The organism is Intestinimonas butyriciproducens (assembly GCF_004154955.1).
In the GTDB taxonomy this organism is placed as follows: domain Bacteria; phylum Bacillota; class Clostridia; order Oscillospirales; family Oscillospiraceae; genus Intestinimonas; species Intestinimonas butyriciproducens.
The window spans coordinates 3,069,378-3,125,522 of sequence record NZ_CP011524.1 but is presented as its reverse complement, the minus strand read 5'-3'; the positions used below and the strand labels follow the sequence as shown (position 1 = coordinate 3,125,522).

Below are 56,145 nucleotides of genomic sequence, written 5' to 3'. Positions count from 1 at the left end.
CCAGGTACTGCTTGACCACATCTTGGAGCGTATCAAGCGGCTTGAGCGCAGTTATCAACTGTTCCGGAGAAAGGTGGAAGAGATCCCGGTCACGCCATTGGGATGATACTCCTGCACATGGGGCGGGGATAATAGATCTGACTCCCATCGTAGTGCTGCATGAAAGCGTACAGGATATTGGGGAAAGGCTCAGTGTGGCAGGGGAAGAGGGTAGAAGCGCACAGCACGGAGCCGCCGATAGAACTGCAGTAGGTGTCGCCGCAGGCGGGCTTGTTCATGAAAATCTTTAGGTTCTGGTCCACAGGCCAGATAGCAAGGGGCAATAGATCCTGCGTACCACCTCAAAGTCCCGAGTGTTCAGGACTACATTCCGCATCATAAATGCCGGGCTGGCCCTTAGGCCCGAAGGGAACGCTTTCATAAAACTCTTCGATGCGCTTCTTGGGGTAGGCGCAGTCGCCTTGAGGGGTCAAGGCAGCTATCTCAAGATACGCGCTTCCAAAGCTCATGTAGTAGTGGCAGGAGTAATACCGGTCTGGAACGTAGGGCTTGTCCAGATGGGTCTTGTAAAAATTACCCATGCAAAAGCCCAGTTTGTCAAAGAAATCTTTGGAAGAGATGCCAATATGGTCAATGTAAAATTTTGTTTTTCTGCGCATTGATATGTTTCCTCGGAAATTCTGGAAGTACGGCGAAAGGATTTGGCAGAACAATTGCGTGCTTAGCACCATATCACGGGACAATTATACCGGGTGGCGCTGAATTGCGTCAAAAAAAGAACGAGGAATGTCAGAAACGGCACTGTTGAACTGGAAAGAGCGCAAAAAAATCACGACGCGCATTTGATTTAAAATGCACATCGTGATACGTTATCCGGTTGAAGTTGAAGCAAAGCTTTTGCAGATTTGACTGGACCTCAGAAAAATCGACATTCTTTCTGCTCAGAGACATACCGTTGTCGATGTGGGCGTAGGACACAACGCCGGTGGTATGATCGGCCGCACGCTTTGCACGTTCTCGCTTGCGCGCTCTCCTTTGATCTCTCTTCCCTTCAGCGGGCACCGCTTCCTCCACGGTCTCTCCCCCCATAGGCAGCAAAGCTGGGACACGGTGCGCCGAAAAAAGCAGACAGCGGGGACCACCACCGGATGTGATCCCCACAGTGCCGTCATTTAGAACATCTTGTACTCGTTCAGAGACAAAGCCACATAGCTGATCATGGTATTGATATCAAACACGGGGATACCCAGCTCGTCACGAATACGGGCGGAATAGGGAGGCAGGTCGGTACACTCCAGCACCACAGCGCCGATGTCGGGGTTCTCCTCCAGACCCTTGCGCACAACGCTAACCACCTCGTCGGTGACGGCCTCCAGATTGAACTCCTCGTTGGGGTGGGTGTAGATGCGGCCCCACTCAGGCTGATCGTGCAGGCTCAGGATCACCAGGTGATCGCGGTCCACGATCTTGGCGCGCTGCAGATGCTCCTCGCGCAGGTGGTACTTGTTGGCGGTCAGCACGGCCACCTTGCGGTTGGGGCCCACCATGGTCTGGATGAAGGGGACCTGTAGCAGGGCGCTGGTGAACACCAGCTCGGGCACGGCGGCGGCCAGGCCCTCCTGATAGTATGCGGTGAAGCCACAGCTGGTGGTGATGGCCTTCACGCCCTGAGCCGCCAGCTCCTTGCACACGACGATAAACTTATCCAGCATCTCCTGGCAGGGGTTCTCTTCGATGGTATCCATATTGGCGCCCTTGACGCGCAGCATCATCACCTCGAAGGGATAGGAAGCGGGGTTGGTGCTGTTGCCGGGCAGAGACTCCAGCTGCAGCTGGGCGGGCAGGACCTGGCCCTCCTCCCAGCGCAGAATACAAATCTTGGGCTTTTTTTCCATGAAGACATCTCCTTTTCATTTTCCGCACAGGTCACTGCCGGGCAGACACCTGTACCTGTATATACAAAGCTCTATAACTATAATTTATACACAAATCCCGGGAATTGACAAGCATGATTTTCCCGGCCCGCCGCTTTTCTATGATTTCGCCAATCCTCCCTTCTCTATTACAATATAATTTGGTTGGAATCCTCGGCAGCCAGCCGAGGGTTTTGTCCGTCTTGTGCCAAAGCTACAATAAGAGGAGCAACTGGCTGTCCGCTCCTTTCCTGGGCTATGAAGTCTGTGACGGAGATTGTCAGCCATCCTCTTATTGCAGCGTTCAGGTTAAACAGGTTAAGCCTTGAGTTCGCGTCCCCCAATAGATTGAATCGACAGCGAGAAAAAGATGGGTCCCGGTTGCAAATTTTGTATTGGGGGAACGAACGTGAACTGTCTGGCGCGTTCGTTTTTTCTGTCATGCTTCCAGCAGTTTGATAATGGTCTGCTGCATTTACATTGGTGTGTAGGACTTGGGAAAATACTTTCTGATGATGGTTATGCGGTCAAGTTCGCGTTTCTTTTCCTCAGACATGACGGAAACATAGCGTCCTGCGTGCATTTGCCCTAGCGGCCGAGCTTTTTGAGCCGCTGTACCTGTGACAATGATGGCGTGTTCTGCGAATAGTCCATCGCTTCAAGGAACCGCCGTTTCTCATCATGGGTGGGATACGAAAGCTCCGCAGCAGGGGCAAGGGAGATCGTTCCTTCATTCACCAAGCCGAGTGGCACCATTGAGACGTTCAAGGAAGGCCAGACCATTACGTTGCAGGATAACGTGACCCTCTACAGCTCGCTGGACATTCAGAAGGCCGTCACCATCGACAAGGACTCCAAGATCACCGCCACATCTGCCAGCACCTCTAACATCCACCCCGCCAGTATGATCATCGGACAGGGCTCCGATAACAAGACCTATGAGCCGAAGCTGGATATCTATGGCACGGTAAGCGCCGTCAATATGCCCGCCGTTCAGGGAAACGAGGCCAGCAAGACCAACCTGGTGGCTCTCGATGTGACCGGCAGCGAGGTAAAGAAAAACGCACAGCGGACTCGGTGGAGTCTCTGTGCGTTTAATGATAATGGATAGCTCTGCGCTATTTTTCGAAAAATTACTTGAATCCGGCTGAGAAATCATGTAAAATAACTAGGCCTTGTTTGAAAAATAAAAGTTGCACAATAAACCAAGCTATGCGAAGCTAATAGCATGAAACGATATGAACTAACAAAAGAACAATGGGGACGAATCAAGCTGCTGCTGCCACCGGAAGAAACGGGGAAGCGGGGCCGCCCCCGGAAGGATAACCGGACCATGCTAAACGGGATGCTCTGGATCGTCCGGAGCGGTGCGCAGTGGCGTGAGCTGCCGGAGACCTATGGCCCTTGGCAGTCTATATACGCCCGATTCGCCAAATGGCGGGATGACGGCACTCTGGAAGCGGTATTCCACACACTGTCTGCGGACGCGGATATGGAGAACCTGAGCATGGACTCCACTTGCGTAAAGGTGCATGAAAGCGCAAATGGCGGGGAAAAAAACGGCGGATAAGGCGGTTGGCCGTACCAAAGGCGGGTGGAACACAAAACTCCACGCTGTCGTAGACGGTCTGGGAAACCCGGTGGAGTTCCTGCTCTCCGCTGGAAATGACCACGATTCGGTTCACGCTGTTGAACTGCTGAAAAAGGTCAGAATCGGCGGGAGTGCTGTACTGGCAGATCGGGCTTATGGCGCTCGGGCAATTCGGGAATACATCTCAGAGCACGGGGCCAGCTATGTGATCCCGCCGCAGAGCAACATTTCCGATCCCCGGCCGGTTGACTGGCATCTGTATAAGGAGCGCCATCTGGTGGAGTGTTTTTTCCAGAAAATCAAGTGGTTTCGCAGAATCGCCACCAGATATGACAAGTCGGATGCTTCCTTTCTCGCCTTCGTTTATCTTGTCTCCATCGCTATTTTGTTGCTTTGGCACATTCTCTATCTTTTTTCAAACAAGGCCTAAATAAAATCTTTTGAAAAAAGCCCGTTGCACTTTTCGCAGAAAATCGTTTTATTGGATGAGAGCATAAATAGGGCGCTTCAAGTTCTGTCCCAGCTTGGGACACAAATACGCCAATGGCCCGCCGACGGGCGGTGAGGATCGGAGGGGAGTCCAATGGGGTAGAAATTTGACGGTCCGCGGCTTTCCCTATAGACTAAAAAGCGGTGAGGCCGTCAGAAGATTCAGCAAATCAAACTCCGTAGCACAAGTATCCCAGTACCGTTCATCCATGAGGATTCATTTCCCAAACGAGAATAAGGAGATATCATAATGAAAAAGTTCAAAAAGCTCCTGAGTGTCCTGTGCGCCGTCTGCATGATGCTTTCTCTGGCCGTTTCCGCTAGTGCCGCATCTCTTGAGGATGACCCCTATTATTTTGGTATTGATTGGAGCCAGGTCGATACGTCTATGTGTATTCCTGGAACCGAGTATCATCGGTATCCTCAGAGTCCTATCTCTATGCTGGCAACCGCTGACAGAAATGTTTTTAGCGGATGGGTGAGGGGTGTCCCTGCTAATCCTTATCCGGGTACAAGCAATACCACCTTGGTTACTGGACTGACATTTGAAAGTGATGAAACTGGTGTAGTCACAGTTACTTTCACCGATTCACAGGACCCGAGCAAATCGGATGTGAACGTTTCGATTTATGACAAAGATGAGCAGTTGATTTCCGATTATTTCTCGCTGGCCTATAACAGCACTGCTCCTGTCTCAAAGTCTTTTAACGTTGACCCTACCCATGAATACAATCTATTCATAAGCCACCAAGGCTCCGGTCTGCAAAACGTACGACTTACGGTGGATGTAGGCTAAGAAACACCACAGACGTATACTTCTAAGAAGCTTCATAGCAGTTTTCCGTGGCAAGATTTTTCTTGCCACGGAAAACTGCTTGTCAGGAGGGGTTAGGCCTTGTTTGAAAAATAAAAGTTGCACAAGAAACCAAGTTATGCGAAGCTACGAGCATGAAACGATATGAATTAACAAAAGAACAATGGGAACGGATCAAGCCGCTGCTGCCACCGGAAGAAACGGGAAAGCGGGGTCGTCCCCGGAAGGATAACCGGATCATGCTCAACGGAATGCTCTGGATCGTCCGGAGCGGTGCGCAGTGGCGTGAGCTGCCGGAGACCTATGGCCCTTGGCAGTCTATATACGCCCGATTCGCCAAATGGCGGGATGACGGCACTCTGGAAGCGGTATTCCACACACTGTCTGCGGACGCGGATATGGAGAACCTGAGCATGGACTCCACTTGCGTAAAGGTGCATGAAAGCGCAAATGGCGGGGAAAAAAACGGCGGATAAGGCGGTTGGCCGTACCAAAGGCGGGTGGAACACAAAACTCCACGCTGTCGTAGACGGTCTGGGAAACCCGGTGGAGTTCCTGCTCTCCGCTGGAAATGACCACGATTCGGTTCACGCTGTTGAACTGCTGAAAAAGGTCAGAATCGGCGGGAGTGCCGTGCTGGCAGACCGGGCCTATGGTGCCCGGACGATTCGGGAATATATCTCAGCGCACGGGGCCAGCTATGTGATCCCGCCGCAAAGCAACGTTTCCGATCCCTGGCCGGTTGACTGGCATCTGTATAAAGAACGCCATCTGGTGGAGTGTTTTTTCCAGAAAATCAAGTGGTTTCGCAGAATCGCCACCCGATATGACAAGTCGGATGCTTCCTTCCTGGCCTTTGTGTATCTTGCCTCCATCGCTATTTTGTTGCTTTAGCACAATCTCCGCCTTTTTTCAAACAAGCCCTAATATAATGTAGAATTATACACATGACTGTTCTGTCCATTGCCGTATAGTTGGTTGTTTTATGCCTTTTGCGGTATCGTGCAAGGTGAACGCTGATTTTTCTTTCGGAGGTCACAAACTTATGGAATGTGGTACACTGTTCGCTCTTGACAAGACCAATGCCAAGCCCCTACATATCCAGATTGAGGAGTCGATCCTCCAGAAACTGGAGTCCAAGGAGTGGGCGCCCGGCAAACTGATCCCCTCGGAAAACGAGCTGAGCCATATCTATGGAGTAAGCCGCACCACGGTGCGCAATGTCATCACCAAGCTGGTGCAGGAGGGGCTTTTGTTCCGTATCCCCGGCAAGGGCACCTATGTGGCCGAACCGAAGATCGTGGCACACTCCCTGTCCTATGCCGGCATCCGCGAACAGCTGGAGCAGATGGGCTATGAGGTCACCACCCAGCTGATCTCCCTCGACCTGGAAACCGCGGATCAGAAGATACTCCAGTACTTTCCCGGCTTGGATGCCCCCTATTTCTATGTGGTCCGCCGCCTGCGTATTCTGAAGGGGGAACCGCTGAGCATCCACATCTCCTACCTGCCCCAGTCCTACTGCCCCGGTATTGACCGGTATGACCTGAGCAGTGAGCAACTGTGCACTGTGCTGAGTCAGGCATATGGCTTGAACCGTGCCAAGGCGGTGGAAACTCTGGAGTCCGTGGCAGCCAAGCCAGCCGAGGCATCCCTGCTGAACATTTTTCCCGGCCAGCCGCTGCTGCTGTTGCAGGATCAGATTCTGGACGCCGACGGACGCACCTTCGAATACAGCAAGGTGATCTTCCGCGGAGAGAAGATCAAGATCACCATGGAGATCTGAGCGTTGCCCGACATCAGGATTGGGCCAGCGGCGCATCGTCGCAGATATACCCGCCTTTGACAGACGACAAAATTCAACAAGCAACAAAAAGAAGACACCCATCGGGTGTCCTCTTTTCATATGTTTTGGCTTTTGCCGATTTAGCGCTTCACGCGGGCGGAGGCGCCGGTCATCACGTCACAGACCTCTTACGTGATGACCAGGTTCCAGTCATTGCGGATGGTATGGCACATGGCGGAATGAGCAGCAGCGAAGTCGATGCACTCCAGCTCGGGCTTGCCCTCCATCAGGCACCAGATCAGACCGGAGGCGAAGGAATAGATCTCGAGGTTCATGTGCTTGCGGGAGACAAAGCAACCGTTGCGGGTCATCATGACACACTGCCAGTTGTTCAGGCAAGCGGAAGTGACCTCACGCAGGGAGTTACCCGCGACCTGGACATTGGGATACTTCTCCATGACCTTCTCGTCCGCCTTCTTGTAGCACATGGGATCGATCTTGGAATAGTTCTCGTCGGTGTTGTCGGCCTTGATGCCCGGCATGGTCTCGAAGTCCTCTTGGCATGGGTCGAGGTGGCCTCGGTATCCGGGGGCTTGATGATGGTGAAGTTCAGAACGGACAAGGAGATGCCCTGCTCCTTCAGGATCCGGCACGGCAGGCCTTCATGGCCTCCACCGCAATATGGGTGGAACCCAGGGGGGATAGGCCGGGCTGCCGCCGGAGCTGACGATCACGACCTTGTTGTTCATATAGCCCAGATCATCGCGCACCTGCTCATAGGTATGCATGCTCAGGAAAGGGTTGATGAAGACCGGCACGGGCAGCAGACCCCTGGCGTGCCATGGCGGCACACAGGCTCACCGCGTTCTATTTGCGGATACCCACCTCGATTTCTGCCACGCCGGGATAACAGCTGACAGGCTACATATCGAAGGAGCCCACATCCACATACTCGCTCTCGGGGAACGTCTTCATGATCATCTGCTTGTAGGCCAGACCATGCTGACCGTTACCAATCGCAATTTTCGTTGGTTTTCCTCTTCTTAGCATTTTTGTGACATTTCCTTATGTATACAAGTTGGCTCGTTGGGTGTGAACAGTCAAGCCGCATTTTAAATCATCCTGTCGCGGCAAATTGTGCAGTCTTGCCAAAAAATATTCCAAATTTTTGGCCTGCGATTGCCCGTCAAATGTCCCTTACCCTCAAAAAATGTCTTGACTTTTAGATAAATGCATCTATGATAGACTTACAAGGCAACCTGTATATACCAGCATACGTAGGTTGCACACAATCGTACATAAAATCACAAACCAACTACGAGAGGAGATTGCACGATATGATTCGGTTGACTCCCTACGAGCAGCGCATGCTCGACGGCGAGTTCGGCGCTGCCAAGCAGGTTGCTCTGCAGAAGATTATCGACTATGCACAAATCTTGGGCGCCGAGGAGCTGGTGCCCATCACCAAGGCTCATCTGTGCTGCGGCTCCACCTGCGAGCCGGCTGACTTCCCCGATGGCAATCTGGATCGGCCTGACATCCTAGCCATGGGCTATCACGACTGGCAGACCAAGCTAAAATGCCCAGGTTTGGACCCAGCCACCTTCAACAGCTTCAACGAAAGCACTTACGTCATGGATGACGTGCACTGCTGCGACACGTTCCAGTGGCAGTGGACTCAGCAGACCAAGGAGTTCTATGAGAACAACCGCCAGATCCTCTCTGACGCGGCTGACCGCGGCGTGATGATCGGCTCCACCTGCGCCCCCTATCTGGCCGGATGGCTGCCTGTGATGGGCGAGTATTTCGTCACCACCGAGTCCAGCAACGTGCTCTACAGCAACTCCATCCTGGGCGCCCGCGGCTACGGCGGCGGCGGCAACACCACTTTCTGCGCCGCAATCTGCGGTCGAGCTCCCAAGTGGGGCCTGCACCTGCCCGAGAATCGCCACGGCACTCACGTGTTCCACGTGGCCTGTGATACCAAGGACAAGACCGACTGGGATCTGTTGGGCGCTGCTGTGGGCCGTCGCTTGGCCCCCAATGCCGTCCCCGTCATCTGCGGCGATTTCGAGCGGCCTGACCTGATCAAGCTGAAGACGTTCTTCACCGCTCTGGCCGTGACCAGCGGCTGTGAGCTGTGCCTGATCGTGGGTGTATCCCCCGAGGCGCAGACCTATGAGATGGCTATGGGTGGCCACGAGCCTGTGGCGGAGTTTACCATCACCAACGAGATCCTGCAGACTTATTGGGATGAGGTCTGCCACAAGGAATCCGGCCCGGCCGACTATCTGCAGATCGGCTGCCCCAACTGCTCCGCCGAGGAGCTGATCAATATCTGGCGTTACATGAACGGCAGAAAGGTGAAGAAAGGCGTCCGCTTCTGCGTGTTCACCAACATTGCCCAGTACGCTATGGCCGAGCAGGCCCACATCATCCAGGACCTGAAGGACTGGGGCGTGGAGATCCTGACCAGCGGCTGCATCCTCCGCACGATCAACGTGGCAAAGGGGGCCAAGTCCCTCGGCCTGTCCTCCTTCAAGCTGTGCAACGGCAGCAAGGATGAGCGGGACTGCCCAATCTACTACGGTTCTGATGAGCAGGTCATTGACGCTGCCATCAGCGGTTATTGGGAGGTTAAGAGGAGATATGAGTAAGAATAAGATTATCCGGGGCCGTCCTGCCTGGGGCCCTGTGGTAGAAGGTTATGCTTTCGTCTGCCCCGACAGCATCGTCGGTTGGAATGGCGCTGATGTGAAGACCGGCGTGGTGACCGAAAAGGATAACGTCCACTATGGCGACAGCTTTGCCGGCAAAATCATTGTGCTGCCCTGCAGCCGCGGCTCTCTGGGCTGGTCCGATATGTTCCGCAACAGCGAGTACAACGGCGTCGGCCCCAGCGGCTACGTCTTCACCACGATGGACTCCAAGTGCGGCACTGCCATCTTCAACACCAGACGTCCCTGTGTCGCCGATTTCCCTGCCGACTGCGATCCCTGTGTGGAAATCCATGACGGCGATTACATCAGACTCGACGGCATCAACGGTACTGTGGAGATCCTGGTACCGGCCGAAGATAAATAATTCAACTGAAAGGAAGTACCACTATGGAATTCAAGAAGGAAAAGGTTTATACTCCCCTGGCTGCCACTCCCACCCACAACGTCTCCCAGGCCATCAAGTATGGCAACCTGGTGTTCGTCTCGGGTATGGTCGGTGAGGACGAGAACGAAGTCCTGAAGGAGGGTCTGGAAGCTCAGTGCGAGCAGGCTTTTATCAACATGAAGAACGTTCTGGAAGCTGCCGGCTCCAGTCTGGAGAAGGTTCTGTTCTGCCAGATCTTCATCGCCAAGCGTGAGGACCGCGCCATCGCCAACGAGGTGTGGGATCGCTTCTTCCTGAACATGGATGTGGGCCCCGCCCGCTACACCGTCGTGGCTCCCACCGTTGCCGAGCCCTACCTGTTCGAGATCACCTGTGTCGCCGGTGTGTAAGCCGCTGGCCTGATCCATATTTTTAAGTGAAGTCCTGCTTTGGCACAGACCAATAGCGACGTTTTCATGTAGGATACGGTATAGTTCATGGTTGTAAGGGCTGCACCGTGTTTTGCTTTACGCAGAAAGTTTGTACTTTTGCGGGTTTTGCCGTATCTCTGTCATGACCGTCTGCAGCTCTTTTTGGGGGTAGTTATTTCAATCCGCAATATGGTGAGCAAGGTGGCAAGCGGCCACGAGACTGTTCCGAAATATCCGGTGGCTACGGATAGGGTGAAGACAGGTTCAGACGATAATGAGACTTCCAAATAAAGAAATTTTATCCGAGCCTTTGGCCGATACGTCCATATTTTTGTTGGTAACTTTGTCGAAACAGACAATTTTTGAAAACAGTGGCTTGTTCCACTTGACAATGCTGTATATACAAGTATATAATTCGCTTGTGACCAACCAGCATGTACTGTGGTACATATATGGACGGGATTCAAATTTAAGGAGGAGGAAAAATGAAAAGGTTTATCTCTCTACTCATGTCCGCTCTGATGCTGGTCGCTGTTCTGGCTGGCTGCGGCGGCAGCGGCAGCGGCGGCGGCGGTGAACAGGGAAGCGATGCGAGCGAGAACATTGTTACGCTTCGCAACACCGGCTTCTTGACCACCAGTGACCCCAACCAAACCACCAACACCCACGAGTACACCGTTTTCGAAAACATTTATGAGGGCCTGTATGATTTAAATGAGGCCGAGGGTGGCTACGATCTGCGTCTGGCTGAGAAGATCGAGGCCAACGACGATGCCACCGAGTACATTGTTACCCTGAGAAAGGACGTCAAGTTCCACAATGGCGAGTCCATGACCGCTGATGACGTTGTCTTCAGCTATGACCTAGCTCAGGCCAGCCCCAAGCAGGCCTCTTACGTCCGTCCTCTGGACCACGTCGAGAAGGTCGATGAGCACACCGTTAAGATCGTTATGAATCAGTCCTTCTCCCCCATCGGCCACATGCTTCACAAGGTGAAGATCCTGTCTCAGAAGGAAGTTACCGAGCAGGGCGACAACTTTGGTAAGGTCGCCAATAAGGCTGGTACTGGCCCCTACATGTGGGATGAAGACAACTACAATCCCAAGACCTCTTGGAGTGCCGTTGCTTTCGAGGATTACTACCGCGGCAGGGCCAAGATCGATAAGATCGTCTGGAACGTGATCGAGGATGATACCTCCGCTATCACCGCTCTGCAGAATGGCGAAGTCGATTACATGGTCGTCCCCATCTCCTACTGGGAGGACATCAAGTCTACCGACAAGTTCACCTGTGTTGAGAAGGAGTCTAACGAAGTCATGACCTTCTGCATCAACATCGAGTCCCCGACCGCTGGCACGATTCTGCAGAATGACTTGGTCCGTGAGGCCATCATGTACGCCATTGACCGTGACGGCGTCAACAAGCTGGTCTGCGATGGCTACGGCACTCCCACCTATATGTACATCAACCCCAACTATGCTGCCGCGGCTCCCGCTGCTGACTCCCTGAAGAACCCCATCCCCTTCGATCTGGAGAAGGCGAAGCAGCTCTTGGCGGATGCCGGTTATCCCGATGGAATTCAGCTCGGTGACTTTATCGCCGCTGCCGGCCGTAACGAGAGCTATGCCATTGCGATCCACGCTCAGCTGGAGGCTGCTGGCATCCACTCCACGCTGGTCGTTCAGGACTACTCCGTGGCCGGTGACCGTCTGGTCGCGCAGGAGTACGACTTGGCTATGGCGTATGACTGCGGTAACTACGATTTCAACAACTTCGAGCAGCAGAGCTCTTCCAGCGCTGTGGGCATCAAAAACTGCGTCTACGATGGTCCTTCCGGCAAGTTTAACGACCTGTCCGAGAAGTTCGATGAGTGGCTGGAGGAAGGTGCCTCCACCGCTGACGAGGAGAAGCGTATCGAGATCTACACTGAACTGTATAACGCTTACTATGATACCCATACTCTGACGCCCGTCATCACCATTCCTTTCTGCGCTGCTTACAACAAGGATCTGAATGCTATCGCGGTCCCAACCAGTTATCGTGTCTATGACTGGAGCTGGAAGGCGTAATCGGCGCATCTGATTCGCTTCAACTAAGGACGTTATTTAGTGACGAGTCGTGTGCAGGTGGCTGAAGAAAGTCGCCTGCACACAACTTCTATTCTGAATATCCGCAGGGATGTTGCGCACCTTTATTCACACACGTTTTTACTGAAGATCTTCCGTTAGAAAGGAAGGAAAGCATGCATCGATATATTATCAAGCGGTTATTGTTCCTGATCCCCACCGTGCTTGGTGTTACCCTGATCATCTTCATTGTTATGAGTATTACGCCCGGTAACCCCGGTCGTATGATCCTGGGACCCAACGCTAATGCGGCGGAGGTCGAGGCAATGAACGAAGAGCTGGGCTATAATGATCCGGTTGTTGTCCGTTGGTTTAATTACTTGAAAGATATCGTCACCAAGGGCAGCTTTGGTCAGTCCTACTCTACCAAGTTGGACGTTTTTGATGAACTTTGGCCCCGGTTTTTGGTCACTTTGCGTCTTGCCATTTTAGTTCTTATACTATCGATAAGCATAGGCGTCCCGTTGGGTATTTTGTCAGCAGTGAAACAGAATTCGCTGATGGACACCATCCCCACGATGATCGCCTTTTTCCTGGCTGCCGTGCCTAGCTTTGTTGTCGGTATCCTACTTATGTACATCTTCGCTTTGAAGCTGAACTGGTTCCCATCCTTCGGCCTGAAATCAGCGAAGCACTATGTACTGCCGGTTATTGCAGCCACGATCTGTGAGCTGTCTGCCTATCTGCGTTTCACCAAGTCCTCCATGCTGGAGGCCATTCGTCAGGACTATGTCCGCACCGCCCGCGCCAAGGGCGTTGCCGAGCGCACGGTTATCTGGAAGCACGCTCTAAAGAACGCGCTGCTGCCCGTGGTCACCTCCATCGGTATGCGTTTCGGCTGCCTGCTGGCCGGCATGGTCACCACTGAGCAGCTGTTTTCCATCCCGGGCGTCGGATCTCTGATCGTTGAGTCCATCAGCACGAAGGATGAGCCCATGATCATTGGTTGCGCCGTTATGGTGTCCATCTGCTTCACGCTGCTGATGATCGGCGTAGACGTGATCTATGCGTTCATTGACCCGCGTATCCGGGCCAAGTACAGTAAGGGAGGGTGATCTCGATGGCTAAAACTTATACTTGTCCTGCCAGCAATATGCTCGATGGCGAGGATATCAACTTCAAGCGTCCCAGTCAGGCCAAAGAGATCCTTCGCCGACTGAAAAAGAATAGGGGCGCAATGATCGGTCTGTTTCTGCTGATCTGCATTATTCTGGTCGTCATTTTTGCGGACGTTATCGCCAGTTATGAGGCTGGTGTTGTCCAGATCGCCGACAACAAGCTGGCCCCCATGTCCTCTGAGCATCCTCTGGGCTGCGACAGCTATGGCCGTGACGTTCTGTCCCGTCTGGTGCATGGCGCCCGTAACTCGCTGTTGGTGGCAGTTGCGTCTTCCATCAGCTCCTGCCTGTTCGGCTGCACGCTGGGCGCTATCGCCGGCTACTTCGGCGGCAAGGTCGATATGTTGATCATGCGTGCTCTGGACATCTTCATGTCTATCCCCGATCTGCTGTTCACCATGGTGGTCGTGGCCGCCCTGGGCTCCAGCATCCCCGTGCTGATCATCGCAATGACCCTGGCATACTTCACAAACTATGTCCGTCTGGTTCGTTCCGGCGTTCTGAATTTGGTCGACCAGGAGTATGTTGAGGCTGCCCGCGCCGGCGGATCCAGTTCTGCCCGTATCATCATCAGCCATATCATCCCCAACACGCTGGGCATCATCCTGGTCAACGTGACCCTGAATGTCTCCAGCCTGGTCATCTATCAGTCCACCCTAAGCTTCATTGGACTGTCCCTGCCTGCCCCCGCACCTGAGTGGGGCTCCATGCTGTCCAGTGCCCGTGTTGATATGCTGCGTGCTCCTTTGCTGGTGCTGTTCCCCGCACTGGCCATCGTTCTGACTGCTTTCTCCGTGAACCTGTTGGGTGATGGCCTGCGCGACGCTATGGACCCACGTCTGAAGAGTTGATGCCGGCAGAAAGGAATTATCATCATGAGTAACACAGAAAAGATGTTAGACATTAAGGATCTGAGCGTCATCTACAAAACCGACTTGGAGACTGTGTACGCCGTCAACGACGTCACTCTCTCTCTGGAAAAGGGGGCCACGCTGGGTCTGGTGGGCGAGACCGGCGCTGGTAAAACCACGCTGGCACTGACGCTCATGCGCCTTCTGCCCGAGCGTACCGGCAAAATCACTTCCGGCTCCATCACCTTCGAGGGCGAGAGCATCGTAGATCTGCCGGAGGCACATATGCGCAAGATCCGCGGTGATAAGATCGCCATGATCTTCCAGGATCCCATGACCTCCCTGAACCCGGTGCTGACCGTGGGCGAGCAGATCGCCGAGGCGCTGCAAGTCCACAACGAGGCGGGCCGCTCCAAGGAGGAGATCGAGGCACGCGTCGATGAAACCCTGACCCTGGTGGGTATTCCCCCTGCCAGAAAGTCCGAGTATCCCCATCAGTTCTCCGGCGGCATGCGTCAGCGTGTCGTGATTGCTATTGCGCTGTCCTGCGAGCCCGATCTGCTGATCGCAGACGAGCCCACCACCGCCCTGGATGTTACCATTCAGGCACAGGTGCTGATGATGATCCGCGATTTGCGTGACCGTCTGGGCACCTCCATGATTATGATCACCCATGACCTGGGTATCGTGGCGCAGACCTGCGATAATGTGGCTGTTATGTACGCCGGTGAGATCATCGAGCTCGGCACCGCTGAGGATATCTTTACCCACGCCAAGCACCACCCCTACACAGACGGTCTGTTTGCCTCTCTGCCCAATCTCAAGTCGAAAACGACCCGTCTGCAGCCCATCGCTGGGTTGATGCCGGATCCCACCAATCTGCCTAAGGGCTGCAAATTTGCACCGCGCTGCGGCAAGTGCATGGAGATCTGCAAGGAGGTACCTCCGGAGGTCTATACCGATGGCACGCACTCCATCCGTTGCCATCTCTTTCACCAGGAAAAGGAGGACTAAGCTATGGCAGAAGAGAGAATCCCTCTGATTGAGACCGTAGACCTGAAAAAGTATTTTAAGGTAGGCGACAAATCCTTCCTGCACGCAGTCGACGGTATCAACATGAAAGTATACGCCGGCGAGACCATCGGCGTGGTCGGCGAGTCTGGCTGCGGAAAGAGCACGCTGGGTCGCACCATTCTGCGCCTGATTGAGCCCACTTCCGGACAGATCCTGTATAATGGCGATGATATTACCAAGTACAATACCAGGCAGATGAAGAAAATGCGTCAGGAACTGCAGATTATCTTCCAGGACCCGTACGCAAGTCTTGATCCCCGCAAGTCCGTCATTGAGATCATTGCCGAGTACATGATCATCAACAAGACGCTGCCCAAGAAGCGCGAAATCTTTAACCGCGCTGCACATCTGATGGACGTGGTCGGTCTGGCCCGGCGCTATGCTACAGCATATCCCCACGAGCTGGACGGCGGTCGCCGTCAGCGTATCGGCATTGCCCGTGCGCTGTCCGTCAACCCCAAGTTCATCGTCTGCGACGAGCCTGTTTCCGCTCTGGATGTCTCGATTCAGGCACAGATCCTCAACCTGCTGATGGACCTGCAGGATGACATGGGCCTGACCTATATGTTCGTGACCCATGACCTGAGCGTTGTCAAGCACATCTCTGATAACATCATGGTTATGTACCTTGGCCAGTGCCTGGAGCTCACCAGTTCCGACGAGCTGTTCGCAAAGCCTGTGCATCCCTACACCCAAGCTTTGCTGTCCGCCATTCCGGAGCCGGATATCTCCATGCGCAACAAGGAGATTAAGGTCATCAAGGGCGAGGTGGTCAGCCCCGTGGATCCCAAGCCCGGCTGCCGCTTTGCCGCCCGCTGCGAGCATTGCCAGGAGCGGTGCCACCAGGAGGCTCCCGTTTTGAAAGAAGTTTCCCCCGGCCACTTCGTTGCCTGCCACCTCTGCGGCGATTGATTCCGCAAAGGTGTGCTTCGCGCCGATAAGCTTATCAATGCCAACAACTGAAGGACAAATAACGCATTACACAAAAAAGTGGAAATACTTTGGTAAAATGGCGCATTGAAAAATGAAAAAGGCATTCAAAATTGCAAAGGAAGCAATTGCGATAAGGGGATGCCGAGATGAAACGGGAGAAAAAATGTGATCTAATCAAGAAAACAGCAGAGGCAGACGACAACAAACGGGAATCCAGGACAAAACCGGGCTATTTTACCCGGACAAGAACCATGAGTTTTTCGGAATAGGTGTATTACATACTTCATCTCGGTAAAGAGATTGCGTACCTGGGCCTGAAACGCTTTTTATCAATGGATGGAGAGGGCACAGGCAATGGGGCACATCCAGCGCCTAAAAGAGAATTGAAGATTGTCCCGCAAAGCCTGATTCTGTTCGACCAGGGCTATCCGGACGCAAAATTCCTCGCTTTCCTCCAGGGCAATGGGAGCCGCTTCCCGATGCGCTGCAAAATGAAGTGGAACTATGTGATAGATGAAACACAAAGCGACGATTTCATGTTGGACTTAAACCAGGACGTTTCCTTGCGTGTCATCCGGGTTTGGCTGCCCTCCGGCGAGACGGAAACTCTCATGATAAACCTGCTTGACCTGCGCTATGAGCAGTTTATGCCCTTGTACTTCCGCCGCTGACCGGTGGAAACCAAATACGACATTTTGAGAAACAAACTGGAACTGTGCAATTTTAAGGGCTGCTCCCCCAACGCAATCCTTCAGGACTTCTAGGCAAGTATCCACCTGGCCAATATTGCCGCCGTGCCATCTAAGATGTCGTTGATGAGATTGCGGGTGCTTGTTTCTCCCATTCGCCCTAATCGTTCTTTCTGCCGCGGCCCCGGGCCTAGAAAGGCCAAATTCTGCTTTAACCGCAAATCCAATATCCGACCTTAAGTTGTTGATATTGATAAGCTTATATCTACATTAAAAAAGCAGCACGGCTACGCCGTGAGGCAGAAGAATGTTTAAATTGCGTAAGGGCTTTTCTCGCAGAGCAATATCAAGACTCATGTCTGACCCACACGGGGAAATGACCGGATGGATAGGGTGGACAGGAAAGCACTCAAGACCTCATCTTTCCGGGGCAAAAGGGCCGGAAAGTCTTCTGTAGCAGCGCATGGATAGCTCCCAAGCTGTTCGTAAGGATGAAGTCCCCAGTTCGAATTTGGGTAGCAGCTCCAGACGGAACCCGTTATCCTGCAAGGGATGACGGGTTTTTGCTTTTGTTGGAAGAGAATAGCGGAACAAAAATGGAGCACACGACCTTTACAAACAGCATGGGCAGTCAGGGACTGTACAACCATCTAAAAAGGAAGCCGAGCGTTGCGCTGGTATTTGCGGGAAAAACTCGCTGTAGAAGGCAGCGAGCCCAAAGTTGAGCCCCGTAGAGGAGGAATCAGCGAACTAAGAAAACTACGATTCAGGTGGCGATCCTGTTTCGAGCTGACCGTCCTCAGGAGGAAAACACGGGTGGCTCATGCCTGAGTCCAGTGGAAGTAGAAAACTAATAAAACCTGACATTACATTGTTATGCGCATAAGAGTGCGGCGCAAACAAAAAGGCGGGAGTCCCCTGGCTATTGCGGCTGGGCGGCTCCCGTTCGCTTTTTCCCTTATGGGTTCCCTTGCGCGATTGCTGGGGCTTTCTAGGTATTTCCGGTCCATTCTTCTTCAGACCGGGAGTTACACAGCGGTCGGGCGCATCCAGCGCCTGCCCGTCGCCGCTTCGGCGAAAAAGAAGTCCCGGGAGACAAAACTCTGTCCAGGCCAAAGGCCTGAAAGCCGGCTATTCGTACACAGGCACCCCTGCGGCGACCAGCTTGCTGAGGGCTGCTTTGTCGCCCACCAGTACCATGTCGTTGTGGAGCTGAAGAATAGAAGCGGGGCAGAAAGGGGTGATGGGACCGCAGAAGGCATTGTACACCGCGTCGGCTTTGTCGGCGCCGCTGGCGATCAGCAGCACCCGGCGGGCGGCCATAATGCAGCCTATGCCCATGGTGAGCGCCTGGCGGGGCACATCGTCGGCAGAGGAGAAGAAACGGGCGTTGGCGGCGATGGTACTTTCGGCCAGGTCTATCACGTGGGTCGCCTTCACAAAGTTGTCGCAGGGCTCATTGAAACCGATGTGACCGTTATGACCCAGGCCCAGCAGCTGCAGGTCCGCGTAGCCCAGGGAGCGGATTAGCTCGTCATACCGGGCACACTCGGCACCGGGGTCGGCGGCCAGACCGTCGGGTATATGGGTCTTGGCCGCGTCGATATCGATGTGGTCGAAGAAGTTGGCCTGCATGAAGTAGCGGTAGCTTTGGTCATGGGTGGGTGCCAGGCCCTTGTATTCGTCCAGGTTCACAGTGGTAACTTCCTTGAAGCTGAAGTCGCCCTTCTGGCTCCAGACGGCCAACTGCTTGTAGGTCCCCACGGGGGTGGAGCCGGTGGCCAGACCCAGCACACAGGCGGGATTACGGATGACCTCTGCGGAAATGAGGTTGGCGGCGCGACGGCTCATGGCCTCGTAGTCCGACTCCTGATAGATTCGCATGGCTTTGTATCTCCTTTATTCGTTCCAAACGGCCCAGCACTATTTTGCAATGGCGGCGTCGATCATGGCGGAAGCCTCGTCCACCACAGTCAAATCACTGTCGATAAGAGCGGGCAAGGGCTTGCGGACAGAACCGATATCGCAGCCGTGCTTCTTCAGGATGGCCTTCACCACAGCGTACAGATTGCCATGGGCGGAACACATTTTGTAGATGATGCGGCAGATGTCATTCTGGACGGCGGCTGCCTCTGCCACCTTTCCGGCGTAGAACAGGCCCCATACCTTCAGGAACAGCTCCGGCATGACGGCGAAGGTGCCGCCGATCCCTCCGGTGGCGCCCATGGCCAGACCGGAGACAAACTGTTCGTCGGGGCCGTTCATCACCACGAAGTCTGGGCCGCCCTGGTCCTTCCACATCTGGATATCTTGGGTGGGCATGGAGGAGTTCTTCACGCCGATGACTCTGGGGTTCTTCTGCATCTCGGCCAGCAGTGCCGGGGTGAGGGCCACCCCCGCCAGCTGGGGGATGTTGTAGATGATGAAGTCGGTGTTGGGGGCGGCGGCGGAGATATCGTTCCAGTATTCCGCAATGCCATAAGGGGGCAGATGGAAGTAGATGGGCGGGATAGCCGCGATGGCGTCCACCTTCAAGCTCTCAGCGTGGCGGGCCAACTCCTGGGAATCAAGAGTGTTGTTGCAGGCCACATGGGCGATGACGGTGAGCTTGCCCCCCACCTCGGCCATCACATTCTCCAAGATGACCTTCCGCTCTTGGACGGACTGGTAGATGCACTCGCCGGAGGAGCCGCCTACATAGAGGCCCTTGACCCCCTTGCCCAGCAGGTACCGGGCAAGGGCGCGGGTGCGTTCGGGGGAAATATTGCCTGCATCATCATAGCATGCGTAGAACGCAGGGATGACACCCAGATATTTTTTGAGCTCCATGTCATTTCCTCTTTTCTTTTTAAAAGGCGATTTTCAGGACCAGCTTGTCAACGTCCTCCGGGGCCTTGGGCGCAAGCTTCGGCAGGTGACCTTCACCGGGGTAGACAAGAAGGAACCGTCCCGGCTCCAGGGTGAACGTGTACTCTGGCGCTCCACGGTACATAATGGAATCCTCATCAGCACGGATCTCCACCTCCGTCAGCGTCTCTATCGGGGCCACCATTACCTGTTCAAGCCCAGACAGAACGATGTGGATATCCAGGTAACGCTCATGGGCTTCCATGAGGGATGACTGGGAGATGGGGACAGTGGTGTAGTTAAAGCGATTGCAGTACACGTCGCTGCCCAAGATTTCAGTCCGCCCCATGGGCAGGGAAAAAAGGTCGGTAGACTGGAGAAAGCGGATCCCCATATCCAGATTTTCCGACAGCCCACGATAACGGGCTATCTCAGAGAGCTTATCATAAATCATAGCAGCCTTCTCCTAACCCGGTCTGAAGCACTTGATATGCCGCGCCATACAGACCGGCCATATTTCCAAGCTTGGCGCCTACCACTTGGACGCCGTGGAATCCGGGGATCAGAAGCGCCTTCGTCCGGGCCTGGACGCCTTGGATGGCGTAGGGCTGCTCCATGACCCCGCCGCCTAGAACCACACGGGGGACATTGTACACATGGATCAGACTGACGATTCCGGCCGCCGCCTGGTCGAGCCAGGCGTCAACGACAGCCCGGACAGAGGGGTCCTTCATGCGTTGGAAGACGGCCCGTCCACTCGTCAAAGAGGGGTCCAAACGGCTGGCGGCCAAACAGAGGGCCGTCGCAGAGGCATACCGCTCATAAGTACCGGCGAAAGGGTCCCGGGGGTCCATATCCTCGGGGTGCAGGATCAGGCCGCCCAGCATTCCCCCGGCAGAGGGGCCGGACCCGTAGTAGAGACGGCCATCCAGAACCACGCCGCCGCCGATTCCGGTGCCGTAGGTGATACAGAGATAGTCCCGTACACCTTGGGCGGCGCCATAGGCCCCCTCTCCGAGCGCCGCCGCGCAGACATCGTTGAGGATGACGGCGGGGACATGGAACCGCGCCTCAAAGAATCCCTTTACATCCATGCCGGTATAGCCAGGCAGGTTTTCATTGGCGTATCGGATGACCCCGGTACCTGGGTCCACTTGTCCGGCCGTGCTGACGCCGATGAAGTCAAAGGGCAGCAATGGGCGCAGCAGAGCTGCAGCACGTTCCAGGACAGCGGGGGCACCGCCCTTGCGGGCTAAGGTATCCCCTTCGACCGTCTGAGTGGGGACCTCCCCCTCAAAAAGGCAGGCCTTGATTTTTGTGCCGCCAATGTCTAACGCGGCAATTCGATATCTGCCACTCATTTCAGTACGGCCACAAAACGCTTTGTGATCTCCAGAGGGCGGGTGATAGCACTGCCCACTACTGCCGTCAGGACACCCAGATCCATGGCATGGCGCAGATGTTCGGGCGTAATGATATTGCCCTCGGCCACCACGGGCTTTCCACAATTTTTGACCAGATATTCGATCATATCAAAGGGAGGCAGCGGGCAGCCCCTGGTGTAAGGGGTATAGCTGGCCATGGTGGTGCCAATGAGGTCGAAGCCCAGCGCGGCGGCCTCCATACCCTCCTCCACGTTGGAGCAATCCGCCATAAAGAGCTGATCCGGGAACTTGGCCCTGACTTTGGGAAAGAAGGTCTCGATGGTCTCACCGCCTGGTCTGCCCCTGCGTGTGGCGTCTGTGGCGATGATCTCCACGCCGCAGGCCGTCAGGGCATCCACCTCCGCTATAGTGGGGGTGATATAGACATCCGGACAGTCGTCATAGACTTTTTTTATAATTCCGATGATGGGAAGGTCCACCATGTTGCGAATTTCCTTAATATCCGCAACGGTATTAGCCCGGATTCCCACGGCTCCTGCCTGAGAAGCCGCCAGTGCCATACGCCCCATGATAAATGAGCTGTGGAGCGGCTCCTCCGGCAGCGCCTGGCAGGAAACGATAAGCCCGCCCTTGATCCTCTGAAGCGTCTCTTCATTGCCGAGTTTCATATTGCCCTCCCTTCTGGTAGGAAACCTTATGCGTATAACCGCAGCCAAGCGGAAAAGAGGTACATGCTGGACCGGGAATGGGTGTGTTCCTGGTGCTCGAGATAGGTATACTGCCTCGTGCCAGAAAGGCTTTGGAACAGCCGTTCAACGGTGCGGGGCGGACAGGTCGCATCCTCACCGCCGGCGGAGAGCAGTACCGGCATCGTCAGCCGATGGGCATGGCTCACGGTATCCACATACCCCAGCCTCCTCCAAAAGTCAGCCGCCGGGACAGCCTCATAAATTGGCTGAAGCAGGGAATAGGCGTCGCCCTCCAAGCCGGAACCCGGAAAGTCGGTTAGAAACGGGAGATCCGCACAGACGCAGCGCACCCTTTCAGGCCCTAGGATAGACGCCAGGAGCAGTGAGCCCCCGCCCCCCTGACTGGTGCCGAACAGAGACAGGCGCCGTGGCAGAACCTCCGGCCGGGCCTGGGCCCAGCGGATGGCCAGCAAGCAGTCGGAAAGCCAGTCCCCGTAGCCGCCCGGTATCCCGGCGGCAGTGTTGGGCAAGACCGGCCAGTTTCCGTCCGGGAGCGCCAGCTCATCTCTTGTCTTTTCTGGGGTCACATACCCGAGTGGCGAGACGTGCAGGATGTGATAGCCTAAGTCGGCTATCTGGGGGTGCATGGTAATGGAACCGCCGTACCCCGGCAGGTTGATGAGAAGTGGAGCTGGTGTGTTCAGCGCCGGCTGCCAATAGCCATAAAAAGGCCTCCGCCCGTCGCTGGCAGTAAATTTCACATAGCGGTTCACCAAAGTATTCGGGCTGTTGCCAAAGGGGACGCGGATAGGCATATCATCCAGCACCGCCCCCTCCACCGCTACCTTTTCGCTTCCTATGAGAAGTCCTTCCGCCCAGGCGTCCACCTCGCCGGGTGACGGGTAGGCGGATTCCGCCTCCCGGCGCATCCTCGACAATTTATCCATGGTATATCCCCTCGCACAACTGTCATTGTATATATTATATCGAAAGTACGCTTGCTTTTCTATGTGCTATATGCCTATAATTAGGATGATTCGAGCAATTTTTGCGTCAATCATACATTTGTTAAGGAGGCCTCGCCATGCATATACCACCGTCGTTATATTCCGCCATGCGCTTTAACTTTTTGTATGTCGACCGATACGTGTTCCACAAGGGATGGGTTTACCCTGAGACCTACGTTCCCTACTGCATGCTGCGCTACATTCTGAAAGGGAGTGCCGTGTTTACCATCAACGGAGTGGAATACCAGGTCCACGAAAACCAGGTGGCGTATATTCCGGATAGCTGTATGCTGGAGTGCCATGCACTGGGGGATGATTTTGAGTTCATCAGCATTCGCTTTACCGTTACCGTGCGCCTTAACGACAACGATTTCCTGGCGGAGTTTTTCCATATCCCGCCGGTCACCGAAAACGCCGAGCAAGCGGTCCTTTCCTATTTTCAGGAGGTCCACTGCAACGCAACCAGCAGAAACTCCAGCCGTCTGTTCCGCATCAGGGGGAACTTGGAGCTTATCCTGGCCTGGCTGGTAGAGCAGACCCCGGAGGCCGTGTTGGAGGAGAGCGAAGGTCATGAAGCCGACTTTTCTATTGAAAGTATCCGGCATCGGGAGGCACGGTCCTCTGCCATCAAACAGGACCCGCGCATCCAAGTGGTGGTGGACTACTTTATCGCCCATCCCACGGAGCCCTTTGATACCAAATTTCTGAGCGACATGGCCCAGATGAGCCCCAGTTCCCTCCGGCGCCATTTCAAAGAGCACACGGGCAAATCGCCGGGTGATTTTGTCAAAGAACTGCGGATGGTGACGGCGGCCCGCCGCCTGCTGGTGACGAATGACCGGGTCTCCACCATTGCATACGAGCTGGGCTTTGACGACCAGAACTATTTTGCCCGCATGTTCAAATCGGTGTTCGGTGTCTCACCCAACCAATACAGAAAGGCATCCCGGGAGTAACCCTGATGTTAAAACAACAGTTTTTTGATTGTTTTATGCTAATTTTAAGCTAGCTATGGTCTATGAAACTTGGAAGCTCTTTCCTATAATAAACTTGTAAGACGGTTTGCACAAACAATGCGCGAGATAGAAGGAGGAAATTATGAAAAAGGCTATGTCTCTGTTTCTGGCCGTCCTGATGGCGGCGACACTGCTCACGGGGTGCGGCCCGTCCGGTTCAACTCCCTCTTCCCAGACCCCTGACACTCAGGCACCCTCCGCCAGCCAGTCTGCCCAAACCGACGAGCTTGAGGGCGAGATCACGTTCTGGCATTCTTTTACCCAGGGTCCCCGGCTGGAGACCATTCAGGCTGCGGCGGATCAGTTCATGACAGATCATCCCAAGGTAAAAATCAATATCGAGACCTTTTCCTGGGCCGACTTCTATACCAAGTGGACCACGGGTCTGGCCTCCGGCAACGTCCCCGATATGTCCACCGCCCAGGCGGGCCAAGTGGTGGAGATGATCAACGCCGATGCCATCATACCCCTGGACGATCTGATCGACGATATCGGCCGGGACCGCTTCTATGAGTCTCCCCTTCAGGAGATGACCTACTCCGACGGCAACTGCTACGCCGTGCCCATCTACTCCCACGCTTTCGTCATGTGGTACCGCAAAGATCTGCTGGAGAAGTACAATCTGGAGGTCCCCACCACCTGGGACGAGTTTAACACCGCGGCCACCGCGATCACCAAGGGCGAGAACGGCGCCGTATATGGCTGTTCCGTGCCTATGGGCACCAACGACCTCTACGCCACCTGTTTCCTGGATGTCTATGTAGGCAGCCACGGCGAGTCGCTGCTGACGCCCGAGCACAAAGCCAATCTGACCAGCGATACCGCCATACAGGGGATCAAGTTCTGGACCGATATGTACAAGAACAATTCCCCTGCCGATTCCATCAATTATAATACTCTGGATCAGGCGACATTGTACTACCAGGGCAAGAATGCGTTCGACTTTAACTCCGGTTTCCATATTGGCGGCGTGGAGTCCAACACCCCCGAGCTGATGGACTATATCGACTGCGCCCCTGTACCCACCATCAACAAGGGAGACCAGCCCGACTACATCGTCAACAACATGCCCCTGGTGGTATGGAAGAACTCCAAGCATCCGGAGATTTGCAAGGCGTTCATTGAGTATTTCTACCAGCCCGACGTGTACATCCCCTTCCTGCACTCCGTCCCCGTAGGTATGCTGCCCGCACTGAAAGAGATCACCGATGATCCCGCTTTCCTAGCCGATCCCACCATTCAGAAGTACCAGCACGCGATGGAGGTCATCAGCGATGCCCTGAGTCACGGCACTTATGTCGGCATGGAATACGGCCCCTGTGTGGAGGCCGGTATCCTGGCCAATCAGCGGGTGGTGGAGAACATGTTCCAGGACATTGTACTCAACGGCACGCCGGTGGAACAGGCGGCCAAGGCGGCCAATGACCAGCTCAACGACCTGTTTGCAACTGCAACCGGCTAAAGGACGCCCGGAAAAGGAAACAAGGAACCCAGGATACGGCGGGGGCGAATATTTGTCCCCGCCGTGGTTCTGAAAGGGGTTGGCAATATGCGAAGCCGTAAACGAATGATAGCAAAAGTTACCGGCTTTTGCTTCATACTCCCTGCAATGCTGGTGGTGCTGCTTCTGCTGCTCTATCCGGTGATGTCCAGCATCTTCTACAGCTTTACCAACAAGAATCTTATCAAACCGGCCTATTCTTTTGTCGGGTTTGAAAATTATGCAAAAATCCTCACAGATCCGGTCTTCTGGGCGGCGTTTTGGACCAATATCAAGTGGACGGCGGCATCCTTGCTGGGGCAGCTTCTGGTCGGATTTACCGGTGCCTTGGCACTCAACCGCATCCGCCATGCGGCAGGGGTCTACCGCACATGCCTCATTATACCCTGGGCTTTTCCCTCCATCGTTTTAGCCTTTTCCTGGAAATGGATTTTAAACGGTGTCTCCGGCTTCCTGCCGAATTTTTTGGTCCAGGTTGGCCTTTGTGCCACGCCGCCGCAGTTTTTAAGCAGCGCTGGGCTTGTCTTCCCAACTTTGGTTTTTGTAAACATCTGGTTTGGCGCGCCACTGATTATGGTCAACATCCTCTCTGCCCTCCAAACAGTACCCAAGGACCAATATGAGGCGGCGCAGCTGGATGGAGCCTCAGCCTGGCAGTCTTTTATCCATATCACGGTTCCACATATCCGTATGGTGGTCGGGCTCCTGGTGGTGCTGCGCACCATCTGGGTCTTCAACAGCTTTGATATCATCTACCTCATCACTGGCGGCGGCCCTGCCAACCTGACGCAGACCGTGCCCATTTACGCCTACAACCTTGGCTGGGGGCTGAAGCAACTGGGCCGTTCCTCCGCGGTGACGGTACTGCTGCTACTCTTCCTGCTGGTGGTGTGCGCCCTGTACTTCCGCCTGCTGAATAAATGGGAAAAGGAGGGTGAATGATGCGCAAAAAAAGGCGGCTTCGCCGTGGCTGGCTAGGTGATGTCATCAGTTATGCTTATCTGACCATCCTGGCCGCCATTGCCGCGTTTCCACTGTTGTGGATTCTCCTCTCCTCTGTCAAGAGCAAGGGTGAGCTCACGGGCAACCCTACCGCCATCCTGCCTAAGGAAATCACCTTTGATTTTTTCAAGACCGTGCTGGGACAACTCCATTTTAACGTCAATATCGTCAACAGCATCATCGTGGCCGGTTGTACGACGCTGATCGCTATTACCATTTCCGCTCTGGGGGCTTACGGCGTGGTCCGTTTCTTTCCCAAGTTTGGCAAGGTTTTGACCCGGGTGCTTATCACCACCTATATGTTCCCACCCATTCTGCTGGCGGTGCCCTATTCCATCATCATGGGCAAGGCGGGGATGATGAACAACCGCGTGGGCCTCATCATTGTGTATCTGTCTTTCGCGGTGCCCTACGCCGTATGGCTGCTGGTGGGCTTTTTCCAGACTGTACCCCTGGAAATCGAAGAGGCGGCCCGGGTGGATGGCGCCAACAAGTTGCAAGTATTCGGTAAAGTGGTCCTGCCCATCGTAGCCCCCGGCGTGGTGGCCGTAGCCATCTACACCTTTATCAACGCCTGGAACGAGTTCCTTTACTCCCTGATTTTAATGAACAGCAGCGACAAAATGACTGTGGCTGTGGCGCTGAAATCTTTGGGAGGGCAGGAAGTCATGGATTGGGGCGTCATGATGGCCGCCTCCGCCTTGGTAGTAGTGCCCTCCGTGGTCTTCTTCATGCTGATCCAGAAGAAAATAGCTGGTGGGTTGGCACAAGGTTCCATTAAATAATATTTTCTACATCAAAGGGGAAATCACTATGAAAACCATTGGCTACGCAATCGTCGGGACCGGGTATTTTGGCGCTGAACTGGGCCGTATCCTAAATGAGCAGGAAGGGGCCAGGGTGGTGGCGGTGCTGGACCCGGACAATGCTCCGGCCATTGCCCAAGAGCTTCACTGCGACCTGGAGACTGATTTGGAGGGTTTGTGTGCCAGGCCGGATGTAGATGCTGTGATTGTGGCTACGCCCAATTACCTCCATAAGGAGCCGGTTCTCTGTGCTGCCCGGCACAAAAAAAACATTTTCTGCGAAAAGCCCATCGCCCTGAGTTATGCCGACTGTGACGAGATGGTACGCGCCGCGGAGGAGAATGGCGTGGTTTTCATGGCGGGGCACGTGATGAACTTCTTCCGCGCCGTTCGCCGGACCAAGCAGTTCATTGCCGAAGGCAAGATCGGAAAGGTCCTCTACTGTCATTCCGCCCGGAACGGCTGGGAGGAGGAGCAGCCCTCGGTTAGTTGGAAAAAGATCAGGGCCAAGTCCGGCGGCCACCTCTATCATCATATCCACGAGCTGGACTGTATCCAATTCCTCATGGGTCCCGCCACCGAGGTTACGATGGTAGGCGGCAATGTGGCCCATCAGGGGGAACACTTCGGGGACGAGGATGATATGCTTTTCCTTCAGTTGGAGTTTGGCAACAATACCTACGCCGTGGTGGAATACGGCTCCGCTTTCCACTGGCCGGAGCACTATCTGCTGGTCCAGGGCACTGAGGGAGCCATCCGTATCGATATGTTCAACGTGGGTATGACGGTAAAGACCGCCGACGGGGAGGAGCATTACCTGGTTCACGAGTCCAAAGAGGAAGATGACGAGCGCACCCGGATCTACCACAGCACGGAGATGGACGGGGCCATTCAGTATGGCCACCCCGGCAAGAAGCCGCCGCTGTGGCTCCACGGCATTATGAAAAATGAGATGAGGTTCTTCAACAGCGTCATGCACGGTGAGCCAGTCCCCGACGAGTTCAAGCCGCTCTTGAACGGCAGGGCCGCCCGGGCGGCCATCGCCACTGCAGACGCCGCCACACGCTCACTTCGGGAGAATCGGAAGGTGAAAGTAGAGGAGATCATCGGCTAAAACTGTGTTTGTATTTAGAAAGTAAGAAGCCTAAGATGTGTTTTGAAAGGAAGGCATTCTATGAAGCAGAAGCATTTACTTCGAACGTTTTCTGCCTTGGCTCTTGCGATGTGTATCTCTTTTTCCATTGCAGTACCGACTGGCGCGGCCTCCGCTGGGACAGCCCAGGGGAACACACTTGCGGAAGTGCTGGACCGCGCTGCAGCCAACGGCTTCTGTTACCGCTATGATGGCGACGATCAGGTTTTCGACGGCAGCCGTATCGTCAATGGTACAGCACAGGACATCTCCCGTCTAAAAGCAAGCGTCCAGGGTACGCTGCTGATTCGTTATCAGAGCGCGGCTGCTGCGAACCAGGTCCTCTTTGTCGCAGGAAAAGATACCGCTGTGGGGCACTATGGCGCGGTATTGGCAAATAAAGTGCCGGCGGTAAACCTTCAACGGATCGATTTCCCTGACGGTATGGTGGCAAATCTCTCTGGAACGGCAGTCGGTCAGGACTGGCACACCTTTGTTTACAGCGTTGATGCTTCCGACCCGGAGGTAAAGACAGCCAAGACCGTGACCAGCTTCGATGGAAGTGCTACTACGCAATTTCCCAACTATGCTTCCTGGTTCAACCAAAACGCTGATGTCAACGACATTCAGTTCTTGAACATCGGCGGTACCTCCGGTGCACTGGCAAACTCCAATAATAACGCGAATTTCGTGGGCAGGATTGCTTTCGTGGCTTTCCTCCCAGAGGTGTTCACGCAGGCTGAGGCGGCCGCACTCAGCAGCGAAACCTGGCCGCCCTCCGCAGTGCCTGTCTATTCAGCTCAAAATATCACGATCAACAGCGCCGCAGATGCAGTAGAGCTTAGCTCCGCACTGGTAGATACGCTGAAAGGCCTCCACAATGCCAGCATAATTGTAAAATACCAGAATACCAATACAGGAGTGGGCTCTTTTTTCAGCATCAGCGACCCCACCAAGGTAAACGCCCATTTCCATGTCTATGAGAGCGGAAATACCTTTGGCTTCGAGTTGCGCAACAGTGATAACCCGAAGTATTCTGGTACATGCAGGGTGTACGGTGGAGAACGCAATACCGTTGCTTTTAAGGCGGAGGCCGGCGTGGGATACAAGCTGTTTGCAAACGGCGCATTGGGCAGTACTGTTTCCAAGACCGGAACGGACTACCTCTTCCTGGACGGCATGAGCGGATTGACTACAGCTTTCGTGGGCAAGCTGAAGCGATCCAACGACCAGAACAGCTACCCCTTCACCGGCACCATTGAATCCATTGAAATCTACGCTACAGCTCTGACAGATGAGGAACTGATTGACCGCACGAAGGACACAGCCCGGGAATCCAACGCGATCTTCTTCAACGGAGATGCTACCGGCTCCACGTTCTTCCGTATTCCTTTCCTGCTTGCCGCCTCCGATGGAACCTTGATTGCGGGTACAGACGCCAACTTCGGCAGTACCGGCGACAGCGCGGAAAATATCGACGCGGCGATTCGTATTAAACCGAATGCCGCCGCCCATGACATCATGGAAGGATGGCTGGACGCCTCCGTGCCTGACGTGCTCCACATGAGGGACTACGCTGATGAGTACGGATATAAACAGAAGTCCGCCTCTTTCATCGACGGCGTGATTGTTGAGGATACAGTCCACACAGACCGCGTTCTGCTCCTCATTGACGCCTTTGCCTGGAATGGCGGCGGATTCCAATGGCTCAATGTAGATCAGTATGGTCAAGCCCATGGCGGCACTGCCAGAAGCGTTGCCCTTGGCGACGGCTTCTGCACCATTGGCGGCCAGAAGTATCTGCTCCTCTCCGACCAGAATATCAAGTCCGGCAATATCAATATGAATGTGGATCGCAGCAAGTTTAACTATGCAGCCGACATATATGGGGCCAAAAATGCGGACGGGCGCTATAATGTCTACCACCTTACCGGCACGCCGTTGCCCTACACTTCCAGCGGTACACCGGTGGATGACAGCGGGCTCTCCCTGGGTGCGCTTTCTGAGTATAGCCTGGGGGAAAATTACGAACTCTATAAGGATGGGACGGCTCTGACCGTTACGCAAAAATCCTCTGACGCCGCGGCTCCATCCGTCTCTGTTCCAATGAAAATTTTCTACGAGGACTCGGAGCTCCAAGTCTACAACACCAACTACATCATGCAACTTTATTCGACGGACAGCGGTCGGACTTGGCACACGGACAAGCTTATCACGGGTATGGTCAAGAGAGAAGAATCCCACTACTACCTCACTGGGCCGGGCCACGGTATCCAACTCCAGCACGGTGAGCATGCGGGCCGGCTGGTCGTGCCCATTTACTTCCAGGGTGAAGGCGGTGGCGGGCTCACCGGATCTGCTCACACGGAAGTCATTTACAGTGACGACGGCGGCGTGACCTGGGCACATGGGGAACCGCTGCCGAATACACTGGGGCACGAATCGGTCATTGTAGAGCTCCCCAACGGCAACCTGCAAATTTTTATGCGCAATACCGCATCTTCGGGCGGTAAGTGTAAGACGGCTACCAGCCTGGACGGGGGCCTCACTTGGGTTGAGGTCCACTCCACCTTCGGCGATAACAGCGCCGGGACCAACAGCCAGCTTTCCGCCATCGCATACAGCCAAGACGTGGTGTCCGCAAAGGACGGCCAATCTTATCCGGCAGTCCTTCTGTCCATGGCTTACAACAGGAGCAGGACCGATGGACGCATCTATGTAGGGCTGCTTAAGGAAAACGGTACTTATGATAACGGGAGCACCAAGTATGAAATTGATTGGGAGTACAAGTATCAGGTCACGGCAGCCGATGAGCTTTTTGCATACAGTAGCATGGTAGAACTCTCTAATGGCAAAGTCGGCATGATCTATGAGGCATCCCCAACCAATTCTTGGGCGGATGGACTACAGTATATGTACTATGGCGAATACGACATCGATAGCTTAACAAGCCAGCCTCTGCAGTAATCTTTTTTTGAAAGTGCCGGGGCGCGTACCGCCAGTCGCTTCGGATGATAAAAAGCGTGCCGAAAAACGCAGAGACCGGGCCCCTCTAATGGGGCCTGATCTCTGCGTTTGCTTTTGGCGCTACCAAAGACACATCCCTTGGCTATGCCGGGGATAAAAATAGCTTATAGCACGGGGAAAAGGCAAAAAAGTGCCGGGCAGGAAACGATAAGTTTCCTGCCCGGTTTTTCTGGAGCGGAGAGCCGGGGCCTCTACCGGCGGAGGTGCTTAGAAAAAGAGCTCAGGCTCCCGGCGCTTTGCGCACATGGCTTCAAACCCCTTGGCGGCCACTTCGAAAACGGGACCTCTATAGCCTCTGGCCTGCGTGGGGCACAGATAGATACAGGCGCCGCAGGAGATGCAGGTGTCAGTACGGGTGAGCCAAGGCGTCTCCAGAGGGATAGAATGGGTGGGACAATTTTTGGCGCAGGCATAGCATTTCATGCAGTTCTGGTTGCATTCAGGCTGAAAAGGAACGCCCTTGGCCTTTTTGTAGGGCCGGTTTCCCTTTATATGGATCGGGGTGTGCGCGTCCGGGGCGAATCCGGAGAGCTTTTCCCGGCACATGGCGCCAAACTCCGCCATGCGCCGCCTGTCGTCCTCATCGGGCCGACCGGCGGCGACCTTGGTGAAGATGGAATGCTGCGCCACGAAAGCCGCTCCTGCAATTACGCAGAACCCGTTTTCCTCCAGCAGGTCCTGCAGCTCCACCAGAGCGTCGTCATAGTCGCGATTCCCATATACAGCCACAGCGATGGCGGGATTTTCATGCCCTTTCAGATGAGCCAGCAGCATTTCCCGGCAAATACCCGGAATACGCCCGGCATACACCGGCATGGAGACAAGAACTGGCTCTCCGGCGGGAAGCGTCCACTCCTCCGTCAAGGGACGGCCAAGCAGATCCCGCTCCAGCACCTTTTCCTGGTGGCCTAAGATGGCCCGTGCAGTCTTTTTGGTAGTTCCCCGGGGACTAAAAAAAATGGAAGTCATGGATCTACATCCTTTCTGTCGGTTGTGCGTGAGGACAGGGCTATTATAGCATACATTTCACGCTTTGGGGCAAAAAGTGAAAAGACGACAAGCCGCGCAGGAGGGACAGAAAACGTGGCCAAGTGAAAGCAGTAAAAGTTGTTACATTTTTTATTAAACATATATGAAATGGTTAAAATCTGTGATAAAATAAGCGGCAGGGGCCGGGAAGCTCCGAGGGGGTGGGTGCATAATGGTCAAGTGGTCCCTAGCGGCGGAACTTCTGGCCGCGATGATGATCGTGGTTTTGATGGCCTATTACCGGGAAAAGAAATTGGCTGTGACGCGAAAGGGCAAAGTCTACCGGAGCTGTCTGGGATTGTCTCTCGCCACGGTCCTTCTCAATGCGGTCTGTGTATATACCATTGAGCATACGGAGCAAGTCCCCCGGGCGGTCAATCTAATTTTGAACAGCGCATATTTTTTGGTCGCTGTGCTCACCTGTTCCGTCATAGTCCTCTATCTCTGCTATCTCATTTTAGAGCATGTCTATGACAAGCGACACCTGAGGCGGGCATTGCTGTGTATATCCGGGGGGACCCTGGGATATTTACTGCTGATTCTGTGGAATTTGAGCAGCGGTGTCCTGTTTTCCTTTGACCCGGGCGGAAACTACCGCCGCGGACCGCTGAACCGCATCGGCTATGCCCTTATGGCGGCGGAACTGCTCCTGCTGGCAGTCTGCTATGTGCAGAACCGCGCCAGTGTGAACCGCCCCATGGTGAAACTGATGCACACGCTTCCGCCTCTTGCCATTTTCCTTGCGGCGTTTCAGCTCGCTTATCCCCAAGTCCTACTCAACGGCATGATGATGGCCATGGCGGACCTGATTCTTTTTATCAGCTTCCAAAGCAGCCGGATCGAGACGGATGGCCTCACGGGCATTGGGAACCGGAACAGCTTTTTTGCCGAGCTCTCCCTGCGGGTAGCGGGCCGCCAGCAATTTCAGATCGTGCTCCTTTCGCTGCAGCAGTTCGTCACCATCAACCAGCGGTTTGGACATCAGCGGGGGGACGCTTTTCTCTACGAGGTCGCCCGATATCTGGATGGCCTGTGTCGGCAGGCCCGTGCCTTTCGGTTCGGGAATGTGGAGTTTGCAGTCGTTTTCCCCTGGAGGGGAGAAACGGAGGCCACGGACAACTTGCAGAAGCTGCGGGAGCGGTTTCAGCGGAATTGGAGGTTGGGAGAGGTGGAGACCCGGCTCACCGCCCGCTTTGCAGAGCTGATTTGCACCGGCCAGAGTTGGAGTCCGACCCAGATCATCGAGGGCTTGGAATATGGTCTCCGGCTGGCCAAGGCAGGGCCGGAAGATACCGTCCGATTCAACGAGCGGACCGCCGCCCTGCTGGAAAAAGAAAGGATGCTGGTCAATATCATGCGCCGCTCGGTTTTGGAGCAGAGGTTCCAGGTCTGGTACCAGCCGATCTACGACTGCCGGAGCGGCGCCTTCACCTCTGCGGAGGCGCTGCTCCGGCTCCAGGACTACGAAGGGAATATGATCTCGCCGGCGGAGTTTATTCCGCTGGCCGAGGAGACGGGGCTCATTGGAGAGCTGAGCTGGATCGTGTTGGAGGGAACCTGTCGCCTGTTAGGGAGTGGGCGGGTGCCTGACCTGAGGTCGGTTTCGATCAATCTCTCCATGCAGCAGTTTGCGGAGCAAGAGCTGATTTCCCGCATTGTGGACAGCCTGGACCGGAACGGCGTGTCCCATGACCGGCTCAAGGTGGAGATCACGGAACGGGTGCTGCTCCAGGATATGGACCGGATGCGGACCGCTATGGCCGAGATGGCGTCCAGGGATATCCATTTTTACTTGGATGACTTCGGGACGGGATACTCCAATCTCTCCTGTGTGCTGGACCTGCCGTTTGAATGCGTCAAGCTGGACCAGAGCCTGGTGGCGGAATTTCCGGATGACCAGCGGGCTGATCTGCTGGTCCGCACGCTGGTGTGCCTTTTCCACAACATGGGCTTGCAGGTGATGGCGGAGGGGGTCGAGGCGGTGCCACAGGCGGAGACTCTGGCGCGTTACGGAGCGGACTGGATCCAGGGCTACTATTATGCAAGGCCCATGCCGGAGTCCGAACTGATCCCCTTTCTCAAGGAAAAGAACCACGCGCCGCAGGGCGGCGCAAAAGAAGTTTTGGTGTGAGGTGAGGGTATGGACAGCCTGTCCATGACGGTGGTGGCCAGAATTCGAAGCGATTTCCCCACAAAATTCGGCATTCCCCGCCAGAGCGGCCTGGTGGAGGCCCTCAAGGCCTCCGTCATCTTCGAGCCGGAGTATCGGAACCCGGATGCCCTGCGGGGGCTGGAGGGATTCTCCCACCTCTGGCTCATCTGGCAGTTTTCCGCGGCGGTGCGGGATGGCTGGTCTCCCACCGTGCGCCCGCCCCGCCTGGGCGGAAACACGCGGATGGGCGTATTCGCCACCCGTTCCCCCTTCCGGCCCAATCCCATCGGCCTGTCCTGCGTCAGGTTGGAGCGGGTGGAGCAGCACCCCGCCCTGGGACCGGTGCTGCTGGTGTCGGGGGCGGACCTGATGGACGGAACCCCCATTTTGGACATCAAGCCGTATCTCCCCTATGCGGACTGCCGCCCGGAGGCGTCCTGCGGCTTTGCCGGTCCGGACGGAGGGGAGCTGCTGGAGGTGGAATTGCCGGAGCGCCTGCGGGCGCTGGTACCGGAGGAGAAGCGAGATGCATTGCTGGGCATACTGGCCCGTGATCCGCGCCCCTCCTATCAGCAGGACCCCGGACGGGTCTACGGCATGGATTTCGCCGGGCTCAACATCCGATTTTCTGTGGAGGGGCAGGTGCTCCGCGTCTGCGGGGTCCGGCCCATCCCATAACTACAGCGCAAGAACGCGCCGCGGGGAATTCCCCCGCGGCGCGTCCCTACAACAGATTATTTTACCAGTTGGCGGCCGATGATATCCCGCTGGATCTGGTTGGTGCCCTCAAAGATCTGGAAAATCTTTGCGTCACGCATGAGCTTTTCCACCGGATACTCCTTGGAGTAGCCGTTGCCGCCGAAGATCTGAACGGCGTCGGTGGTCACCTTCATGGCGGCGTCACTGCAAAAGCACTTGGCGACGGCGGTGAGTTTTTTGTCAAAGATGCCGGCGTTGGCCGCATGGCAGACCGCCCAGACCATCTGACGGGCGGACTGGACCTGCATCTCCATGTCGGCCAGCATGGCGGCGATCACGCCCTTCTTGCAGATGGGCTGGCCGCCGACCACACGCTGCTTGGAGTAGGCCACGGCCTCGTCCAGCGCGGCCTGCGCCAAGCCCACGCAGTTGGCGGAATTGGCGGGGCGGGAGACGTTGAGGATGCGCATGGCGATGCTGAAACCCTCACCCTCCTCGCCCAGACGGTATTTGTCGGGCAGGCGCATATCGTCGAAGAAGAGGGAGCAGGTGTGCACGTTGCGGAATCCCATCTTGTCCTCGTGGTGGCCGGCGTCAAAGCCGGGGGTGCCCTTCGGGATCATGAAGGCGGTAATGCCCTTGGAGCCCTTGGACTTGTCGGTTACGGCAAAGGTCACGACGATATCGGCACAGTCCCCGTTGGTGATGAAGGTCTTGCCGCCGTTGATGATGTATCCGTCGCCGTCCTTACGGGCGGTGGTGGACATGTCCACCGCATTGGAACCGGCGCCGCTCTCCGTGAGGGCGAAGGCAATGACGCCGCCGGCAGTCATGGCTTCCGCGGCCATATGGCGCTGCTCTTCCGTGCCGGCCAGGCGGAAGGGGGTGAAGCCGAATCCCGTCACCCGGGAGGCAAAGCCTACGTCGCCGCGTGCCAGCTCTTCCCGAATGATGGCGCAGGTCAGATAGTCCAGCCCCAGGCCGCCGTACTCTTCCGGCAGGGTCATCATGGGAACGCCCATATCGATGGCCTTTTTGACCAGATATTCCGGACACTCGCCCAGTTTTTCCGACTCGCGGCAGGGCTCCTTGACTTCCTTCTGTGCAAAATCGCGGAACAGGTTCCGCAGCTCGATCTGCTCTTCTGTCAGCATGAAATCGAAATCTGTCATTGCCATATGCTCTGTCTCCCCCTTATAAATACTAGAATTTTCAACCGGCGTTTTCCCGATATATACATGATTTATTATACGATTTGCCCAATTTTTTGTATAGTATCAAATGAGTTAAGCGCTGTTCGACCTGATACAAACAGTCGTCCCCCGGCGGACGGTCCATAAAAAACAAAGGGCGCGCCGCGGAAGTTCCTCCTCCACGGCGCGCCCTTTGCGGTCCTGCGGCAGAAGCGCATCCCGTCAGGCTTTACGCAGTGCCTTGCACTGCCGGATAAATTCCATGGGATGCTGGCTGCGGACGCAGACCTCCTCCTCACTCATACCTTGGTCCAGAAAACGAAGGACCACGGTGGACATCGCCTCACCCAGCTCGATGATGTGCCCATCCGGATCGTAGAAGCGCAGGACGCGCTGCCCCCAGGGGTACTCCCTCACCTCATGGAGCAGCTCTACCCCTGCGGCTTTTACACGGGCCGCATCTCCGTCGAAGTCCTGGCTTTCAAAGTAGAGCTCCGCATTATGGGCGCGGTAGACCGTCCGCTCCTCGGGAAAGCCCGCCAGCGCCGAGAATCCCTCCTGAAGTGTGGGGCCGCCTTCGAATACCAGGTTTGCGCCAAAGTCCAGAGCCACCTTCCGGCCCAGCACGGTCTCATAGAAAGAGCGGGATACGGCCATGGAGCGCACGGCAAACAAAGCCCCTTGAAATTCCATAGAAACACCTCCTTCCTGCGGGACGATCATACCACTAAGGCTTCAGCGGCTCCTTGTAAAAACCGGACATGTGGGCAAGGTAGCGCCCCGGGGATACGCCGCAGACTGACTTGAATTCATGGATAAAGTGGGACTGGTCGAAATAGCCCAATTCTTGTGCCAGTCTGGTCAGGGAAGGGGGCCCGGCCTGGAGAGCGCGGATGGCGGCGTTTACCCGAAGTACCTGGAAATAGGCTTTGCAGCCCATGCCGGCCCCCTCACGGAAAAGGCGGGAGAGGTGGCGGGAGCTGTAGCCGGAGGAGGCCGCCAGCGCCTGCTGGGAAGAAAGGCATTTCGATCCCAACAAGGGGAGGACAGGGGATGGTACAGGGTCACGGGCCAGAAGCGCGGCATCCATGCGCACAGCAAAATCATCCAGATCACTGGCTTGGGAGAAGGCCCCACAGGCCATCACATATAGCTCCGGAGCGGCGGCCTCCAGGGGCCAGGTCCTGTCGGAGAGCTCCCATTGAGGGATGCCGGTGAAAGCGAACAGGCCGCCCGGCCGGAACTCCACGAAAAAACGGGGAGGGCCGACGCCCAGGTCATTGTGGACGGTGACGGCTTGGGTGGTGGGGCCGTACAGCACACCCCTGGGACCGGATGGGAGCAGGGTAAAGACCAGGCAGCCGCTGGCATCCTGGATGAGGACCAGGGGCGGCGGGCTATTCGGGTCCCGCCATTGGCGGGAGCCGCCGGCGGCGCAGTGCTCCGGATGGGGCAGGCAATAGGTATAATGGGCCACATAGGGCCGCAGAGAGGGGTGGGGGGCCAGATAGAGATGGGTGGCGGTCCTGTACATCAGGGTGGAAAAACGATTGGAAAAACACATGCGCTGCACAGCGCCACCTCCTTTGCTGTTGCTGTTATCGTATCACGGACCGCGGGGTCTGTACAGAGAGAAAAAAGTAAGGTAAACTATCAGCAGAAGAAGCAGAACGGGAAAAGGAGCGAATGCTATGAACGAGATCATTCAAAGCCTCTATGCCAGAAAGTCCGTGCGGGCCTACACAGACCGCCCGGTGCCGGCAGAGGTCAAGCGGACGGTACTGGCGGCCGCGGTCCAGGCGCCCACCGCCGGGGGCCAGCAGCTCTATACCATTCTGGACATCACGGACCAGCGCCTCAAGGATACCCTGGCCGAGACCTGTGACCACCAGCCCTTTATCTCCACAGCCCCGGTGGTGCTCATCTTCTGCGCCGACTGCCTCCGGTGGTGGGATGCCTATGCCGAGGCCGGCTGCGATCCCAGGCGCCCCGGGCCGGGGGATCTGATGCTGGCGGTGAACGATGCGGTGATCGCGGCACAGAACGCCGTGGTGGCCGCCGAGAGCCTGGGGCTTGGCTCCTGCTATATCGGAGACATCATGGAGCGGTACGAAGAGCACCGGCGGCTGCTCGGACTGCCGGAGTGGGTGTTTCCGGCCTGTATGCTGGTGATGGGCTACCCCACCCGGCAGCAGCGGGAACGAAAGAAAGCGGCACGGTTCGAGCAGCGGTTCATCGTGCAGGAGAACGCCTACTGCCGTCTGGAGGGGACACGGCTGCGGGAAATGTATCGGGGACACACGGGGGCGCAGAGCTTTGAGGACTTCCTCGCCGCATTTTGCAGGCGAAAATATGAATCTGACTTTTCCAGGGAAATGAGCCGCTCCGTGGGGCAATATCTGAAGGACTTTCAAGGGGAGGCGGAGGTGTGATCCATCTTTACTGCGGGGACGGAAAGGGAAAGACCACGGCGGCCATAGGCTTGGCGATGAGGTCGGCCGGGCGGGGAAACCGGGTGGTGGTGGCCCAATTTCTGAAAAACGCGGACAGCGGGGAGCGGGCGGCCTTATCCCTGCTCCCGAGTATCCTGCTGCTGGACGCCCCGGAGATCATGAAGTTCGTCTTTCAGATGACCCCGGAGGAAAAGAAGGCCGAGCGGGAGCGGCAGACCGCTCTCTTTGACGCGGCGGTGACCCTGGCCTCGAGAGAAAGGGCGGGACTTCTGGTGCTGGACGAGATGTGCTCTGCGGTGAGCACAGGGATGGTCTCTCTGGAGCGGGTGACGGAATTTCTGGATCATCTGCCCGCTGGTCTGGAGGTGGTCCTGACCGGTCGGGACCCGGCCCCCGAGCTGGAGCGCCGGGCGGATTATATCACTGAGATGAGAAAGTGCAAACACCCCTACGACCGGGGGGTGGCGCCCAGGCTGGGCGTGGAGTGGTAGGCGGCGAAACACGCTCCGCCGTAGGGGAAAAGACGGCGCGGGCATCCTGGCGGACAAAACTCGACAGGCTTTTTGAAAACCGTGGAATTGGTAAGACCAATTTTGTTTGAAATCATCAGAAGTTTCGAAAAGTAAGGTTGATTTTTTGTATTTGAATGATATAATTTTAGTCAGCCAACACCGATTTTACTGATGTTACCAAGAAGGATCATCCGAAGGAGGACAATTGAATGGCAAAGTACGTCTACGAATTCTCCGAGGGCAATGGCAGCATGCGTGAGCTGCTGGGCGGAAAGGGCGCCAACCTGGCGGAGATGTCCAATCTGGGCATGCCCGTGCCCCAAGGCTTTACGGTCACCACCGAGGCCTGTACCCAGTATTATAACGATGGCCGCGCCATCAACGCCGATATCCAGGCCGAGATCATGGAGCATCTGGCCAAGCTGGAGGAAAAGACCGGCAAGAAGTTCGGCGATCCCTCCAACCCCCTGCTGGTCTCCGTCCGCTCCGGCGCCCGGGCCTCCATGCCCGGCATGATGGACACCATCCTCAACCTGGGTCTCAACGACATTGCCGTGGAGGGCTTTGCCAAAAAGACCGGCAACCCCCGCTTTGCCTATGATTCTTACCGCCGTTTTATCCAGATGTTTTCCGACGTGGTCATGGAGCTGTCCAAGAAGCGTTTTGAGGAGATCATCGACGCCAAAAAGGCCGAGAAGGGCGTCAAGCTGGACACCGAGCTGGATGCCGACGATCTGAAGGATCTGGTGGTCCGCTTCAAGCAGTTTTACAAGGATGAGAAGGGCGAGGAGTTCCCCCAGGAACCCAAGGAGCAGCTCATGGAGGCCGTCAAGGCCGTGTTTCGCTCCTGGGACAACCCCCGGGCCAATGTCTACCGCCGCATGAACGAGATCCCCTATGACTGGGGCACCGCCGTCAACGTCCAATCCATGGTGTTCGGCAACTCCGGCGACAACTCGGGTACCGGCGTGGCCTTTACCCGCAACCCCGCCACCGGTGAGAAGGCCCTCTTCGGCGAATACCTCATCAACGCCCAGGGCGAGGACGTGGTGGCCGGCGTGCGGACCCCCTCTCCCATCAGCAAGCTCCAGGAGGAGATGCCCCACGTCTACGAGCAGTTTGCCGACATTGCAAACCGTCTGGAGCGGCATTATAAGGACATGCAGGACATGGAGTTTACCATCGAGGACGGCAAACTCTATATGCTCCAGACCCGCAACGGCAAGCGCACCGCCGCCGCCGCCCTGAAGGTGGCTGTGGACCTGGTGGACGAGGGGATGATCGACGAGAAGGAGGCCGTCCTTCGCGTGGAGCCCAAGCAGCTCGACTCGCTGCTCCACCCCCAGTTTGACCCCGATGCCCTGAAGAAGGCCGAGGTCATCGGCAAGGGCCTGGCCGCCTCTCCCGGCGCGGCCTGCGGCAAGGTGGTCTTTACCGCGGAGGACGCCAAGGAGTGGCATGCCCGGGGCGAGAAGGTGGTCCTGGTCCGTCTGGAGACCTCGCCCGAGGACATTGAGGGTATGCAGGTCGCCCAGGGCATCCTCACCGTCCGGGGCGGTATGACCTCTCACGCCGCCGTGGTGGCCCGCGGCATGGGCACCTGCTGTGTGTCCGGCTGCGGCGACATCGTGGTGGACTACGCAGGCAAAAAATTCTCCCTGGGCGGCAAGGATTACCACGAGGGGGACTACATCTCCATCGACGGCTCCACCGGCAACATCTACGGCGAGGCGATCCCCACCGTGCCCGCCGATGTGGCCTCCGGCAATTTTGGGCGTTTCATGGGCTGGGCCGACAAGTATCGCCAGCTCCAGGTCTATACCAACGCGGACACACCCCGGGATGCCAAGCAGGCCCGCGCCTTCGGCGCCGAGGGTATCGGCCTCACCCGTACAGAGCACATGTTCTTCGAGGAGAGCCGTATCAAAGCGATGCGTGAGATGATCGTGGCCGACAACACCGCCGACCGCGAGAAGGCCTTAGCGAAGATCATGCCCTATCAGCAGAGCGACTTCGAGGGCCTTTACGAGGCCATGGAGGGGCGTCCGGTGGTCATCCGCTATCTGGATCCCCCGCTCCATGAGTTCCTGCCCACCAAGGAGGAGGACATCCAGGAGATCGCCTCCGACCTGGGGATTACGGTGGAGAAGCTGAAGAACGTCATCGCCTCTCTCCATGAGTTCAACCCCATGATGGGGCACCGGGGCTGCCGGCTGGCCGTCTCCTACCCCGAGATCGCCCGGATGCAGACCACTGCCGTAATCAATGCGGCCATTGCCGTCACCAAGCGGGGCAAGTACGTCATTGAGCCCCAGATCATGATTCCCCTGGTGGGCGAGGTCAAGGAGCTCAAGTTTGTCAAGGACATCGTGGTGGAGACCGCCGACAAGATCATCAAGGAATCCGGCGTGGATCTCAAGTATGAGGTCGGCACCATGATCGAGATCCCCCGCGCCGCCCTGCTGGCCGACGAGATCGCCACCGAGGCAGAGTTCTTCTCCTTCGGTACCAACGACCTCACGCAGATGACCTTCGGCTTCAGCCGCGATGACGCCGGTAAGTTCCTCAGCTATTACTACGACCAGAAGATCTACGAGTCCGATCCGTTCGCCCACCTGGACCAGAAGGGTGTGGGCAAGCTGGTGAAGATGGCTGCAGAGCTGGGCCGCAAGACCCGCCCCTCCATCCATATGGGTATCTGCGGCGAGCACGGCGGCGATCCTACCTCTGTGGAGTTCTGCCACGCTGTGGGCCTCACCTATGTCTCCTGCTCACCCTTCCGTGTGCCCATTGCCCGTCTGGCCGCCGCGCAGGCCGCCATCAAGAACCCTCGGTAATGAGATAAAAAGAGGCTCCGTGCCGGTGGTGCGGAGCCCCTTTTTATCCCCATACGCAAGAGAACAGGAGGATTTTTTATGGACCTCGATTCCTTTGCCAGCATGTTGGCTTCACAGATGAACCGTCCCGCCGTGCCGATCCGCCAGCAGTTGGACACATTGAAACGGCTGGGCATCCGTTTGACACCGGAACAGGAGGAAGGATTTTTGTCCCAAAGCGCCCGCTATGAGGACCCGGCCTATGCCGCCATCCTGACCGAGCTGGGGGCGGCGGACAGCGACCAGGTATATGCGTTCGACGCCGAAGTGACCCAGCGCTCCACCATGTATCGGGATCTCATTGGAGCGCTGCTGCGGCTCACCGGGGGAGAACTGGACCTCCAAGATGTACGCGAGAGCGGCGAGAACGCTGATTTGGAGGGGCCTGGCGGGACATGGAGGGTGAGCTTTACCCTGAACGGACACCCCTACCAATATGACGCGGACTTTTTAGGGGACTGGCTGGATGTGAATGTGCTGGCCTTCCTCAACAGCACCCTGGAAAAAGAGAAGATCAAAAAGCGCTTTCTTACGGTGGACGACTTCAACATCCAGGGAGTGGTGGTTTTTTTCCGAACCCCGGAGTGGGGCAGATTTTTCAGTGCGGGAACGCAGCTCGCCGTCAAGGGCTGCTGAAAGGACCCGCGGAGGCGAACGCCTCCGCGGGTCCTTTTTGTAATGCGAAAACCTCCGACTGAACCGGTGGGTATCTATTGGCGGCTGGAAGGGAGATGCCTGCTTCCCCACATCCGCGGGAAAGGATCGGCAGAACCCCGTTATGTGACGAAAAAGCCGAAAAATCACGGTGATATCGTCCTTTACATCTTTGGTGTGGATGTGATATAATACCCTCGATATTTTGTGACGTAATATCCAAAACCACGAAAGGAGGCAAAACGGTGGAAGAGCTGGAAGAACTGAAAAAGCGCCTGGAGGAGGAGCGGCCCATGGTTTGGGACGGCTTTCCGGATATTGGGCTTTACATGGATCAGGTGATCTCCTACGTCTCCCGCCAGCTCATCACCTATGACGGAGGAGAGACCCTCACCCCGGCCATGGTCAATAATTATATTAAGGACGGGCTCCTGCCCAGGGCGGACGGCAAAAAGTACGCCAGGACCCACCTGGCCTACCTGACCGCGATCTGCGCGCTGAAGCAGGTCCTCTCGGTAAAGGAGACCCGGGCGCTCCTGGCTGCAGACCGCAAAGGGAGGACGGCGGAAGAACTGTATGCCATGTTCTACGAGGAACTCTCCCTGGCGCTGGACTGCACGGCGGAGGTGCTGCCGCCGGACCTACCCGAGGAGGAGCTGCCCCGCCTGGCGCTCCGTTTGGCTCTGCGTAGCTATGCCGACAAGCTGGCCTGTGAACGCATCCTTGGACTGATCACGCCGCCGGAGGTCAAGGCGGAACGCCGCAAAAGATGAATCCAGATAGGCAAAAAATGCCTTTTGGGATACAGGAGGTTATCAATAAAATGAACGACTTTGTCATTGTCACCGATTCTTCCGCCGATTTGCCGGAGGACCTGGTCCGGGAGCTGGGCGTGGAGATACTGCCGCTCTCCTTCACCGTGAAGGGGCAGACCTATCACAATTACCCGGATGACCGGGAGATGGACCCCAAGGTATTTTATAAAATGCTGCGTGACGGCGAGATGGCCACCACCGCCGCCGTCAATGTAGGGGAGTTCACGGCGCTGCTGGAGCCCATGCTGCAGGCGGGAAAGGATGTGTTGATCCTGGCCTTTTCCTCTGGCCTTTCAGCCACCTACCAGTCCTCCGCCATTGCCGTGGAGGAGCTTGCCGCCAAGTACCCGGAGCGCAAGATCTATACGGTGGACACCCTCTGCGCCTCCCTGGGCCAGGGGCTGCTGGTCTGGTACGCCGTGCAGGAGAAGAACAAGGGCGGTAGCATCGAGGCGGTTCGGGACTGGGCGGAGGCCCACAAGCTTAACCTGTGCCACTGGTTTACCGTGGATGATCTCCATTTCCTCAAGCGGGGCGGACGGGTCTCCGCCGCCACCGCCGTGGTGGGAAGCATGCTTCAGATCAAGCCGGTCCTGCATGTGGACAACGAGGGGCACCTCATCAATATGGGCAAGGCCAGAGGGCGTCACGCCTCCCTGACCGCCTTGGTCGACCACATGGAGCAGACTGCCATCGATCCCGGAGCGCAGACCGTATTTATCAGCCACGGTGACTGTCTCGAGGAGGCGGAGCGGGTGGCCGACGATGTGCGCAAACGCTTTGGCGTAAAGGAGATCATCATCAATAATGTGGGCCCGGTCATCGGGGCCCACTCCGGCCCGGGCACAATGGCCCTCTTCTTCATGGGGAGAGAGCGCTGATGGATGCCGTATGGCTGGAGGTCACGGTGGAGACCACCGGAGCGGAGCTGGACAGCCTGTCCGCCAGGCTCACGGGAAACGGCGCCACCGGCCTTGTCATTGAGGACGAGGAGGATTTCAAGTCTTTCCTGGAACAGAACCGGCAGTATTGGGACTATGTGGATGACCAGCTTCTGGAGCGCATGAAGGGAGCGGCCCGCATCAAGTTCTATGTCACCGACGACGCCGACGGACAGGGACAACTGGCGAAGTGGATGGAGGGCATTGACCTGCCCTATACCACCGCAAGGCTCCGGGAGAACGACTGGGCCACAAGCTGGCAGAAATACTACAAACCCATGGCCGTGGGACAGCGGCTGTATATTGTCCCCGAGTGGGAGCGTGGGGAGGCCGTGCCGGACGGCCGGACGGCGCTGTATCTGAATCCCGGGCTCACCTTTGGTACCGGCTCTCACGCCTCCACCCGGCTGTGCCTGGAGTGGGTGGAGGAGTTTGCCCGGGAGGGGGAGAGTGCTCTGGACTTGGGCTGTGGCAGCGGGATCTTGTCCATCGCGGCCCTGCTGCTGGGCAGCCGGGAGGCCGTAGGCGTGGACATCGATCCCAAAGCGGTGGGTGTGGCCTATGAGAATGCGGCCATGAACGGCATCGGGCGGGACCGTTATACGGTCCGGGCCGGCGACGTGCTCACCGATATGGCGCTGCGGGCGGAGCTGGCCCGGCAGAGGTACGATATGGTGCTGGCCAATATCGTGGCGGACGTCATCATTCCCCTGTCTCTTCCTGCGAGAGGGCTGCTGGCCCCCGGTGGGGTATTTCTGTGCTCCGGCATTATCGACACCCGCGCGGAGGAGGTGTGCGCCGCCCTGGAGCGCAATGGCCTCCGTGTAGTGGGCAGAAAGGACCGGGATGGCTGGGTGGCCCTGGCCGCCAAACAGGAAGTGGCGAAGGGATAAGACCGGCCGCCTTCGATTCGGATCTGAACAAAGAGCTTCGGAGATGGCTGTGACCATCTCCGAAGCTCTTTGTGATTTTTTCAGGCTGGGCGACCCCGCTGATCTTTTCCCCAGGCCGCTTCCCATTCCATGAAAAAATGGTATAATAAATCATCATGATCTCTCCGAGGTGAACCCATGAAAGCAGTGGTCAAGCAAGTAGAATTTCCGGCGGGGCGCCGTATCCTGGTCATCAGCGACATCCACGGCAATCTCCCCTGGTTCCAGGCCCTTCTGGCGAAGGCAGGCTTCTCCAGGGAGGATATCCTGGTATTGGTGGGGGATCTGGTGGAAAAGGGGCGGGACAGTCTGGCCACGCTGCGGTACATCATGGAGCTCTCCGCCACCCACACAGTGTACGCCCTGTGCGGCAACTGTGACAATCTGGCGGTGGACTTTATCTATGGTAACGGGGAGCTGGGCCGGGATTTCTATCGCTTCTACCTCAGCGTGTGGGGGGAGAGAGCGCTTATTTTGCAGATGGCCGCGGAGGCGGGGATGGAAGTGAGAGGGCCCGGGGACCTGCCCGGTCTGCGGATGTTGTTGCTGGAGCGATTCCGGTCCGAACTGGAGTTCCTGCGGTCGCTGCCCACCATTCTAGAGTCTGAGCACCTTGTCTTTGTCCATGGCGGGGTGCCCTCCTATGCGCACATGGAGGAGCTGGATGCTTGGCAGTGCATGAAAAATGACGATTTCCTGGGTCAGGGCCGCGTCTTCCCCAAATACTGCGTGGTGGGGCACTGGCCTGTGGCACTCTATCGGGGGGACCGCCTCTGTTCCAATCCCATCATCGAACGGACGCGGAAGATCATCAGCATCGACGGCGGCTGTGTGCTCAAGCGGGACGGACAGCTCAACGCGCTGGTGATCCCGGAGGCGGGCAGCGAGGCGTTCTCCTGGATCAGCTATGACGACTGCCCGGTGAAGACGGCGCTGGACCGGCAGGAAGAAGGGCGGGACGCCGTTGTGATCCACTGGACCGACGACGACGTGGAGGTGTTGGAGCGGGGAGAGGAATTTTCCCTGTGCCGGCAGGCGTCCACGGGCCGGACGCTGGAGGTGCCCACCAAGTATCTGAGAAGGCAAGGGGACCGGGATTGGTGCGAGGACATCAGCGACTATCGCTTGGGGGTGGAGCCGGGAGATGCGCTCTCCATTGTGGAGGAGACCAGCCGGGGTTGTCTCTGCAAGAAAAACGGCGTGACCGGATGGTACTTTGGAGGACTTGAAACCCCTGGAAAGGGCTGAAAAAAGCCATTGACTTTCCAGAAATGTGCTGATATACTATTATAGCCGCTTTGAATGGGAACAAAGTGCGGAGCGCCCCAGCGCGCACGCGCGGCAGAAAAGAGAGGGATTTCCCTCCTCCCCCGACAGCGAGCCCGTAATGAAGGAGTGAATCAAAAGAATGCATGCGATCATCGAGACCGGCGGTAAGCAGTACAAGGTGGCCGAGGGCGACACCCTCTTCATCGAGAAGCTGAACGCCGAGGCTGGCGAGGCCGTGACCTTCGATAAGGTCCTGGCTGTGCTGGGTGAGGACAAGGCCACCTTCGGTGCCCCCGTGGTGGAGGGTGCGAAAGTCAGCGCTTCCGTTGTGAAGAACGGCAAGGGCAAGAAGGTCATGATCTTCAAATATAACCCCAAGAAGGGCTACCGCCGTCGCCAGGGTCATCGTCAGCCCTATACCAAGGTGCAGATCGAAAAGATCGAGGCCTGAGTTCAAGTGATCGAGGTCACATTTACTTCCGAGGGCAGCCGGATCACCGGCTTTGAGGTCAAGGGACACAGCGGCCTCGCCCCCGCGGGAGAGGATATCCTCTGTGCAGCCGTCACCAGCGCGGTCCGGCTGGCCGAGTGCGCCGTCAACGACGTGCTGGGTTTGGAAGCCGCGGTGAAGGTGCGGGAAAAGGATGCGTCCATCTCCCTAAAGCTTCCCGGCGGGTTGGGGCAGACCAATGAGAGCACATGTCAGACCCTTCTGACAGCCATGATGGTCTACTTTGCGGACCTGCATGAGGAGTATCCGGATCATATTATTGTCTTAGACATGGAGGTGTAATACCATGCTGAACATCGGTCTTCAGTTTTTCGCCCACAAGAAGGGCGTCGGCTCCACCCGTAACGGCCGTGACTCCGAGTCCAAGCGCCTGGGCGTGAAGCGAGGCGACGGTCAGTTCGTCCTGGCCGGCAATATCCTGGTGCGGCAGCGCGGCACCCATATTCACCCCGGCGTCAACGTGGGCAAGGGCAGCGACGACACCCTGTTCGCCCTCAAGGACGGCAAGGTCAAGTTCGAGCGGCTGGGCAAGGACCGCAAGCAGGTCTCCATTGTGGAGATCGCGCAGTAACCTGGGCATACTAAAGGCCTCGAACGCGCGTCGTTCGGGGCCTTTTCTATGTGTGGGAAAATTGGGAAGAGATACAGGAGGTGTCATCATGCCGGCATTTGTGGATACCGCAAAGATCCTGGTGAAGTCCGGCAAGGGCGGCAACGGAGCCGTGTCCTTTCACCGGGAAAAATATGTGGCCGCGGGCGGACCGGACGGCGGCGACGGCGGACGGGGCGGCGACGTGATCCTGCGGGTGGACGACCATATGTCTACCCTGATGGACTTCCGCTATAAGCGCAAGTATGTGGCCGGAAACGGCATGGACGGCACCGGAAAACGCTGTTCCGGCAGGGATGGGGAGGACATGGTCATCAAGGTGCCTCTGGGCACGGTGGTGCGGGACGCGGCCTCCGGGCAGATCATCTGCGACATGTCCACGCGGGAGCCCTTCGTGCTGGCGCGGGGCGGCAATGGCGGATGGGGCAATAAGCACTTCGCCACCCCTACCCGGCAGGTCCCCAACTTTGCCAAGGCCGGTCTTCCCGGCCAAGAGCGGGAGGTGGTCCTGGAGCTGAAGCTGTTAGCTGACGTGGGTCTGGTGGGGTTTCCCAATGTGGGAAAATCCACGCTCCTTTCCGTGGTGTCCAAGGCCCGGCCCAAGATCGCAGACTACCATTTTACCACCCTCTTTCCCAATCTGGGCGTGGTCTATGTGGACGAGGGGGTCTCATTCGTCATGGCCGATATCCCGGGCATCATCGAGGGCGCCGCAGAGGGAGCCGGACTGGGGCATGACTTCCTCCGGCACGTGGACCGCTGCCGTCTGCTCATCCATATCGTGGATGTATCCGGCCGGGAGGGCAGGGACCCGGTGGAGGACTTTGAGACCATCAATGAGGAGCTCCGGCAGTACAGTCCCGAGCTGGCCTCCCGCCCCATGCTGGTGGCGGGCAACAAGGCGGACATTGCAGAGGACCCCGCCCTGCTGGAGAGGCTCAAGGCACATGTGGAGGAGCGGGGGATGCGCTTCTTTACGCTCTCCGCCGCCACCCACCAGGGGGTGGAGGAGCTGATGCGCGCCGCAGCCGGAGAGCTTGCCGGACTGCCCCCCATCACCGTGTATGAACCCGACTATGTACCCGCTCCGCCGGAGATCGATACCAGCGGAGAGGTGAGCATCGAGAAGGTGGACGATGTGTGGATGGTGGATGGGCCCTGGCTCCAGCGGCTGATGGCCAATGTCAATTTTGGAGATGTGGAGTCTCGAAACTGGTTTGATCGTATTCTGAGGGAGTCCGGCCTCTTTGACCGGATGGAGGCCGAGGGCGTCCGGGACGGAGACACCGTGTGCCTCTATAATCTGGAATTTGAATATCAGAGATAAATGAGATCGTCCAAAAGGTGGGGAATCCACTTTTTAAGAAGGGCCGCTCCCCAACGGGGAGCGGCCCTCAGTCTTACGATGGGATCTCAAACTCCTGCACGCCCATATAGCCTGGGGCGATCTCATACTTTTCAAACAGGACCACCGGACGGCCCGCCTCATTCAGGTAAAAGGGCTGGTTGTCCCGGATGGAGGTAAATGCCTCGCTGTACTCGTCGCCGCCCCAGTAAACATGGTCGGGGTCCTGACTGCGCTGGGCGATCTGTTCCCGTACAGAGGCGTTGACGATCTCCTTCCAGTCGGGGCCGAGCAGATCCCGAAGGGTCAGCTCCTTTCCGCTTTCCAGATCGATGCTGTAGGGATAGAGCTGCTGGAAAGCGGTGGCCTGGGTCTCTGTTTCCGTGATCAGGAAAGAGAGATACCGGTCATTTTGGCATTTGATCTCATAGTCCACATCGATGATAACGGGCATAAAGTCTTCCGCCTCGCCCCCGGTGGCGATATAGGCCGCCCTGGCCGACCGCGCCCTCTCCTCCGCCTCGTCCAGAAGGGACTGGATGCGGGTGGATATCTCGGTGTTGATGCGCTGCTCCAGCGCAGTGTGGCCGGTGTTCTCCAGGGCCGGGAGACGCACGTCGATGAGGTGCTCCTGGTCCTCAATCTGATATTCCGCAACGGTAAAAATGCGGGCGAGCTGGCCCAGCACCGGCACCTCATATACCGCCTGGGCAAAGGTGGGGCTGGTATTGACCAGAAGGACAAAGCAGGCGCAGCTGGCCAGGGCTGTACCTAGGCTCCGGCGCAGGGCGTGCCTGCTCCGGCGGGCCTGGTCGCCCGCCCGGACGGCGGTGGCCACCGCAAAGGCCAGCTCTTCCGGAGGCTCCACACTGTGATAACGCTCTTTTGCGCGCTCCAATTCAGGATTCATGTTCGATCTCCTCTCCTGTCATTTCCTTGAGTTTCTTGAGAGCCTTGTAGAGCCGGGACTTTACTGTATTCAGGTTCGTCCCTGTGCACTGGGCGATCTCTTCCAGTTTCATGTCTTCAAAAAAACGCAGCCGGATCACCGCCTGTTCACGGGGGGAGAGCTTGCCGATGGCATCATAGAGGTCCAGGCGCTCTCCCGGGTCCCGCCCTTCGGTCGCGCGCTCGTCCAGGGACGTTTCAAGGGGGACAAGTCTCCGGCTCTGCCGGAAGTGGTTCATGCACTCATTGAGTAAGATCCGATAAAACCAGGTCTTGAGATAGGCGGGTTCCCGCAGCGTGTCCACCTTGGTGAGGGCCTTTACGACGGCCTCCTGGACCACATCCAGGGCTGCATCCCGATTTTGGACATAACTGAACACCAGGCGGTAAAAATCCGTCTGTCCGGCTGTGATATGGTCCACCAGGAGCTGGCGGGTGTCCGGGGCGGTCGATCTCAAAGGGGCGGCAGCTTCTTTCTCTGTTAGGATAGGGCGCATCCATGGCCGTGGATGGCGAGGCGAAAGGTCCGCAATGGGCAGGGGCGGCCTATTTGCTGACGGTGTGCGTGCGCAGGACCTCCAGCCAGCGCTGATAGGCAGACTTGGTGAGGTGGACGCCGTCAGTGCTCTCCTCCGGGCACAGCGCGCCGTCATCGCCTGCAAAGGAGGCGTGGAGATCCACCAGGTAGACCTCTTTCTCCGCGGCCAGCTCGGCGATGAGGGCATTGTAGGTCTCTACCTTGTCATTGGTGAGATAAGCATGGCTGTCCGATTTTTCCGCGGTCACAGGCAGCAGGGTCTGCAAATAGATCTGTGCGTCCGGCTGTGCATCCCGCACCAGATCGAGCAACCCCCCGTAGGCTTTGTAGAACCTCTGGTCATTATACCAGCCCAACTCATTCACGCCCAGAAGCAGATAGACCTTCCCATAGGTTTTGGTGCCCAAGGCCTCCAGGGGAGTCACCTTGCCGCTGTCGGTCTTGATGACTTTGTCGGTACGGATGGACTGCACGGTAAGGCCCTTATAGGCCAGGTTGTCGGCGCCCCGGATGCCGCTGTAGAGGAGCAGGCCGTCAGTGAGGGAATCCCCCAGGAAAGCGGCGTCGGAGAACCAGGAAGCCTCGGCGGGGTCGGAGGCGGGAACGGGGACGGTGTAGTCATAAGGAGCGGACGGATGCGTCTCCTGGGCAGGGAGAGCGGTAGGGACAGGGAATGGGGTAGGAACCGGGGTGGGGGAGGGCGTCTGGGTGACAGCGGGGACCGGTTCCGGAAGCATGGGCGCTTCCGCGCCCTGGCCGGGAGAGAGCAGAGAGCGCCCACCCACCAGGGTGAGGGAGATCAGGAGCACGGCAACGGGGAGGCGGAGCGCAGAGCGGTTCCGCCGGGCGGTCCGCTTGCCGGAAGTGTTTTTGGAGGTCTGGACCATGGGAGTTCCCGTCCTTTCGTGTTTCTGATGATTAGACACGACAGGGGGAGAAAAAGTTTGCCTGAAAAAAATAAAAAAGAGGAAAAAAGAGCAGCCTTTGCAGCGCAAGGGAAAGGTATGCCCAATGGCGGGGATAAAGAGGAAGATACGACTGCAGTCGTATTTTTCTTTTGGCGCAACGCGTCCCAAGGCCGCCAAATTAAAAAAAGAAAGACACGACATATGTCGTGTCTTTCTTTTCCTGGAGCAGGTGACGAGGCTCGAACTCGCTACCTCCACCTTGGCAAGGTGGCGCTCTACCAGATGAGCTACACCTGCAAGCGACGAATAATATTATACGCAATCCCCGCTCTGATGTCAAGAGAAAATGTAAAAAATGCGCGACTGAGAAAGAAGTGAAGAGCAAAGAAGCGGCGTTCACACCCCACCCTGCGCCCATATGCGGCGGAGAGGCTGTGCATCCGCCTTTGTCCAGATGGAGAGTCCGGAGAGGCATATATGCAGAGGCCGCCGCACTCTATGGAGCGCGGCGGCCTTTTCGATCCGCTGTCCCGACGCCTTGGAAGCACTCCTTGCGTGGGCGGACCGGATGTTGGACGGTGGAAGTTCCGCTTTGGCTTTGGGGATTTGTTTTCAGAGAAACACTGCCCAATGCAGGCTTCTCCTTTCGCCTTTCGCCAGAGGGCGACGTCGCCCGGCACCGGCTTAAAAGGAGATGTCTTGTCCAGCGGAAGGTCGTTTCCAACCTGTCCGAGATCTAGTGTGCACAGAGGGGGCAAAGAAATACCTGGCATTTTTCGGTATAGGACGTGTCATATTTGCCCAAACTGAAAATAAACATTTTAAAAAGAAAGGAGGCGGTCCACCTATGACGGAGGCGGCCAAAAACAAGGTGTTTTTCTTCCGCCGGCGGGCGGAAAACGAGCGGGACGAGGAGCTGCGGGCCCTGCGGGAGGGCCTGATCCGGACCCGGACCCTCATCAACCAAGCTTATGTGGGGTTTAACGGCACCGGGGACCCGGACTTGATCGAGTCCTATGTCTTTGAGATCAATTCTCTTCAGGCACGATACTCCTACCTGCTGCGGCGGGTCAAGGAGCTCGAGGGACAGGAGGCCTGAGCGGTGGAAGGCTTTTTGACCGACACACTGCCTTGGCTCCTGGTGGGACTGGTGGCAGTGGCCGCGCTGCTTCTGCTGCGGCAGCCCATCCAATACCTGACCCGACTCTGTCTGCGGACCCTGTGTTCTCTGGCCGCGCTGGCGGCGCTGAGCCCGCTGGGGCCGCTGATCGGTGTGGGCCTGGGAGTCAACCTGGCCAACGCCTTGGTCATGGGGCTGCTGGGCGTACCCGGATTCGGACTGCTCCTGATGCTCAATTGGGCCCTAGCCAGATAACGGAAAAATTTTCTTTGCCATTTTTCCACTCTGTTCACAGATTCGAAACAACCATGCCGTAAAATGTAGCCTGCGAAGACCTCAATAGATCAAAAAGCAGGTGAGTGGAAATGAAGCGAAAAATTTGCGCGCTGATGCTGGCACTGGGCCTGACGGCAGCAGTGACGGGCCCGGCCGCCGCAGCAGCTTTCACCGATGTGCCCTCCGGCGCATGGTATGCAGAAGCAGCTGCAGCGGTATCCGACGGAGGGATCATGAACGGGACGACGACCACCACCTTTTCACCCGACGGGCAGGTGACCCGGGGTATGGTGGCCGCTGTCCTCTGGCGTATGGCGGGCAGCCCCGCCCCCAAGGGCGGAAGCTCTTTTGCAGATGTAGAGGCATGGTATTTCTATGCCGACGCCGTGGCTTGGGCGGAGGAAAACGGCATTGCGGCCGGACGCAGCGACGGGAGTTTCGGCGGCGGGGATATCGTTACCCGGGAGCAGCTTGCGGTTTTCCTCTACCGATACAGCCAATATGCGGGAGAGGAGCTGGCTAACGGCGTATTGGACATATACTCCGATGTGGACAGCGTCCACGCATGGGCCCGCGAGGGCATGGCCCATGCCGTGGGGGCCGGACTGATCACCGGGCGGGACAATGGGGAGCTGGACCCCGGCGGCCCGGCGACACGGGCGCAGCTCGCGGTGATCCTGCAGCGGCTCATGACGCCCGCTGTAGGATAAAGCGGCTTCTGAGCGGAACAGAATGCGGAAAGACCGGCGCACAGCTCTTGGAGCTGTGCGCCGGTCTTTGTTCCATGGCAAGGAGCATGGCGCAGGGTGGAATATTTTGAAAAGGAGAAGCCGATGCACCGGATTGACAGGAGGAGGGACTCCTGCTATAGTGAAGAAAACGCGTGGGGAGGAGGGTGCGATATGGGTTGGAAGAATCGGCTCATAATGGTATTAAAAGGAAATGTCTTTGCCACCAACGGGATTATTGCGCCCTTTTTGCGGACCCCACGGCGGTGAAGCGTATCCCATAGACACCGGCCGCGGCATTCCGCCGCGGCTTTTCTGTGCCCTGCAGGAGGAAGCCGCGCTGAAAATGGCAGCGCGGCTTCCCTTTTAGGTATGTGCATATTTTCGGTTCATACGCCGGATTGAGAAGGGCAGAATCACCACGCTGAGGAAAGAGAAGAGGCTGGCTCCTATCATGATATAGAAGAAATTCAGGTAAGAGCCGGTGGCGGTTTTGATGATGCTGATGTAAGAGGCTACCAGGGTACCCACGATAGAGGTAGAGGAGACAACGCCGTAGTTTAAACGGTAATACTTCATGCCGTAGATCTCTCCGGTAAAAGAGGAGGCCAGCAGAGCCATGCTTCCATAGGCCAGCCCCAGCAGAACGAAGAGCAGGATGAGCAGGTGGGCATAGCTGCCCTGATAGGCCGCCACCATTCCTATGGACAGGAAAACAAAGATGGCGGAAAGGGCCACCATGAGCTTCCAGCTCCCAAAGCGGTCGGCGAGCCAGCCGGAAAGCGGGCGGCCAAGGCCGTTTCCGGCGCTGAGCAGGCCGACGCCAATTGCACTCAACGTGGCGGGCATCCCGATGTCCGCCGCGATCAGCGCCGCCTGTCCGATCACGGCCTGACCCAAAAGGGACAAAATAACCTTCCAAATTGAAAAAAGGTAAAAGCTGGGGGAAGCAAGCATTTGCCTTGTGGTGAAATCATGGCTTGCGGAGGAGTCCTTTTTGCCGTTGCCGGCCTGCGGCGGCTCCTGGAGGAGAAATCCCGCAGTCAGGACGGAGACAGCCAGAAGGACGATGCCGATCATGCGGAAAACATTCCGCCAGCCCGGCCCAGAGGTTACAAAGTGGGAGAGCAGAGGACTGAACAACAGGCCGCCCATGCCGAAGCCGGCCAGCAGGATGCCGGAAACAAAACCACTCCGGCCAGGAAACCAGTGGACCACTCCGGTCAGCCAGGCGTTATAGCAAATACCGATGCCCGTGCCCACAAAGACCCCGTAAAAAAGGTAGAGAGTAAAAAGGGAGACCGTACAGGAGCTGCCCAAAAAGCCGGATACCGCCAAAGTGATCCCCAGCATCAGAGCGGTTTTTTGCGACAGGCGGGCCGCGAGCACGCCGTTGAGGGCCATTCCTACAAAGAGGCAGAGCATGGAGAGGGTGTAGGCCACCGAGGTCTCTGCGCGGGTCCAGCCAAATTCGGCCTCAAGGGGCGCGACAAAAATAGACCAGACATAGATAAGGCCAAACAACAGCAGAGAGGCCATACCGCAGACCAGGACCGCAATGGGGTTTCTCATCAGCTTCTTCATAGGTCCCAATTCCTTTCTTCCATAGATATACAGGGGCGGACGGGGACAAAGGGGAGCAATTGGTTGATAATGCAACATTTTATCAGAGATATAAAATGGATACAACCACTTTTCACAAATTTATTGTGACAAATTGTTGCGGTGATACTTTGAAAACAAGGGAATGAAAAAGATGTTTGAGATTGAAGAACAGCTCCGCACGCTTCTGCGGCTGGAGTTTTGGGGGAATATTCGGCTGGCGGGGGGTGTTTGGGTCCTTTTGCTGGTGGGACGGGGGTTTTCCCTGTTTCAAGTGGGGGTGGCAGAGGCGTTTTTCCATGTGGTCAGTTTCTGTTGCGAAGTGCCGTCCGGTATGCTGGCCGACGTTCTGGGCCGCCGCAGGACGCTGATTGCCAGTCAGACCATGTTCGCCTGCTCCGCCGCCGCCATGATGCTCTCACAGTCTATGGCAGGGGTGTGCCTGGCCATGGCGCTCAACGCAATGGCATATAACCTGGCCTCCGGTACGAGGGAGGCCATTACCTACGACTCTTTGCTCCAGGCGGGACGGGAAAGAGACTATCTCCGCATCTCTTCCTTACAGAATACATTGTGGCGCGGTGCGCAGGCGCTCTCCACCCTGTGCGCCGGGGCAGCGGCGGCGCTGGGATATGTCCGGGGATACGGCGTCGATCTGCTGCTCTCCCTGCTGGCCGCCGCCTTGACCTGCCGCCTGGCCGAGCCGGAAGTCACGGATGCCCA

Annotated in this window: 57 protein-coding genes, 1 tRNA gene and 2 pseudogenes (1 of these 60 cut by a window edge); 38 read left to right on the top strand and 22 right to left on the bottom strand. The window is 56.8% G+C overall.

From position 1 onward, the window contains the following. Positions 1 to 89: 89 nt before the first annotated feature. From SRB521_RS15395 to SRB521_RS15380, 4 genes are all read right to left on the bottom strand, one after another. Complete coding sequence (locus SRB521_RS15395; protein WP_165816329.1) at positions 90 to 302, bottom strand: hypothetical protein; 213 nt, start codon at positions 300 to 302, stop codon at positions 90 to 92. Between the two features lie 39 nt (positions 303 to 341). Further along, positions 342 to 659: a hypothetical protein gene (locus SRB521_RS15390; protein ID WP_116722633.1), complete on the bottom strand. Its 318-nt coding sequence runs from the start codon at positions 657 to 659 to the stop codon at positions 342 to 344. 130 nt (positions 660 to 789) lie between these two features. Further along, positions 790 to 1,074: a hypothetical protein gene (locus tag SRB521_RS15385; RefSeq protein WP_129868867.1), complete on the bottom strand. Its 285-nt coding sequence runs from the start codon at positions 1,072 to 1,074 to the stop codon at positions 790 to 792. Between the two features lie 98 nt (positions 1,075 to 1,172). After that, complete coding sequence (locus tag SRB521_RS15380; protein ID WP_075704795.1) at positions 1,173 to 1,895, bottom strand: aspartate/glutamate racemase family protein; 723 nt, start codon at positions 1,893 to 1,895, stop codon at positions 1,173 to 1,175. Between the two features lie 703 nt (positions 1,896 to 2,598). Between SRB521_RS15380 and SRB521_RS15375 the strand changes: the two genes are divergently transcribed. The 5 genes and pseudogenes from SRB521_RS15375 (at position 2,599) to SRB521_RS15355 (ending at position 6,593) form a co-directional block, all read left to right on the top strand. Then, positions 2,599 to 3,024: a hypothetical protein gene (locus tag SRB521_RS15375; RefSeq protein WP_165816331.1), complete on the top strand. Its 426-nt coding sequence runs from the start codon at positions 2,599 to 2,601 to the stop codon at positions 3,022 to 3,024. Between the two features lie 117 nt (positions 3,025 to 3,141). Further along, positions 3,142 to 3,934 (top strand): annotated as a pseudogene (locus SRB521_RS15370) (IS5 family transposase). 309 nt (positions 3,935 to 4,243) lie between these two features. After that, positions 4,244 to 4,789, top strand: coding sequence for a hypothetical protein (locus SRB521_RS15365; protein WP_050617467.1), 546 nt, complete (start codon positions 4,244 to 4,246; stop codon positions 4,787 to 4,789). Positions 4,790 to 4,941: 152 nt separating this feature from the next. Next, positions 4,942 to 5,701, top strand: a pseudogene (locus SRB521_RS15360) (IS5 family transposase). 151 nt (positions 5,702 to 5,852) lie between these two features. Beyond that, positions 5,853 to 6,593 (top strand): GntR family transcriptional regulator, encoded by a 741-nt coding sequence (locus tag SRB521_RS15355; RefSeq protein ID WP_165366661.1) that lies wholly within the window; start codon positions 5,853 to 5,855, stop codon positions 6,591 to 6,593. A gap of 188 nt (positions 6,594 to 6,781) precedes the next feature. On the opposite strand, the gene SRB521_RS15350 is transcribed toward SRB521_RS15355, so the two are convergent. The 3 genes from SRB521_RS15350 to SRB521_RS16745 all read right to left on the bottom strand — a co-directional run bounded on the left by SRB521_RS15350 (position 6,782) and on the right by SRB521_RS16745 (position 7,643). Next, the gene (locus tag SRB521_RS15350; RefSeq protein ID WP_075704793.1) at positions 6,782 to 7,135 is read right to left on the bottom strand and encodes a hypothetical protein; all 354 of its coding nucleotides are present in this window, start codon (positions 7,133 to 7,135) and stop codon (positions 6,782 to 6,784) included. A 120-nt stretch (positions 7,136 to 7,255) separates the two neighbouring features. Next, positions 7,256 to 7,444, bottom strand: coding sequence for a hypothetical protein (locus SRB521_RS16275; protein ID WP_143433304.1), 189 nt, complete (start codon positions 7,442 to 7,444; stop codon positions 7,256 to 7,258). 70 nt (positions 7,445 to 7,514) lie between these two features. Continuing rightward, positions 7,515 to 7,643 (bottom strand): hypothetical protein, encoded by a 129-nt coding sequence (locus SRB521_RS16745; protein ID WP_257534839.1) that lies wholly within the window; start codon positions 7,641 to 7,643, stop codon positions 7,515 to 7,517. A gap of 287 nt (positions 7,644 to 7,930) precedes the next feature. On the opposite strand from SRB521_RS16745, the gene SRB521_RS15345 reads away from it, so the two are divergent. The 9 genes from SRB521_RS15345 (at position 7,931) to SRB521_RS15305 (ending at position 16,881) form a co-directional block, all read left to right on the top strand. Next, entirely contained in the window at positions 7,931 to 9,250 is a 1,320-nt protein-coding gene (locus SRB521_RS15345) for an aconitase X (RefSeq protein ID WP_075704792.1), read from the top strand. Then, on the top strand, positions 9,243 to 9,677 hold the full coding sequence (locus SRB521_RS15340; protein ID WP_033118251.1) for an aconitase X swivel domain-containing protein: 435 nt from the start codon (positions 9,243 to 9,245) through the stop codon (positions 9,675 to 9,677). The genes SRB521_RS15345 and SRB521_RS15340 overlap by 8 nt, the downstream gene beginning before the upstream one ends. Before the next feature lie 23 nt (positions 9,678 to 9,700). Continuing rightward, on the top strand, positions 9,701 to 10,087 hold the full coding sequence (locus SRB521_RS15335; RefSeq protein WP_033118252.1) for a RidA family protein: 387 nt from the start codon (positions 9,701 to 9,703) through the stop codon (positions 10,085 to 10,087). A 506-nt stretch (positions 10,088 to 10,593) separates the two neighbouring features. Continuing rightward, the gene (locus SRB521_RS15330) at positions 10,594 to 12,177 is read left to right on the top strand and encodes an ABC transporter substrate-binding protein (protein WP_075704791.1); all 1,584 of its coding nucleotides are present in this window, start codon (positions 10,594 to 10,596) and stop codon (positions 12,175 to 12,177) included. A gap of 173 nt (positions 12,178 to 12,350) precedes the next feature. Next, complete coding sequence (locus SRB521_RS16910) at positions 12,351 to 13,289, top strand: ABC transporter permease (protein ID WP_058118636.1); 939 nt, start codon at positions 12,351 to 12,353, stop codon at positions 13,287 to 13,289. A 5-nt stretch (positions 13,290 to 13,294) separates the two neighbouring features. Beyond that, positions 13,295 to 14,203, top strand: coding sequence for an ABC transporter permease (locus SRB521_RS15320; RefSeq protein ID WP_227151760.1), 909 nt, complete (start codon positions 13,295 to 13,297; stop codon positions 14,201 to 14,203). Between the two features lie 42 nt (positions 14,204 to 14,245). Then, complete coding sequence (locus tag SRB521_RS15315) at positions 14,246 to 15,217, top strand: ABC transporter ATP-binding protein (RefSeq protein ID WP_334260309.1); 972 nt, start codon at positions 14,246 to 14,248, stop codon at positions 15,215 to 15,217. A 3-nt stretch (positions 15,218 to 15,220) separates the two neighbouring features. After that, positions 15,221 to 16,189 (top strand): ABC transporter ATP-binding protein, encoded by a 969-nt coding sequence (locus SRB521_RS15310; RefSeq protein WP_033118256.1) that lies wholly within the window; start codon positions 15,221 to 15,223, stop codon positions 16,187 to 16,189. A gap of 290 nt (positions 16,190 to 16,479) precedes the next feature. Continuing rightward, the gene (locus SRB521_RS15305) at positions 16,480 to 16,881 is read left to right on the top strand and encodes a hypothetical protein (protein WP_116722275.1); all 402 of its coding nucleotides are present in this window, start codon (positions 16,480 to 16,482) and stop codon (positions 16,879 to 16,881) included. Positions 16,882 to 18,030: 1,149 nt separating this feature from the next. Here the strand turns inward: SRB521_RS15305 and nagB are convergent. Genes nagB through SRB521_RS15275 form a run of 6 tightly spaced genes read right to left on the bottom strand, consistent with a single transcriptional unit; the run spans position 18,031 to position 22,767 of the window. Further along, positions 18,031 to 18,783: a glucosamine-6-phosphate deaminase gene (nagB, locus tag SRB521_RS15300; protein WP_058118631.1), complete on the bottom strand. Its 753-nt coding sequence runs from the start codon at positions 18,781 to 18,783 to the stop codon at positions 18,031 to 18,033. Positions 18,784 to 18,822: 39 nt separating this feature from the next. Further along, positions 18,823 to 19,728: a dihydrodipicolinate synthase family protein gene (locus SRB521_RS15295; protein WP_058118630.1), complete on the bottom strand. Its 906-nt coding sequence runs from the start codon at positions 19,726 to 19,728 to the stop codon at positions 18,823 to 18,825. Between the two features lie 19 nt (positions 19,729 to 19,747). After that, positions 19,748 to 20,200: a NanQ anomerase/TabA/YiaL family protein gene (locus SRB521_RS15290; protein WP_033118274.1), complete on the bottom strand. Its 453-nt coding sequence runs from the start codon at positions 20,198 to 20,200 to the stop codon at positions 19,748 to 19,750. Beyond that, positions 20,190 to 21,107: an ROK family protein gene (locus SRB521_RS15285; RefSeq protein WP_116722276.1), complete on the bottom strand. Its 918-nt coding sequence runs from the start codon at positions 21,105 to 21,107 to the stop codon at positions 20,190 to 20,192. The genes SRB521_RS15290 and SRB521_RS15285 overlap by 11 nt, the downstream gene beginning before the upstream one ends. Further along, positions 21,104 to 21,799 carry an N-acetylmannosamine-6-phosphate 2-epimerase gene (locus tag SRB521_RS15280; RefSeq protein WP_116722277.1) on the bottom strand — a complete coding sequence of 232 codons (696 nt, stop codon included), beginning with the start codon at positions 21,797 to 21,799 and terminating at the stop codon, positions 21,104 to 21,106. Before SRB521_RS15280 ends, SRB521_RS15285 begins: the two co-directional genes overlap by 4 nt. 26 nt (positions 21,800 to 21,825) lie before the next feature. Then, positions 21,826 to 22,767 (bottom strand): acetylxylan esterase, encoded by a 942-nt coding sequence (locus SRB521_RS15275; RefSeq protein ID WP_116722278.1) that lies wholly within the window; start codon positions 22,765 to 22,767, stop codon positions 21,826 to 21,828. 137 nt (positions 22,768 to 22,904) lie between these two features. On the opposite strand from SRB521_RS15275, the gene SRB521_RS15270 reads away from it, so the two are divergent. The 6 genes from SRB521_RS15270 to SRB521_RS15245 all read left to right on the top strand — a co-directional run bounded on the left by SRB521_RS15270 (position 22,905) and on the right by SRB521_RS15245 (position 31,251). Next, positions 22,905 to 23,783 carry an AraC family transcriptional regulator gene (locus SRB521_RS15270; RefSeq protein ID WP_116722279.1) on the top strand — a complete coding sequence of 293 codons (879 nt, stop codon included), beginning with the start codon at positions 22,905 to 22,907 and terminating at the stop codon, positions 23,781 to 23,783. Between the two features lie 142 nt (positions 23,784 to 23,925). Further along, complete coding sequence (locus SRB521_RS15265; RefSeq protein ID WP_033118279.1) at positions 23,926 to 25,305, top strand: ABC transporter substrate-binding protein; 1,380 nt, start codon at positions 23,926 to 23,928, stop codon at positions 25,303 to 25,305. Positions 25,306 to 25,452: 147 nt separating this feature from the next. After that, complete coding sequence (locus tag SRB521_RS15260) at positions 25,453 to 26,286, top strand: carbohydrate ABC transporter permease (RefSeq protein ID WP_242976574.1); 834 nt, start codon at positions 25,453 to 25,455, stop codon at positions 26,284 to 26,286. Next, complete coding sequence (locus tag SRB521_RS15255; protein WP_338068286.1) at positions 26,283 to 27,131, top strand: carbohydrate ABC transporter permease; 849 nt, start codon at positions 26,283 to 26,285, stop codon at positions 27,129 to 27,131. The genes SRB521_RS15260 and SRB521_RS15255 overlap by 4 nt, the downstream gene beginning before the upstream one ends. Positions 27,132 to 27,159: 28 nt before the next feature. Beyond that, on the top strand, positions 27,160 to 28,266 hold the full coding sequence (locus SRB521_RS15250) for a Gfo/Idh/MocA family protein (RefSeq protein WP_116722280.1): 1,107 nt from the start codon (positions 27,160 to 27,162) through the stop codon (positions 28,264 to 28,266). Positions 28,267 to 28,326: 60 nt separating this feature from the next. Beyond that, on the top strand, positions 28,327 to 31,251 hold the full coding sequence (locus SRB521_RS15245; RefSeq protein WP_083630999.1) for a sialidase domain-containing protein: 2,925 nt from the start codon (positions 28,327 to 28,329) through the stop codon (positions 31,249 to 31,251). 267 nt (positions 31,252 to 31,518) lie between these two features. Here SRB521_RS15245 and SRB521_RS15240 read toward each other — a convergent pair whose 3' ends face one another. After that, the gene (locus SRB521_RS15240; protein WP_075704787.1) at positions 31,519 to 32,280 is read right to left on the bottom strand and encodes a 4Fe-4S binding protein; all 762 of its coding nucleotides are present in this window, start codon (positions 32,278 to 32,280) and stop codon (positions 31,519 to 31,521) included. Positions 32,281 to 32,512: 232 nt separating this feature from the next. Between SRB521_RS15240 and SRB521_RS15235 the strand changes: the two genes are divergently transcribed. Together SRB521_RS15235 and tsaA are read left to right on the top strand one after the other, a co-directional pair. Further along, a complete protein-coding gene (locus SRB521_RS15235; RefSeq protein WP_116722281.1) occupies positions 32,513 to 34,471 on the top strand; it encodes a putative bifunctional diguanylate cyclase/phosphodiesterase in 1,959 nt (652 codons plus the stop codon). A 9-nt stretch (positions 34,472 to 34,480) separates the two neighbouring features. Further along, the gene (gene tsaA / locus SRB521_RS15230) at positions 34,481 to 35,170 is read left to right on the top strand and encodes a tRNA (N6-threonylcarbamoyladenosine(37)-N6)-methyltransferase TrmO (protein WP_195417140.1); all 690 of its coding nucleotides are present in this window, start codon (positions 34,481 to 34,483) and stop codon (positions 35,168 to 35,170) included. Positions 35,171 to 35,226: 56 nt separating this feature from the next. On the opposite strand, the gene SRB521_RS15225 is transcribed toward tsaA, so the two are convergent. The 3 genes from SRB521_RS15225 to SRB521_RS15215 all read right to left on the bottom strand — a co-directional run bounded on the left by SRB521_RS15225 (position 35,227) and on the right by SRB521_RS15215 (position 37,948). Then, the gene (locus SRB521_RS15225; RefSeq protein WP_202969484.1) at positions 35,227 to 36,369 is read right to left on the bottom strand and encodes an acyl-CoA dehydrogenase family protein; all 1,143 of its coding nucleotides are present in this window, start codon (positions 36,367 to 36,369) and stop codon (positions 35,227 to 35,229) included. Positions 36,370 to 36,606: 237 nt separating this feature from the next. Further along, a complete protein-coding gene (locus tag SRB521_RS15220) occupies positions 36,607 to 37,077 on the bottom strand; it encodes a VOC family protein (protein WP_075704784.1) in 471 nt (156 codons plus the stop codon). A 34-nt stretch (positions 37,078 to 37,111) separates the two neighbouring features. After that, positions 37,112 to 37,948 (bottom strand): helix-turn-helix domain-containing protein, encoded by an 837-nt coding sequence (locus SRB521_RS15215; protein ID WP_242976582.1) that lies wholly within the window; start codon positions 37,946 to 37,948, stop codon positions 37,112 to 37,114. 127 nt (positions 37,949 to 38,075) lie between these two features. Between SRB521_RS15215 and SRB521_RS15210 the strand changes: the two genes are divergently transcribed. The 12 genes from SRB521_RS15210 to obgE all read left to right on the top strand — a co-directional run bounded on the left by SRB521_RS15210 (position 38,076) and on the right by obgE (position 49,284). Continuing rightward, a complete protein-coding gene (locus tag SRB521_RS15210; RefSeq protein ID WP_075704782.1) occupies positions 38,076 to 38,816 on the top strand; it encodes a nitroreductase family protein in 741 nt (246 codons plus the stop codon). Continuing rightward, positions 38,813 to 39,328, top strand: a complete 516-nt coding sequence (locus SRB521_RS15205; RefSeq protein ID WP_083630998.1) for a cob(I)yrinic acid a,c-diamide adenosyltransferase — start codon at positions 38,813 to 38,815, stop codon at positions 39,326 to 39,328. Before SRB521_RS15210 ends, SRB521_RS15205 begins: the two co-directional genes overlap by 4 nt. 230 nt (positions 39,329 to 39,558) lie before the next feature. After that, the gene (gene ppdK, locus SRB521_RS15200) at positions 39,559 to 42,186 is read left to right on the top strand and encodes a pyruvate, phosphate dikinase (RefSeq protein WP_075704780.1); all 2,628 of its coding nucleotides are present in this window, start codon (positions 39,559 to 39,561) and stop codon (positions 42,184 to 42,186) included. 78 nt (positions 42,187 to 42,264) lie between these two features. Continuing rightward, positions 42,265 to 42,861, top strand: coding sequence for a hypothetical protein (locus tag SRB521_RS15195; protein ID WP_058118616.1), 597 nt, complete (start codon positions 42,265 to 42,267; stop codon positions 42,859 to 42,861). Between the two features lie 263 nt (positions 42,862 to 43,124). Continuing rightward, positions 43,125 to 43,652 (top strand): DUF1836 domain-containing protein, encoded by a 528-nt coding sequence (locus SRB521_RS15190; protein ID WP_033119115.1) that lies wholly within the window; start codon positions 43,125 to 43,127, stop codon positions 43,650 to 43,652. A 50-nt stretch (positions 43,653 to 43,702) separates the two neighbouring features. Continuing rightward, entirely contained in the window at positions 43,703 to 44,575 is an 873-nt protein-coding gene (locus tag SRB521_RS15185; protein ID WP_075704779.1) for a DegV family protein, read from the top strand. Beyond that, positions 44,575 to 45,528, top strand: a complete 954-nt coding sequence (prmA, locus tag SRB521_RS15180; RefSeq protein WP_242943962.1) for a 50S ribosomal protein L11 methyltransferase — start codon at positions 44,575 to 44,577, stop codon at positions 45,526 to 45,528. The genes SRB521_RS15185 and prmA overlap by 1 nt, the downstream gene beginning before the upstream one ends. A 177-nt stretch (positions 45,529 to 45,705) precedes the next feature. After that, positions 45,706 to 46,815: a metallophosphoesterase gene (locus SRB521_RS15175; protein WP_033119118.1), complete on the top strand. Its 1,110-nt coding sequence runs from the start codon at positions 45,706 to 45,708 to the stop codon at positions 46,813 to 46,815. A 160-nt stretch (positions 46,816 to 46,975) separates the two neighbouring features. Beyond that, positions 46,976 to 47,287 carry a 50S ribosomal protein L21 gene (rplU, locus tag SRB521_RS15170; protein WP_033119119.1) on the top strand — a complete coding sequence of 104 codons (312 nt, stop codon included), beginning with the start codon at positions 46,976 to 46,978 and terminating at the stop codon, positions 47,285 to 47,287. A gap of 6 nt (positions 47,288 to 47,293) precedes the next feature. Next, the gene (locus tag SRB521_RS15165) at positions 47,294 to 47,629 is read left to right on the top strand and encodes a ribosomal-processing cysteine protease Prp (protein WP_033119120.1); all 336 of its coding nucleotides are present in this window, start codon (positions 47,294 to 47,296) and stop codon (positions 47,627 to 47,629) included. A gap of 4 nt (positions 47,630 to 47,633) precedes the next feature. Next, positions 47,634 to 47,918 (top strand): 50S ribosomal protein L27, encoded by a 285-nt coding sequence (gene rpmA / locus SRB521_RS15160; RefSeq protein ID WP_033119121.1) that lies wholly within the window; start codon positions 47,634 to 47,636, stop codon positions 47,916 to 47,918. Positions 47,919 to 48,006: 88 nt separating this feature from the next. After that, the gene (gene obgE / locus SRB521_RS15155) at positions 48,007 to 49,284 is read left to right on the top strand and encodes a GTPase ObgE (protein ID WP_033119122.1); all 1,278 of its coding nucleotides are present in this window, start codon (positions 48,007 to 48,009) and stop codon (positions 49,282 to 49,284) included. Positions 49,285 to 49,357: 73 nt separating this feature from the next. Here the strand turns inward: obgE and SRB521_RS15150 are convergent, their stop codons facing one another. The 4 genes from SRB521_RS15150 to SRB521_RS15135 form a co-directional block, all read right to left on the bottom strand. Next, positions 49,358 to 50,212 (bottom strand): DUF3298 and DUF4163 domain-containing protein, encoded by an 855-nt coding sequence (locus SRB521_RS15150; protein WP_116722283.1) that lies wholly within the window; start codon positions 50,210 to 50,212, stop codon positions 49,358 to 49,360. Beyond that, positions 50,202 to 50,708 (bottom strand): RNA polymerase sigma factor, encoded by a 507-nt coding sequence (locus SRB521_RS15145; protein WP_242976575.1) that lies wholly within the window; start codon positions 50,706 to 50,708, stop codon positions 50,202 to 50,204. The genes SRB521_RS15150 and SRB521_RS15145 overlap by 11 nt, the downstream gene beginning before the upstream one ends. Positions 50,709 to 50,796: 88 nt before the next feature. Then, positions 50,797 to 51,675 (bottom strand): GDSL-type esterase/lipase family protein, encoded by an 879-nt coding sequence (locus SRB521_RS15140; protein WP_165366659.1) that lies wholly within the window; start codon positions 51,673 to 51,675, stop codon positions 50,797 to 50,799. A 242-nt stretch (positions 51,676 to 51,917) separates the two neighbouring features. Then, a tRNA-Gly gene (locus SRB521_RS15135) sits at positions 51,918 to 51,993 on the bottom strand. A gap of 550 nt (positions 51,994 to 52,543) precedes the next feature. Between SRB521_RS15135 and SRB521_RS15130 the strand changes: the two genes are divergently transcribed. The 3 genes from SRB521_RS15130 to SRB521_RS15120 all read left to right on the top strand — a co-directional run bounded on the left by SRB521_RS15130 (position 52,544) and on the right by SRB521_RS15120 (position 53,802). Beyond that, positions 52,544 to 52,795: a DUF2508 family protein gene (locus SRB521_RS15130; protein WP_075704772.1), complete on the top strand. Its 252-nt coding sequence runs from the start codon at positions 52,544 to 52,546 to the stop codon at positions 52,793 to 52,795. A 3-nt stretch (positions 52,796 to 52,798) separates the two neighbouring features. Next, entirely contained in the window at positions 52,799 to 53,071 is a 273-nt protein-coding gene (locus tag SRB521_RS15125; RefSeq protein WP_242848514.1) for a pro-sigmaK processing inhibitor BofA family protein, read from the top strand. A gap of 110 nt (positions 53,072 to 53,181) precedes the next feature. Further along, complete coding sequence (locus SRB521_RS15120; RefSeq protein ID WP_116722286.1) at positions 53,182 to 53,802, top strand: S-layer homology domain-containing protein; 621 nt, start codon at positions 53,182 to 53,184, stop codon at positions 53,800 to 53,802. Positions 53,803 to 54,186: 384 nt separating this feature from the next. Here SRB521_RS15120 and SRB521_RS15115 read toward each other — a convergent pair whose 3' ends face one another. Beyond that, entirely contained in the window at positions 54,187 to 55,404 is a 1,218-nt protein-coding gene (locus SRB521_RS15115; RefSeq protein ID WP_075704770.1) for an MFS transporter, read from the bottom strand. 172 nt (positions 55,405 to 55,576) lie between these two features. Here SRB521_RS15115 and SRB521_RS15110 point away from each other — a divergent pair, with 172 nt between their 5' ends. Further along, positions 55,577 to 56,145, top strand: partial view of an MFS transporter gene (locus SRB521_RS15110; protein ID WP_129868866.1) — the 5' portion only. 535 nt of this gene lie beyond the right edge of the window; 569 of the gene's 1,104 nt are visible here — the first part of the coding sequence; its start codon is at positions 55,577 to 55,579; its stop codon lies off the right edge, out of view.

Excerpts from the sequence above, each read along its gene's own strand:
- SRB521_RS15340 (WP_033118251.1), top strand. The coding sequence starts at position 9,243 with ATGAGTAAGAATAAGATTATCCGGGGCCGTCCTGCCTGGGGCCCTGTG.
- SRB521_RS15310 (WP_033118256.1), top strand. The coding sequence starts at position 15,221 with ATGGCAGAAGAGAGAATCCCTCTGATTGAGACCGTAGACCTGAAAAAG.
- SRB521_RS15350 (WP_075704793.1), bottom strand. The coding sequence starts at position 7,135 with ATGCCGGGCATCAAGGCCGACAACACCGACGAGAACTATTCCAAGATC.
- SRB521_RS15280 (WP_116722277.1), bottom strand. The coding sequence starts at position 21,799 with ATGAAACTCGGCAATGAAGAGACGCTTCAGAGGATCAAGGGCGGGCTT.
- SRB521_RS15380 (WP_075704795.1), bottom strand. The coding sequence starts at position 1,895 with ATGGAAAAAAAGCCCAAGATTTGTATTCTGCGCTGGGAGGAGGGCCAG.
- SRB521_RS15240 (WP_075704787.1), bottom strand. The coding sequence starts at position 32,280 with ATGACTTCCATTTTTTTTAGTCCCCGGGGAACTACCAAAAAGACTGCA.
- obgE (WP_033119122.1), top strand. The coding sequence starts at position 48,007 with ATGCCGGCATTTGTGGATACCGCAAAGATCCTGGTGAAGTCCGGCAAG.
- tsaA (WP_195417140.1), top strand. The coding sequence starts at position 34,481 with ATGGACAGCCTGTCCATGACGGTGGTGGCCAGAATTCGAAGCGATTTC.
- SRB521_RS15120 (WP_116722286.1), top strand. The coding sequence starts at position 53,182 with ATGAAGCGAAAAATTTGCGCGCTGATGCTGGCACTGGGCCTGACGGCA.
- SRB521_RS15290 (WP_033118274.1), bottom strand. The coding sequence starts at position 20,200 with ATGATTTATGATAAGCTCTCTGAGATAGCCCGTTATCGTGGGCTGTCG.
- SRB521_RS15315 (WP_334260309.1), top strand. The coding sequence starts at position 14,246 with ATGTTAGACATTAAGGATCTGAGCGTCATCTACAAAACCGACTTGGAG.
- SRB521_RS15115 (WP_075704770.1), bottom strand. The coding sequence starts at position 55,404 with ATGAAGAAGCTGATGAGAAACCCCATTGCGGTCCTGGTCTGCGGTATG.
- SRB521_RS15355 (WP_165366661.1), top strand. The coding sequence starts at position 5,853 with ATGGAATGTGGTACACTGTTCGCTCTTGACAAGACCAATGCCAAGCCC.
- SRB521_RS15365 (WP_050617467.1), top strand. The coding sequence starts at position 4,244 with ATGAAAAAGTTCAAAAAGCTCCTGAGTGTCCTGTGCGCCGTCTGCATG.
- SRB521_RS15320 (WP_227151760.1), top strand. The coding sequence starts at position 13,295 with ATGGCTAAAACTTATACTTGTCCTGCCAGCAATATGCTCGATGGCGAG.
- prmA (WP_242943962.1), top strand. The coding sequence starts at position 44,575 with ATGGATGCCGTATGGCTGGAGGTCACGGTGGAGACCACCGGAGCGGAG.
- SRB521_RS15390 (WP_116722633.1), bottom strand. The coding sequence starts at position 659 with ATGCGCAGAAAAACAAAATTTTACATTGACCATATTGGCATCTCTTCC.
- SRB521_RS15330 (WP_075704791.1), top strand. The coding sequence starts at position 10,594 with ATGAAAAGGTTTATCTCTCTACTCATGTCCGCTCTGATGCTGGTCGCT.
- rplU (WP_033119119.1), top strand. The coding sequence starts at position 46,976 with ATGCATGCGATCATCGAGACCGGCGGTAAGCAGTACAAGGTGGCCGAG.
- SRB521_RS15220 (WP_075704784.1), bottom strand. The coding sequence starts at position 37,077 with ATGGAATTTCAAGGGGCTTTGTTTGCCGTGCGCTCCATGGCCGTATCC.
- nagB (WP_058118631.1), bottom strand. The coding sequence starts at position 18,783 with ATGCGAATCTATCAGGAGTCGGACTACGAGGCCATGAGCCGTCGCGCC.
- SRB521_RS15260 (WP_242976574.1), top strand. The coding sequence starts at position 25,453 with ATGCTGGTGGTGCTGCTTCTGCTGCTCTATCCGGTGATGTCCAGCATC.
- SRB521_RS15335 (WP_033118252.1), top strand. The coding sequence starts at position 9,701 with ATGGAATTCAAGAAGGAAAAGGTTTATACTCCCCTGGCTGCCACTCCC.
- SRB521_RS15285 (WP_116722276.1), bottom strand. The coding sequence starts at position 21,107 with ATGAGTGGCAGATATCGAATTGCCGCGTTAGACATTGGCGGCACAAAA.
- SRB521_RS15185 (WP_075704779.1), top strand. The coding sequence starts at position 43,703 with ATGAACGACTTTGTCATTGTCACCGATTCTTCCGCCGATTTGCCGGAG.
- SRB521_RS15195 (WP_058118616.1), top strand. The coding sequence starts at position 42,265 with ATGGACCTCGATTCCTTTGCCAGCATGTTGGCTTCACAGATGAACCGT.
- ppdK (WP_075704780.1), top strand. The coding sequence starts at position 39,559 with ATGGCAAAGTACGTCTACGAATTCTCCGAGGGCAATGGCAGCATGCGT.
- SRB521_RS15270 (WP_116722279.1), top strand. The coding sequence starts at position 22,905 with ATGCATATACCACCGTCGTTATATTCCGCCATGCGCTTTAACTTTTTG.
- SRB521_RS15210 (WP_075704782.1), top strand. The coding sequence starts at position 38,076 with ATGAACGAGATCATTCAAAGCCTCTATGCCAGAAAGTCCGTGCGGGCC.
- SRB521_RS15215 (WP_242976582.1), bottom strand. The coding sequence starts at position 37,948 with ATGTGTTTTTCCAATCGTTTTTCCACCCTGATGTACAGGACCGCCACC.
- SRB521_RS16910 (WP_058118636.1), top strand. The coding sequence starts at position 12,351 with ATGCATCGATATATTATCAAGCGGTTATTGTTCCTGATCCCCACCGTG.
- SRB521_RS15175 (WP_033119118.1), top strand. The coding sequence starts at position 45,706 with ATGAAAGCAGTGGTCAAGCAAGTAGAATTTCCGGCGGGGCGCCGTATC.
- SRB521_RS15250 (WP_116722280.1), top strand. The coding sequence starts at position 27,160 with ATGAAAACCATTGGCTACGCAATCGTCGGGACCGGGTATTTTGGCGCT.
- SRB521_RS15345 (WP_075704792.1), top strand. The coding sequence starts at position 7,931 with ATGATTCGGTTGACTCCCTACGAGCAGCGCATGCTCGACGGCGAGTTC.
- SRB521_RS15255 (WP_338068286.1), top strand. The coding sequence starts at position 26,283 with ATGATGCGCAAAAAAAGGCGGCTTCGCCGTGGCTGGCTAGGTGATGTC.
- SRB521_RS16745 (WP_257534839.1), bottom strand. The coding sequence starts at position 7,643 with ATGCTAAGAAGAGGAAAACCAACGAAAATTGCGATTGGTAACGGTCAG.
- SRB521_RS15225 (WP_202969484.1), bottom strand. The coding sequence starts at position 36,369 with ATGGCAATGACAGATTTCGATTTCATGCTGACAGAAGAGCAGATCGAG.
- SRB521_RS15140 (WP_165366659.1), bottom strand. The coding sequence starts at position 51,675 with ATGGTCCAGACCTCCAAAAACACTTCCGGCAAGCGGACCGCCCGGCGG.
- rpmA (WP_033119121.1), top strand. The coding sequence starts at position 47,634 with ATGCTGAACATCGGTCTTCAGTTTTTCGCCCACAAGAAGGGCGTCGGC.
- SRB521_RS15130 (WP_075704772.1), top strand. The coding sequence starts at position 52,544 with ATGACGGAGGCGGCCAAAAACAAGGTGTTTTTCTTCCGCCGGCGGGCG.
- SRB521_RS15235 (WP_116722281.1), top strand. The coding sequence starts at position 32,513 with ATGGTCAAGTGGTCCCTAGCGGCGGAACTTCTGGCCGCGATGATGATC.
- SRB521_RS15265 (WP_033118279.1), top strand. The coding sequence starts at position 23,926 with ATGAAAAAGGCTATGTCTCTGTTTCTGGCCGTCCTGATGGCGGCGACA.
- SRB521_RS15295 (WP_058118630.1), bottom strand. The coding sequence starts at position 19,728 with ATGGAGCTCAAAAAATATCTGGGTGTCATCCCTGCGTTCTACGCATGC.
- SRB521_RS15245 (WP_083630999.1), top strand. The coding sequence starts at position 28,327 with ATGAAGCAGAAGCATTTACTTCGAACGTTTTCTGCCTTGGCTCTTGCG.
- SRB521_RS15150 (WP_116722283.1), bottom strand. The coding sequence starts at position 50,212 with ATGAATCCTGAATTGGAGCGCGCAAAAGAGCGTTATCACAGTGTGGAG.
- SRB521_RS15275 (WP_116722278.1), bottom strand. The coding sequence starts at position 22,767 with ATGGATAAATTGTCGAGGATGCGCCGGGAGGCGGAATCCGCCTACCCG.